Origin of the sequence: Prochlorococcus marinus str. MIT 9313 (assembly GCF_000011485.1) — a bacterium.
Classification (GTDB): Bacteria; Cyanobacteriota; Cyanobacteriia; order PCC-6307; family Cyanobiaceae; genus Prochlorococcus; species Prochlorococcus marinus_D.
In genome coordinates this window covers 345,343-403,013 of sequence record NC_005071.1, presented here as the reverse complement: position 1 = coordinate 403,013, position 57,671 = coordinate 345,343, and the positions used below count along the sequence as shown (strand labels likewise).

Genomic DNA, 57,671 nt, shown 5'->3' with positions numbered 1-57,671 from the left:
CAAGTTGAGCCCTAGCGCGAACATGATCAGCAATAGTGCTCCAGGAATCAGTACGTTCATCAATACAGTTGTGTCTTAAAGGGACAAAAGAGAAGCCATAAGAACGAACAAATTCAGCCGGTCTGAGCGCCTTGAATGAGCAACACCAAGGCAACTGCTCCGATCATGATCAGGGCAGTCGCCGTAGCCGTCGTGATCGAAAATTGATCGGTATAGAAATCGTCATCCCGTTTGATCTGGCGCAAATCAAGGCGATGCTGACGTGTTGAAGCCGCCATCGCTGAGAGCCAATTCACCAATCAGAAGGAGAAGCTCATCTGCAGACTGAGCACCAATGGATCATCCACATCACCCTTGCCCATCGGATTGAAGATGTATTGCCCCCGGCTGAATCGAGACATTGCTGCCGAGCATGAACTGATAACCCAATTCCAGGGCTGATTCCCAAATCGGTCCATCGGGAATGTCTCGGCTCCAGTTGGCATTGGCCAATCCAATCACAACGGCATCGTGAGGGCAATTGCAGAACAGACCTTTGCCGACCCAACCCCGGGCATAGGTGTTGGGAACATCTTGAACGCGCCCAATGCGGAACCCAACAAAGCTGAGGCCACAGCAAAGCCGAGGGTTTCCTTGGAGACGGTGAAGGCGGTACCGATCGCACCGACAGCTCCATTGATCACTGCCGTGTCGTAGCCAAAGAGAACCCGCCTAAGGCTGCTGAAATTGCGATCTGAAGAATGAAACGTAAATGTCGTCTCTTATTTCTCTGATCAGAAAGCTGATTAGAGGAGTCCAAAAGCTGCTTATTTGCTAACTGCAATGCAACCCTGATTTAAGAGCCTTCAACCAGTAGCGCAACAGATCTCAACTGAATCAAGAAACAAAAAAAGCCCCGCATAGGCGGGGCTGAAGCAGTTTTCTTTCTGAGTTCAGTTACGTCGACCGCCACCTTGAATAGCAATGATTAGACGTAAAATGAAGATGAAAAGATTGATGTAGGTGAGATACATCCCTAAAGCACCTGAAAGGTACTGATCATCCGTGTAGGTGCGAGGCATCGTGTAGAAGTCCACGAACGCCATACCTACAAAGAGCACGGTGCCAAACCCGGCGATCATCAATTCAAAGGTGCCGATCGCGAAAACCTGCGGAGCAAAAATGCTGCCAATCAGTTGCACAACCATGGCGATGATCAGGCCGATCAGACCAAGGCCAACCACACCAGAGAGGGCCTGACCGACGCTGTCGCTCATGCGCCTACCAACAACCGAGGCAATCGCAAAGGTGAGCCCAGTCGCCAAAGCGGCGATACCGATAGAGGCCGCACCAGCTACGGCAACAGCCTGAAGAACCAAACCAGTGAGGGTGAAACCCGTCAACAGGCTGAAGGTGGCTAGCAGGGGAAGAGCGGTGGCGTTATTGCCTTTTTTTGCTGCATTCTGAGCAACAAAGAAAAGGATGAACCAAGGGATGATCGCAATCAGCGACAAGGGCTGGAACGCTTGCCAACCCATGGATTGAACAGTGGCGATCCCTCCCAACACGCCACCGGCGGTGAGCACCATGCCACCACCCACATAGGGCAGGGCCTTGTTAACGACATTGGGGCCAACCAAGGCGCTGGATTGCGCCTCGCGAATGGCCTCCTGGAAATTGCTGCTTGCCGGCATGGCTCACCAGATCATGTAACCCCTTTACTTTGCCATCAAAAAAAAAGTTTGCTGAGTTTGTTGAGTGCGGGTCTCCCTATCGTTGATCTCGGCGCGCATAAGCATCCACAACCCGTTGCACAAGCGGATGACGCACCACATCTGCAGAGGTGAGGCGACAGACAGCGACACCGTTGATATCAGCGAGCACCTCAGCAGCATCCACAAGGCCGCTGAGCTGGCCCGGTGGCAGATCCACCTGGGTGGTGTCACCCGTGACAACCATACGCGAACGCTCCCCAAGCCGAGTAAGCACCATGCGCATCTGAGCCGGCGTTGTGTTCTGAGCCTCATCGAGGATCACAAAAGCCTCTTCCAAGGTGCGTCCTCGCATATAAGCGAGGGGGGCCACTTCTATCACCCCCTTCTCCAGCAATGTGGTGGTTTTCTCAGCTCCTAGTAGGGCGTGAAGAGCGTCATAAAGCGGACGCAGATAAGGGTCCACTTTCTGCTGAAGATCACCGGGCAGAAAGCCCAATCTTTCACCAGCCTCAACCGCTGGCCGAGTTAACACCAGGCGCTCAACCTTTCGCTCACTGAGCATGCGCACTGCCAACACTGTGGCCAAAAAAGTTTTACCAGTTCCTGCAGGCCCAAGAGCGAAGGTGAGATCGTGGCGCTCCATCGCCTCGACATAAGCCTTCTGACGCAATGTCCTCGGCCGCAGCAGGTTGCCTCGCTGACTGCGGGCCAACACCTGATCAGCCAATTCCGCATGAGCATCCCTACGGCCGGTATCAAGAGCCGTGAGCGCCGCTTGTAAATCAACAGCTGAAACAGCCTGGCCTTCTTGCCACAGTGGTCTGATCAGCTCAACAACTGCTGCGGCACGTTCCAATTGAGCAGGGCGGCCGCCGATCACAAGCTGAAGCCCCCTTATCACCAAAGAAGCCCCGGTCAAGGCCTGAAGGTGATGCAAGGTCTGTTCCCCGTTGCCTGCAAGAGCTAGCGCAGCGTCAGTATCGGGAAGATCCAGAACGAAGTGACCCTCTGAGGTAACTCCGGCCATGCAACAACTCAGGCTTCTGTGTTGTCAGCAGGAGTTTCCTCAGCCTTTGCTTCTGCAGCTTGTTTGGCCACATTCTTTGCAGCAGCCTTCCGAGCTTCAGCCTGCTTAGCCTTACCAACAACCTCAGCAGGACGAACGGTCTTTTCGATCAGCCCGCCTTTCTCCAACAAAGATCGAACTGCATCAGTGGGCTGAGCTCCCTGACTAAGACGCAAACGCAGTGCCTCAGTGTCGAGCCGCGTTTCCTTCGTGCGAGGGTTGTAAAAGCCAAGCTCCTGCAAAGGGCGACCGTCACGACGAGAGGTGCTGTTACAGGCCACAAGGCGGAAACTCGCTTCCCGCTTCTTGCCAAACCGCTTCAGGCGGAGCTTGATCATCGTGGCCCTAAGTTCGAAAAGGTGGATGGTTCAGCGGTGTTTTACACACACGCCAAACAACAACCATAACCTGCGGCCAATTACAACTCTCCAAATCCCTTCTTCTTTTTCACCGGTCGCTGACGCCTGGGGGAACCACCACCGCGACCACCTGAAGCTGGCTCTGGCATGCCTGCGCCTCCCATGCCAGACATGCCACCACCAGGTCCCCCCATACCGGGCAACCCACCACCCATTCCAGGCATTCCAGGCATTCCAGGCATTCCAGGCATGCCACCGCCCTTACTCATCTGCTGCATAAAGCCACGCATTTTCTGAAAATCAGCCAAAACTTTGTCCACGTCAGCGGGGCTATGGCCACTCCCACCAGCGATACGACGACGACGAGAAGGCTGTGAAGCAAGCAATTCAGGCTGATTGCGCTCATCAGCAGTCATCGAGCCAATCATGGCCTCGATGCGCTTGAGCTGCTGCTCACCCTGCTTGAGCATGCCGTCATCCAGCTTGTTCATGCCCGGCATCATCTTGATCAAACCACCGAGAGAACCCATCCGTTTGATCAGTCGCATCTGTTGCAGGAAATCGGAGAAATCAAACGAAGCTTCCTGCAGCTTCTTCTGCATCTTCTCAACATCAGCAAGCTCCACCTCCTTCTGAGCTTTCTCCACCAGGGTGAGCACATCGCCCATACCGAGGATGCGGCTGGCCATCCGTTCCGGATGAAAAGGTTGCAAAGCCTCAACCTTTTCTCCAGTACCGATGAACTTGATCGGCTGACCACTCACCTTGCGAATCGAAAGCGCAGCCCCACCGCGGGAATCACCATCCAGCTTGGTGAGAACAGATCCAGTGATACCAACCTTGTCGTGGAAGGCCCGAGTGAGTTCAGCCGCCTCCTGACCAATCATCGAATCCACCACCAAGAGCACTTCATCGGGCTCTACGGCAGAACGAATTCGCACCATTTCCTCCATCATCTCTGTATCGATCTGCAGCCGACCTGCCGTATCCACTAACAAGGTGTCAAAACCTTCCTCACGAGCCTTGGCAAGTCCTGCTGCCGCGATCTCCTCAGGTTTGACATCGTCTCCGAGGCTGAACACATCCACTCCGATCTGCTCACCCAGGGTGCGGAGCTGATCAATGGCAGCCGGCCGATAGACATCAGCAGCCACCATCAGGGGCCGCTGACCCTGATCTTTGAGGTGAAGTCCAAGCTTCGCTGTTGCAGTGGTTTTGCCAGCCCCCTGCAATCCAGCCATCAGCACCACTGTTGGTGAATCTTCAGCCTCAGCCATGGGAGCGTTATCACCACCCATCACCTCCACCAGCTGCTGATGCACCACCTGAACAAACTTCTGATCAGGAGTCACACCTCGCACCACTTCCGCACCAACTGCCTTCTGCCGCACCTCCTCGACAAACTCGCGCACGACCTCAAGACTCACATCAGCCCCTAAAAGGGCACGTCGCACCTGCTTAAGAGCATCCTCAACATTGGTATCGCTGATCTTTGCCTGGCCTCTCAGCCCCTTAACTGCATCTTCAAAGCGGGCTGAAAGTTCTTCAAACATGGTGCCTACGTGCCAAGGGCTTTGAGCTCATCGTAAAAAGCAATGGCTAGCCCTTAGGCAGAACAGTGATTATTTGCCGCTGATGTATTCATGCAGGCGCCAACGATCGGGATCACGACCAAGGATGTAAGTCACCGAGAGATCTTTTTGGGGCGTTTGGTCAACAACCTTGCCGGCAGCATCAACGCGTTGATCGCGATAGGTCACAACGGCATTCAGCTCAATACGCTGCGGCGTTCGACTCACCACCTCTACAGAGCTGATGCTGGCCACAACCTTCTGGGTCTGAGCTAAAGCAGCATCCCTGGCACGCTCTTGCGCCACGCGCTGCACCAATGGATCTCTTGCGACCTCAGGCAGTGCATCACTCTTGCCACCGGCAAGCACGACTGCCTTGTTGCTGAGCCAGGCCTGAAGCAGGCCTTTGAGCTGTGCCTCATTCGGCTGCTCCAAAGTAAGCGGCTCAACCACAGCGCTGACAGGGACTTGAGGCATGAGGACCTCCTCTTGCAGTGTGGCTGTAGGAGGTGCTGTGACTTGAGGCTGATCAGCAGCCGTACTAACTGACGTACGAGGACGTTGGCCAAACAAACTGAAGCCTGCAAAGGCTGCAATCAGGGCCGCAAAGACAACCGAACCGATCAGCACCGGCCGCGTCGGGCGTGGCAGATCTGCTAAACGATCAATCCATGCCATACCATCGCTGGCAAACTCATCAGAGCTCTGATCAGCTGCAGGTTGACCAACATCAGGCCCACCAAGAGAGAGGGGCAAAATCCCATCGGGATCAAGAGGCGCCCAAGGGAAGGGTTGCTTCACAGACGATCCTGAGAAGGCCTTACCTAAAGAAGAAGCACGATTTTCGCTGCGTTCCAGGCGCTCCACATAAGCCTGAACATCCCGATCAGCAAACCAAGCCTCTAGATCAACGGCCTCAGCATCCACATCCCTATAACCGGGAAGCACGTCCCCTCGCAGCCAAGAGCGGCAGTACTCACAAAAAGCAGCCAATTCATCGCCAGGGTGGCTGTTAAGACAGTCCTTCACTCGAGGATCTGTACTGCGCAGAAAACGCTCCTGAGCGCGGCCCACATCTCCGAGCAAGAGGTCCAAGCAACCCAGCATCGGCAACGGGTCGCATCCATCCAGTTGAAGCCTCTCTAAGTGCTGCCGAGCTTCCTGCACCCGTTCAGGCTTCCGACGCGAAAATCCAACAGCAGCAAGAGCCAACCCACCCAGGAAACCCGCATCTGCTGATCCGGCTTGCTGCCAGCGCAGGAAAAGATCAACCTGTTCCTGAACAGTTAAAAACTTTCTGATCTGCTTGAAGAAGTTGTCAAATTCGGACTGATCAAGACCACCAGGTGCAGGCGATGGGGCCGTTCCCTCAAGACCTCCTCTCTGGCTCACAAAGTTGTCAAGTAGGCGCAGTCCTTCCTGGTGAGAAACCTGATCACCAAGATCCCGACTCAATAAGTCGAGAATGCGATAGGGCAGAAGGGCATCTAAATCGTTCTCAAGCTTGTGGCACTCTTCGGAGAGCTTGCCCATCCGCTGCAGCAACTGGATCCCGTCATGCAGAAGAGACGCTGCTGCTTCATAACGCCGTTGTTCCTGTTCCTCAGCGGCTGCAGCCCGACAGGCCAGTGCCAACAACAAAGCGAGGTCAGCTTCTCGTTCGCTACCTAGCGTCGGGGACTGGGGCGGTTGCAATCCCTGAGAGGCGAGATGAAAAACCTCATGAGAAGAATTCGCTTCAAACAGCAAGATCAGCCCTGCCACCTCTCTACTAGGTGACACATCAAGACCGGCGGTCTCACCTGGATGATCACGACTGAGCTCCAACAAGGCAGTCTCATAGGCCTGACGCCGTGGCGGATCAGTCAGCAAATCTGCTGAAAGCCGCAACAATTCTGCCCGCTGAATTAAGACCTCATGGGTGAAACCTTGGTCAGGGCAGCGATCCAACCTCAACTCCAAGGCCCGCAAAATCGCCTCACTGTCTGCCGAAGGACTGACACCCAGCAAGCGGAAATGATCTATTGGCAGGTCCACCAGCTGCGCAGCGATTGGCCTAAAACTCTAGACATTGGAAGGGATTTTGCCCATTCCTAATCAACGGACCATTACAGTCGTGACTCGAATGACGGTCGTCTGTCATGAGCCAGAAAACCTCCGTGAGCTCAGGCCAAACCACGGCAAACCCCCTGGCAGCCGGCCGCCATGGCGAGAGAATCTCCACGCTAATCAGCTCCAAACGCGCCAAGGTTGATCGTCAGATCGGCCTAGAACTCTTCCGAGACATGACCCTTGGGCGACGCTTCGAGGACAAATGTGCCGAGATGTACTACCGGGGGAAAATGTTTGGCTTCGTTCACCTCTACAACGGCCAAGAAGCCGTTAGCACAGGTGTAATTGGTGCAATGAAACGCCAGCACGATTGGTTTTGCAGTACCTATCGCGATCACGTTCATGCCCTTAGCGCCGGTGTACCCGCCCGCGAAGTAATGAGTGAGCTCTTCGGCAAGGAAACCGGCTGTAGCAAAGGTCGTGGGGGCTCCATGCACCTCTTTTCGCAAGAGCATCACCTCCTAGGAGGATTTGCCTTCATCGGCGAAGGGATTCCCATCGCCCTGGGGGCAGCCTTCACCAGTCGCTATAAGCGGGATGCCCTGGGTGATGCCAGCAGCAATGCTGTAACAGCAGCTTTTTTTGGTGACGGTACCTGCAATAACGGCCAGTTCTTTGAGTGCCTCAACATGGCGCAGCTTTGGCAGCTGCCAATCCTGTTCGTTGTCGAGAACAACAAATGGGCCATTGGCATGGCCCATGAGCGAGCCACCAGTGAGCCGGAAATATGGCAAAAAGCTGCTGCCTTCGGGATGGCTGGCGAAGAGGTTGACGGCATGGATGTTCTCGCCGTAAGAGCTGCCACTCAGAGAGCAATAAAAAGAGCCAGGGCTGGCGAAGGTCCCACCCTGCTGGAGTGTCTCACCTATCGATTCCGTGGCCATTCTCTTGCTGATCCAGATGAACTACGCGCCGAAGAGGAAAAACAATTCTGGGCTAAACGAGATCCCCTAAAGGCTCTTGAGAAGGATCTCACCTCTGAATCTTTGGTGCGTGCTGAAGAACTACGCGCTATTGAAAAAGAGATCGATGCAGAAATAAATGACTGCGTGGAGTTTGCCCTTGCCGCAGCCGAACCAAATCCCAACGAACTCACTCGCTACATCTGGGCTGAAGATTAATAGCCCTCTTGAGCACTAAGTACTGGAAGCAAGCAAAGCCAACAAGATAAGGGAGACAGTTTCAAATCTCGTTGGGCACCCTACGCGTGAGGTTACGCAGCTTGCGCAAGGCCTTTAATTCCACTTGACGAACACGCTCACGCGAGACTTCCATCAAGCGACCAATCTCAGCCAAGGTATGGCGATCATGGGTTTCAAGACCAAAACGGAGCTTAAGGACATGCTGCTCCTGCTCACTGAGATGGCTGAGCCAACGCCCGAGCTGCTCATGATGAATACGCTGCTCCACCTTGTCGAGAGGTTCCCCAAGAGAGGAATCAGCGATCAGATCACCAAGAAAACTTCGTCTTTCTTCACCATTCACTGGCGCATCCAAGCTGCTGGTTGTTAGCGCCTGACGCAGTAAAGAGTCGAGTTCATCAACAGGGATATCCATCGCTTCAGCGATCTCGGAGCGACTGGGTATTGCTCCAAGCTTGTGAGCCAAATCCAGAGAAACCTTTCGAATTGTGGTCAGCCTTTCACTGAGATGTACAGGAAGGCGAATCGTGCGCGACTGGCACGCAATCGCACGTGTCATGCTCTGACGAATCCACCAAAACGCATAGGTCGAAAACTTATAGCCACGGGTTGGATCAAACTTTTCAACAGCACGCTCTAAACCAAGTGAACCCTCCTGAATGAGATCGAGGAGTTCCAGTCCTTTGCCTTGATATTTCTTGGCAACACTCACAACCAGACGAAGATTGGCCTTCATCATGCGTTCTTTGGCACGACGACCAATGCGAATCATCCGACGCTGATGTGTCGTAAACTCCTTATCATCAGGCGCAACTGAGCCGTCTTGAGTGAGACTCATCATCGTCTGAACTTGATTGCCAAGTTCAATCTCCTCAGCAGGGGTAAGAAGAGGTATACGCCCAATCGTTGTGAGGTACCAGCTGACAGGATCAGAACTTCTACGCCTCTGTGTTTCTGCTGATTTAGGCGCTGCTGAAACCATTTCAACGGCTCCTGATTTATTTGGAAAGAAATTTTCCTACAAATTTCAGCAAAAGCCTGCAGCTTTAAAAAAGCTTTCGGATTCATGCAGGGGAATCGAAATAATTAGGTATTTATCGTTTGCATTCATACCCTTTGACGTGCCCTTGATCACATTCATTTGCTTGCAAGCTAATCGTAAGTTCTGCAAGGGATTGAGCGATAGAACTTGCTGAGCTGCCTTGACGGCATCGACGTGCAGCCTCGGCATGAAGCAACGCCACTACGGCCAAAGACTCACCCTGACAATGGCAAACCTGAGCCTTAGCAGCATCCATAGATCCCAAGCCAGCTGCATAACCAGCCAACAGATCCCCGAGCCCAGTACGAGCAACCCAACTTGCTGTCTCTGCTAGCTGCCAGGCGGCACCAGACGGATCCGCAACCACACTGTGTGCTCCCTTGAGCAGCACAGCTGCTCCACAAAGCCGGGATGCTTCCAGAGCCGCATCGAGAGGTTGCCGAGCTTTGAGCTGCGGAAACAATCTCCTGAACTCACCGGCATGGGGAGTAAGCCAGGTATGCCCTTGGCGCTGCTTTAACCATTGCCATCCATCAGTAACCAGCGCCAATCGATTCAGACCATCAGCATCCAAAACCAACAAGCCTGCAAAGCGCTGCAACGGTTCTGCCATCACTGACCAAGGTTCTCCACCTCGACCTAAGCCTGGCCCAATCAACACGGCATCGAAACGGCTGAGATCATGACTAGCCAACCAAGGAGCAACGGCCATGCCACCTGCCGCAGAACTCTCAAGCGCGGCCGCCAAAACAACTTCAGGCGCCACTTGCCAAAGCTGATCGGCTACTGCAACAGGCACAGCGGCTTGAATGCTGCCTGCACCGCTAGCGATAGCACCCTGAATGGCCAAAAAAGCCGCCCCAGGGTAATCATCACTACCAGCAATCACCAACACCCGCCCTCGTTCGTATTTCATCGCGCCTGCTGCTAGATGCTGACAGGGAAGGGTGGCCACATCCGCAGAACAGAGTCGCCGTGTTTGCGACTGTGGCAACTGCTTCAACAAGATCTCCGGCACGCCCATATCAACCCGCACCAGGCGGCCAACATGATCGATCGCCGCATCCTGAATAAGGCCTTGCTTGAGCAACCCCACAGTGAGCGTCGTCATCGCCACGGCAGCGCCGCCTGGGAAAGGGATGCCGGAATCTGAACACAGCCCTGCAGGCACATCCAAACTCACCAACTTGCCTGGCTGGCAGCGCTGACGTGCCTGCAACAACGTTGCCAACGCTTCAGGGAGTGGGCGGGATTGTCCCAGCCCAAACAGAGCCTCGATCCAAACAGGCTCACCAGCAACATCAGGAGCGTGATCTAGTTGGTGAATGCCAAGCGATTTAACGTACGTCCAATGCTGGGCCGTTAATGGTTGACGGATCGGCAAAGGTGCCCAGAGCTGGACCTTCACCCCTGCAAGATGCAACTCCCTGGCCACCACCAATCCATCACCACCGTTATGGCCAGGGCCCACCAACACCTTCACACCATCTGCCAACAACTCAGGGTGTTGGCGAAACCAAGCCGCCATCGCCTGGCCTACTTTTTCCATCAACGCAGCCACCGGCAAGCCGCTGGCAAACATCTCCTCCTCGAGAGCTGTCATCTGCGCAGCAGTAACCAAAAGATGCTCAGCGTTCGATGGTGGCCAGGACAAGACTGGAGCGCATGGGACCTCACTATGAAGACATCATCGCGGTAACGCCTATGCAGCCGCCAATACCAGCCCCCCTTAAGCATGTGTCTCGAACACCAGCCACACCAGCAGTTGCAAAAGCCCTGACACGTTTGCAGTGTTGGCCAGGCGAGCAGCGGGTGGCGGTAGGGCTCTCTGGCGGTGTTGATAGTTCCCTCAGCGCCGCCCTACTCGTGGAAGCGGGCTGGCAGGTGGAAGGTCTCACTCTCTGGCTGATGAGCGGCAAGGGCGCATGTTGCAGCGATGGACTTATCGATGCCGCCGGCATCTGTGAGCAACTCAAAATCCCTCATCATGTGGTGGATTCACGCGCCACATTCCAAGCAGAAATCGTCGACCAACTCGTGCAGGGCTATCAACAAGGGGTGACACCGTTACCTTGCTCACGCTGCAATCGCTCGGTGAAATTTGCGGAAATGCTCAGCTGGGCTAAAAAAGAACTCCAGTTACACCGCGTTGCCACGGGGCACTATGCCCGTATTCGCCATCGCGAGGATCCAGAACCTCAACAAGCCTTACCTGGGGATTCCATTGGACGGCACCAGCTTTTACGTGGTCTCGATCAGAACAAAGATCAGAGTTACTTCCTCTATGACCTTTCTCAAGATGTGTTGGCAAAGGTGATCTTTCCCCTAGGGGAGCTCACCAAAGCAGAGACCAGACAGGAAGCAGAGCGTTACGGCCTACGCACAGCCAAGAAAGAAGAAAGTCAGGATCTTTGCCTTGCTGATCACTACGGCTCAATGAAAGCCTTCCTTGACAATTACCTACCTGCCAGACAAGGCGAGATTGTGCTGCAAGACGGCAAAGTCGTGGGTGAACACGATGGAATCGAACATTTCACCATTGGCCAACGCAAAGGCCTTGGCGTGGCCTGGCGAGAGCCTCTGCACGTGGTGCAACTAGACGCGGCAGCAAATCGCGTCATCGTTGCCCCTCGTGCAGAGGCGGGGCGCGACAACTGCGTTGTGGGCGCAGTGAACTGGATCTCGATGGCACCTCCAAGCACCACCATCAATGTGGAGGTGCAAGTGCGTTACAGAAGCGGACCCGTTGCCGCCCAACTCACCCCTATCGAAGCCACAGCAGAGGACATTGCCGCCGACCGTCCTCACCGCTGCAGACTGACCTTTAACGAAAAGCAATTCTCAATCACACCTGGCCAGGCTGCAGTCTTTTATGCCGCTGACACAGTCCTCGGCGGTGGCCTGATCCAGCAGGTCAACACAGCATCAAGCTGATCAGCCAGGAGCGAACACGCGACAAGCCAAGCCCAACCACTGCAAAGAGCATCAAGCCAATTAAAGGTGCCTCACGCCAGCGGGTGTAACCGCTGATGCCTTGATGGAAATGCAGATCCGCCAGGCCAACACCCTCCGTAAAAGGAGCCAGCAGTTGCTGCTGCTTGCCTGTCGCCAAAACCAAAGCAGAGGGGCCTGTGTTCGCAACGCTGAGTAGATCACGGGCGGTTTCGATGCTGCGCAGCTGTGCCAAAGCAATGAACTGCCGCTGCAAGGCCAAGGGGTAGGGATCAAGATTGGCTACCGCCAACAACCATTGCGCTCCATCAGCGACGGCCTGGGCTAAAGCAGCCCCATTACTGAGCTCGTAACAAATGGCCACGGCAGCGGTAGGACCTGGCCACTGCAACAAGCGCGAAGCAGCACCAGGTTGAAGACCACCAACAGCTGATAAACCACGAAAAACACCACCAGGCAAAGCCGGTAGCCATTCCCCCAGCGGCACCAAACGGTGTTTGTCAATGAATGCTGAAGCCTGCCTTTCGCCGCGATCTACCACCAACAAAGCACTGCGTTGCTGACCGCGCAGCCAGCGAAAACCACCGCTGAGCAGGGGAAGCGGAGCAGGCCTGAGCAACACCGCATCAGGGGGGAGAAGGCCTTCTGGAGCCACCAACCAGGCAGCATCAAGATCATCAGCACGATCGAGAGCATTTTGAAGAGCCTCGGGAAGGCGACGTTGCTGCTCCTCAGAAAACTTGCTGCGCGTAGGGATAGCGGGCTGCCAAGCAGCAACCGAAATGGGTGCGGTTGCATCTGATGAACGCAACAAACTCCAGCCAAAACCATGGGCCAAGAGCAAACACAGAAGCCCCACCAGCAAAGAACGACGCCAACCAACTCCACGACGCCAAGCCAGCGCCGTACGCCATAACCACCAACCGATCAGCAGCTGAAGCGTGGCTAAACCTCCAGCCCCAAACCAGCGGGCCAAACCAGCCAAGGCTCGATCACCGGGCAAAAGGCTGCCGCCAACGCCAATCCAGAACAAGGGTGAACCGGCCAACAGCACTTCCGCAAGCCCCCAGATCGATGCCATCAGCAGGGCATGAGAAAGCTGAGCGCGGATGCCTGCTTCTCGCGTTGCCAGATGAGCAATCGAAGTGCCTAACCAAGCCCAAAGCCCAACAAGCACAGCTGCTGCTGCACCGCAAAACAACCAAATTGATGCGGCGACAGGAACACTCAGGGGTGCAGGTACGCCAACCCAAGTGAGTGGATGCAACGCCAACAACCAGCGATGGCTTAGCAGCACGGCCACAAAACCCCAAAGAGAGGCTGCAACTGGAAAGCGACACGCCGACCAAAGCAAGGCCAGGGCCGGTGCCATCCAAAGCAAGCCACCATGGGCAATACCGATACCTGCCAAGACACCACCAACCGCCCCCTGCACCAGCGCTAGGGATCGGTCATTGCCCATGGTCAACACCAAACACCAAAGCCATCTTGACGCGGTTGCCGAACAGACAAGCTGATCTCCTCAGCAATGTCGCCAACGAGGCAGAATCAAGTGGCCGTGAAATTCGGCAGGGCTAATGGCATTTGAGATGGTGAGCTCCCGTTCAGATTCTGATGATTAGTTGAGGAGATATGGGTATTGGTTAGAAGCAAGAAGTTGATGGCTGGCTTGGTATTGCCGAGTAATTATTGCCAGAGTTGACTCCCGTCGTTCCGATCAATCACACGCCTTTGCAAGCAGCTTATTGGCAAGAAGGTGCCAGGTATCGATGGTCATTTTGAGCCAATAGTGAAGCGATTGAAAAAATAAAAAGCTCCTATGATTGCAGGTATTTTGATAAGTGACAGGATCAATTTTGTTATTAGCGCAACCATTCTCATGGCACCCAGCCAGGGATCACCTTGCGACAATCAGCACCACTTAGGCCCTCTTCACTCCAAAGCCCGTTATGACAAAGACAGATTATGCAGGAGGTGGAGGATATAGGATTCGTCCCACCTGAAAGGATAGCCAGACCACATGATGGAACGCAGGCCCAGAGTGAGTCATGCAATCTAATATCTCGATTTTTTGGCGTTGATGATAAAGCTTGTATAACAGGTGAATCTTGCTTACTTGGAGATACATAGCTATTGCTACCAAATCGATATTTAATATCTGCAGTAAAGCGCGTATCAAAGGCTTCATCGTAAGAAAGGTTAGCCCCAATAGTTAAGCCATTACTAATGTTGTAGGCCAGTCTTCCTTTAACACCAGAGCCATCATCTTCTGTTAGATCATCACCATGCTGGTAGTAGTAGCCACACGAAGCATTTACATTAGGTGAGACCCTGTAGCCAACATCTAAGCCATAGGTATGTAGAGCACCTCCGTCGTAGTAACTGTTGAGGCGTTGCTCTGTATCACCAATAGGAAATAGTCCATAGGCGTTGAAGTTCCAGGACTCACTAACTGCTTCTAGACCTGCTGCAATTTGCTGGAAGAACACATCTTCCTTGTTCCAAACAGTTACCCCAGTATCCGCATCTCCTGTATTCACAGGCCGGCTGTCATAGCCAGCATTCACTCCATACATCCAGCTGCGATCACCATTGAGCCAGCGGTATCCCAAACGGGTTGAGGTGCTGATCGTGGTACCAGCAACTTCTGTGTTGATGATGCTGGAGTCGTTGTTGTAGTCAGAGAAGTTAGCGTTGGCTAAGGCATCTACAAACAAGACGCTGTTCTCGCCAACGGCTATGGGAAGGAAGGCGCCAATACCTGCTTGGTTAGGTGTTCCTGCTCCTTGCAAGGCACCTTGAAAACCCCAGTTGAAGCGCACAGCGTCTTTGAGGTTGATCTCCATCACGCCTAGATCTGCTGCACTGCCGTCTTCTTGAGCAGCGACTGGCTGGATAGGAGAGCTGGCTAATGCAAGAGCAGCAGCACCAGCAAGCGATAAAGGAAGGCGTAGCGATCGCTGCACTGGAATCAACTAAATCCTCAGCTCATAGTGTTTTGAAAACTAGCTTGCAGAGCAAAGCTTGAGGCAGTTATTGGTGTGGCTGCACTAACAGCCCTAATAATTAATCTCACCAAGCCAATAACGACGTCCTTAGGATTGGGATCTAAGGCTGAATCAAATACCACAACTCTGAACCAGACCTGAACTCACGGAGAATATGGCACAGATCAACCACTATTAAGGCTTCATTCTATCTTCAATTTTTGCCGGGTCCTCAGTCACATCAAGAGATCAATTTTATATCTATGTCTTCAAGAATGGATAAACCTTAGATGCCTAAAGCAACCACAAGCTGCTGCCCTATGGGCAGCCATATTCAAGGCCCTCGGTGGTGAAACTCCTTAGCCAATCCAATCAATGGCTCTCAAGCTTGAACGTAATCGCGACAAGATTGTCCAGGATTTTTTCTTGGCCAGCCAGAAAGACACCAATCAACTGCAGGGCAGGGTCAACTAGCTGGAGCAGCAGCAAAGGCAACTGAAACAGCAGAAATCAACCAAGCACAGTCGAAAGCTGCATCTCCTGCCAGAATCATGTTGATTGATTATTGAGATTCAGTGCGCGACATCTTCATCAGTGCAGCAGTCTTTGTGGTGTGCGTGGTTGTGGCCTTTGTCAGCCAGATCGTGTCACCCTCAGTTGTGGTCGCCGACAGCAATCTGAATGCCGTGCAGGCAGAGGTGCGAACTGTCGAGCCAGCTGCTTTGAGCATGGCAGTGCTTGAACTCGACCCCGACGATCCCAACCCAACACTATTCAAGATGGCGGTCAACGGCTCCAAAGCAGATGCTGCTGAAATCGATGCCGCGCAAGCCAATGCCTCAGCCCTTGGCGGCCCAATCGAAGCAGAACCATCCCAACTAACAGCCAGTGGTCTGAGCATCACTGACCTCAAGATCGGCGATGGCCCGGAGGCCACAGCAGGCCAAACCGTTTCCGTGAACTACCGCGGCACACTGGAAAACGGCCAGGAATTCGACAGCAGCTACAAACGTGGGCCGTTCGAGTTCCCCCTCGGTGCAGGGCGAGTGATCAAAGGCTGGGATGAAGGCGTTGCTGGCATGAAGGTGGGCGGCAAGCGCAAGCTGGTCATCCCCCCAGAGCTTGGCTACGGAAGCCGCGGCGCAGGCCGTGTCATCCCTGGCAACGCCACGTTGATTTTCGAAGTCGAACTCCTGGGCATCAAATGATCTAAAGACTGAAAAGCAAATCAAATCAAAAGCAAACCCAATTAGCAATCAGCCTGGGTAGGCTCAGTTTGGCTTTCTCTATCTGCCAGATGTTGCGCTCGGCACTTTCTACACTTCACAGCAACCTGCCGGCCGCTTCGGTCCAGGCTCACTGTGATGGCCCTTGCGGCGTTTACGATCCCGCCTCGGCAACAGTCTCAGCTGAAGCCGTCGTATCGATGACCAAAAAGCTGCTCGAACTGCAGCCTCCCTCAGGCAACGATCCGGCTGCTTGGGCGGCTTACAACAACACCTTCTCCCGTTTCGTCGCCATCAAGGAAGAACAAGCTCAGCAAACCAAGAACGAGCTACTGATCCTCTGGACGGATTATTTCAAGCCAGAGCATCTGGCAACTTTCCCGAATCTGCATGACATCTTCTGGAAAGCGGCCAAGCTCTGCAGCGCCTGCAAGGTCAACATCGATCAATCCAAGGCAGATGAACTGATCAAAGCTGTGGAAGCCATTCACACGATGTTCTGGAAATCCAAGGGTCGCAATGACGCCTGGGTGAGAGCCAGTTAAGCCAACAAACATGATGCCAACAGCGAACTGGCGTTCGCTGTTCCTGCTGCTTTCAGGTCTTCGTCGCCACGCTCGTGTCGATGGAGACTCAATGAGCCCCAGCCTTGCCCCTGGCGACCTGGTGATCTTTCAACCGATCACCAGATATGACAGGCGGCTCAAGGCAGGCTGTGTAGTGGTTGTCCGTCATCCATTGAAACCAGCCACCCTGCTGATCAAACGCCTGATTGCAATCAACAATTCCGGGCTGGAGCTACGTGGTGACAACGAGCAAGCAAGCACAGACAGCCGGCATTTCGGTTTGGTGAATCGCGACAGCCTGCTTGGCATCGCTGAATGCGTATGGCGTGTTCCCTTCAGCGCATAAGAGCCCAGCAGATTAGGCAATCAAAGAAGCTGAGGGGATGTTTTCTGTAACCAAAAGAAGCCCGTAATGATCGATAGCCCACCTGTTGATCCAACCAGCAAAGGCAAGGCACGACGCCCCACACGCAATGTGGCTAAGGAAATCGCACCAACAACGGCAACCATCGCTGCGATGGAACCCAACAGATAAGCCGCCATATAGATCAAAGCCCCAAGAGGAGGCAAGGCCAGCGCGGGAATCACTGCAATTAGATGGCTGGCCCCAGCCAAGCCATGAAGGAGGCCAAGACTGCTTGCTGCATGAGCATGTCGCCCGTGCTGGTGTCGCCCACGCAGATGCAGGTGCACATGTTGATGGTCATGGGCGTGACCATAGTTTTGCTGATGCGTGTGCTGATGGGTGTGGATATCCAGGCCAAGAGCAGTACGAATCGCCATCGCTCCAACCACAAGCAACGCCACTCCTACGCAGAATTCGGCCCAGGAGGACATGCGCTCGATATGGACAAGGTCTTTCAAAACAATGGCAATGGTTGAAAGAACCAGAACACCTGTTGAATGGCCAATCCCCCAAGCAAGGCCACTGCGTAATGCCGTAGCCGGCTTACGTAATGCGCTCGGTGCGATGGCAACAAGATGATCAGCACCACCCACCACATGAAGGGCTCCCGCAGCGAAGCCCGTGAGGATGCTGATCAGCATGAAATCGAAACAGTCAAGAGGAAGTCTGACGGATTGAGGGTGGAATTGCGCTGATGCCACTGCTGAACAGATCAGGCGCTATAAGCATTGTAGGCAAGCTCTGCTCATGCATGGGCCTTGAGCTGTTCGTCGCGCAGAGAAGCAAGGAACTCAACACAACAGTCGCTTGCCTCTTGATCCGCAAATAAGCGCTGCGAACGCTCGTTCATCAGAGATCTCATCTGATTATCAAAGTCGTCGTCTGCAAACAAGCGCAATGATTTCTCAACATGATCTGCACGTAAAGAGGTAATCAGCTCAGGCAACTCACGAACCTCGAGCATTGCCAATTTGTGTCGCCATCTCATCAAGGCTGTTGAATCGAAACAACAGAGCCACCCCCTGGAAAATGCCTGAAATAGTTAGAAGATTAGAAACAGAAGGATGACACCTATGAGCAACAAACAGAATTAACGCATCAAGGAAGCGGCGAAAGATCTCGAGAAACCGCCAACCAAAACAAGGAACTTAAAGACACTCACCAAGACCTCAACCAAGCGCATCTTGAGCTCAAAGAGCAACGGCTCATCCTTAACTCACAGCAAGCTCAGATCAACCTCTTGCTGTGGTAATGCATCGCAACGATTCCTCAAATAAAAGAAAAAAAGTGATCAGCTGTTGCTCGTTCCTTCGTCTCCAATCATCAGCTGCTGTAAGCCAGCACAAACATCCGACTGACGCATCAGGGCTTCTCCTACCAACACAGCTTCAGCGCCTACTGCCTGAACCCTGTCCAAATCAGCGCGGTTAAACAAGCCCGATTCACTCACCAACAAGACACCCTGCTGCTGCAATCGAGTAGCGAATTGCTGGCTCAGTGTTTCAGTGGTTTCAAGGTCTGTCTCAAAGGTGGTGAGATCACGATTATTGATACCAATCAGTGGGAAACCACCAAGGTTGAGAACCCGTTCAAGTTCCTCAGCATCATGCACTTCCACTAAGACATTGAGTCCAAGACTGTTGGCCACCTTGCTCAAATACGTCAGGTCCTGATCAGAGAGGATCGCCACAATCAACAAGGCAGCATCTGCACCTGCAGCACGCGCCTGATAAAGCTGATATGGCGTCAGGATGAAGTCCTTACATAGCAGTGGTAGCCCAACCGTCTGCCGCACCTCAACAAGCACCTCAAATCCACCCTGGAAGAAGCTCTTATCGGTCAGCACAGACAAGCAACTAGCACCACCTTCCGCATAGGCATTGGCGATCAAAACAGGGTCAAAGTCCGCACGGATCACACCTTGACTTGGGCTGGCCTTCTTCACTTCAGCAATCACTGCCGGAGCTCGCGAAGCCTGACGCAAGGCTGCAATGAAATCTCGAGGGATGGGCAAGTCTGCGATCTGAGATTTAAGCGTCTCTAGGGGTACACGCTGTCTTGCCGTCTCAACTTCACGGTCCTTCTCCCAAACAATCTTCTCAAGAATGTGGCGCGGCTCAGCATCGGCGTGAGGAATGGCGTACTGCAAATGCGCCACCTTGACACTTGGATTGGGCGGACGTCTGCGGATCTCCATCGGGTGATAGTGCAATTAAAAACAGTGAACCGCAGGGCTAAGACCTGCTTGAAGAACAGCGGCCTAGGAAGCACTGGCCGATGCAACAACCGCCTTAGCCAGCTGTTTGGCCGCCTGTTTATAGGCCACTTCCACCACTTCACTCAGGGTGGGATGGGTATGCACTTCAGTGGCCAATTGAGCAACGCTCTGACGTCGTGCCACCGCATTGGCTACCTCCTGGATCAAATCGGCGGCGTGCAATCCATAGATATGAGCACCAAGAACTTCACCATTGTCTTTGCGGAACAACAACTTCATCAATCCATCACTCTCCAGCTCTGCTAGTGCTTTGGAATTGGCCTTGAAATAGCTGCGCACACTCCCCAACTCAAACCCATCCTTGGCGGCAAGATCTTTGGCATCAGCTTCACTCAACCCCACTGAACTGATCTCCGGATGAGTGAAGGTTGCGGCTGGAATACTGCGGTAATCAATCGTGCGGGAGTGTCCCTGAATGTTGTCAACAGCCAGCGTGCCCTGTGCTGCGGCTGTATGGGCCAACATCAGCTTGCCAGTGACATCACCGACGGCCCAAAGATGAGGCAGCGGCTTTCCGTTGACCAATACCCGCATGCTGTCGTCAATCGGCACAAAGCCACGATTGGTCTCCACACCAACCGACTCAAGATTGAGCCCCTTGCTACTTGGCACCCGACCAGTAGCGACGAGCACCGCATCCACCTCCAAGCTATCCACCAGCTCACGGCTTTTCATCTCCGCCAGTTCGATCCTTACCGGGCAGCCAGGGATCACCTTGCTAGCCAGCACACCAGCACGTGCATCGATGTCACGTCCTTCAATCAAATGCCGAGCTGCCATCTTGGTGATGTCGGGGTCAAAGGTTGGCATGACCCGATCCAACGCCTCAATCATCGTGACTTCACAGCCGAGAGCCGTATAAACATCGGCAAATTCAAGGCCGATATAACCACTGCCGATAATTGCAATCCAACGCGGCAGCCATTCCAAATTCACGGCTTCATCACTGGTAAAAACCGTGCGTCCATCGGTTTCAATCCCAGGGGGCACAAATGGATCAGAGCCTGTGGCAAGGATCACATCCCTGGCAGTGAGCAGCCGATCCACTCCACTTTTCTCTCTCAAGCCAATTCGCTGGCTTCCCTCCAATCGTCCATGGCCACGCAGGATCGTGACACCAGCCCGCTGCAGCGTTTTGGTGAGGTTGCTACGAATCGTGGCCACCAACTGGTTGGCATGGTCAGCAATCTTCTGGCGTTCAAAACGCACCGGTGCAGCATGGATCCCGAAACCAGATAGGTGTTCAGCATCAGCCAGCTCACGCACCCTTCCACTAGCAGCAAGCAATGCCTTAGAGGGCACACAGCCTCGATTCACGCAAGTGCCGCCCATCTCACCTGATTCCACAATCGCCACCTTGAGGCCATCATCAGCGGCATGCTTGGCGGCATCAAAACCGCCGTAACCCGCACCGATCACGATCACATCGAAGTCGAAACTGGCTTCGCTCACCCGAACTACTGCGTGGAGAAGGTCATTGTGGCTCGTCGCCGCTCAAGCAGTAGTGGCACCGCCACCGCCGCCACATTGAGCGACTCAACTGCTGCGCTATGCGGCAAGGTCACGCAATCAGTACAACACGCCTGCAGACGCGGATGCAGGCCGGATCCCTCATTGCCCAGCACCAACACAGTCGGTTTTCTCCAGTCCAGCTGCCAATAAGGCAAACAAGAATGGGCTGCAGAAGAGCCCGGCACCATGGTGGCCACGACCTGTAAACCGTGACTAGCAGCCCATTCAAGCTGCTCAGCCAACTGCTCCACGGCCTCCTGCCCTGATGACCCGAAGCGCTGATAGGGCAACTGCAGGATGGCCCCCGCCGAAGCCCTCAACACTTTTGGGCTAAGGGGATCCGCCCCGGACGCAAGCCAAACCGCCTCCACCTCTGCCGCCAAGGCTGTTCGCAGCAAGGTGCCAAGGTTGCCAGGATCCTGCAGCCGATCCAAAGCCAACACAAACTTGGCTTGATTAACAGCCTGCGGAAGAGAGTCAAGGGGCACAAGGCTGGCGACACCATCTGGGCTGACTGTCGTCAACGAAGCCTCCAAAACACTTGGGGTGACCTGATGAATCAAGGTTTCTGCAGGCAAAGCCTGCACAAGATCCCCATGACGCTCCAGCCAAAAGTTGGTCGCCACAATCTCTTTAGGACGGTGTGTGGTTCGCAACACTTCCTGAAGCAGGTGGGTTCCCTCAAGCAGCAACAAAGCCTGCTCTTGACGACCTTCGCTGCTAGCGAGGAATTTCAATCTCCGCACCAGAGGATTGCGGCGACTTGAAATCAATAGCGAGGCATGAACTCCGATCTACAGAACCTCAGAATGTTGCTTGCTGACGCACCTTCAATCCTTCATTCAGGACAAGCTGTTCACCATCAATATCAAGACCATTCACTGCTGCGATTTCACCCTTTAAGCCTTCAGCAGCAAGACTTTCAATCATCTTTTTGATGACTTGATCTTCCACAGTGAAACTGTCTAAATCATCAGGAGTGAGACGCTCAAGGAAGCGACCCACTTTTGCAGCCACCAACTCCGAAGCATTGGTAATCTTGAGTACAATCATGGATGCAGCTTGAGGTCGATTACTCATTCAAGATAATGCGGATGGGGAGACTTGAACTCCCACGACATTGCTGCCACTAGTACCTGAAACTAGCGCGTCTACCAATTCCGCCACATCCGCTGGCGTGCGTCGCGCAAGCGACATAAAGACGATAAGACATCGACTGCCAGCCAGCCTTATCTCAACCTGACAGTTTTGAACCAGTTTGAGGTCTGGACGTCTAGACTGTCTCACCTGTAATTGTCAATATGTCTTCGTTCAAGAATAATTAACGGGACATGCCCGCAGCGGTATCCATATCTCAAGAGATTCTCAAGCCGCATCTGGAGATTCAAGGCGGACATACTCTTTCCAGAGAGCTGAAAGTCAGCGGAGCTAAGAATTCTGCCCTCGTGCTCATGACCTCAGCCCTTCTCAGCGAAGGCCCCCTTGAGCTGCACAATGTCCCCCAGCTCACAGATATCCAGGGAATGGCAGACATCCTCGCCTCCTTGGGGGTACGAGTAAAACGGAGTCAGGAGACCGTTTGGCTGCAGGCTGATGGCCTTCATCACGCCGAACCTCCCTACGATCTAGTCAATGGCCTTAGAGCTAGCTTTTTCTGCATTGGCCCACTGCTAGGACGACTCGGTCACGCCAAAGTCCCCCTGCCGGGTGGTTGCCGCATCGGAGCCCGGCCTGTTGTTGAGCACATCAGAGGGCTTAAAGCTCTTGGTGCCATGGTGAAAGTTGAGCATGGCGTTGTCACAGCTTCAGTGCCAGGAACGTCACGGCGACTTAAAGGTGCTGCAATCGTGCTCGACTGCCCAAGTGTCGGTGCAACCGAGACCATTCTCATGGCAGCTGTGTTGGCGGAAGGCACTAGCACCATCGAAAACGCTGCCCAGGAGCCTGAGGTTCAAGACCTGGCCAAAATGCTCAATGCCATGGGTGCTCGTGTAAGCGGTGCTGGTGGTCCAATCATCACCATCGAAGGCGTTGAACGTTTACACGGCTGCAACTATTCGGTAATCCCTGATCGCATTGAAGCAGGGACCTTCCTGATAGCAGCGGCAATCACCCGCTCGATTGTTCGAGTGTCTCCAGTCATCCCTGAGCATCTCAATGCCGTGCTCCAGAAACTGAGAGATTGCGGCTGCACCCTTGAGATTGACAAGCAAGGAATCACTCTTATCCCGGGGGATCTTCATGGTGTTGACATCATCACCCAACCTTTCCCAGGCTTCCCAACGGACTTGCAGGCCCCCTTTATGGCCCTATTAACCACAGCCAAAGGCACAAGCGTGGTGACAGAAAAGATCTACGAAAACCGCATGCAACATGTCGCTGAGCTGCAAAGAATGGGCGCTTCGATTCGTCTTCAAGGAAACACGGCTGTGGTCGAAGGCATCCCCCAGCTAAGTGCTGCACCAGTTAGTGGTAACGACTTAAGAGCCGCAGCGGCGCTCGTGTTAGCAGGCCTTGCCGCACACGGCATCAGTCAAGTTGATGGCCTCAACCACCTCGATCGCGGTTATGACGAGATTGAAACCAAATTGAATGCATCTGGAGCCCATATCCTTCGGCATCAGCCCTCAGGATGACCCTGGCATAACATCACCTCCAAGGGAGCGTGGCGGAATTGGTAGACGCACTGGATTCAAAATCCAGCGCCTTCGGGCATGTGGGTTCAAGTCCCACCGCTCCCACTGCTGTGATGGGCACCTACAAACGTTTTCCCGTCACTCTGTTACGCGGGAAAGGATGCTGGGTATGGGATGACCATGGTCATCAATACCTTGACGCGGTTGCCGGTATCGCGACCTGCGCCCTCGGTCACAGTGACCGGGCCCTGCGTCGCTCTCTTGGCCAGCAGCTGAAACAACTTCAGCATGTTTCTAATCTGTATCGGATTCCTGAACAAGAGGCTCTTGCCCATTGGTTAGTAGAAAACAGCTGTGCAGACAGCGTGTTCTTCTGCAATTCCGGTGCAGAAGCCAACGAAGCCGCCATCAAGCTGGCTCGCAAACACGGTCATCGCCGTCGCGGCATTGATCGGCCAATCATTCTCACCGCTAATTCCAGTTTCCACGGCCGCACACTTGCTGCGATAAGTGCCACAGGTCAGCCCAACTTCCACAAAGGTTTCGAACCCATGGTTGAGGGATTTGAATTTTTCCCGTTCAATAACCTCCAAGCCTTCGAGCAGCAGCTAAATCGCCTCGAAGCTCAGGGGCCCTCTGTTGCCGCCGTGCTAATCGAACCACTACAAGGTGAGGGTGGCGTCAATCCAGGCGAAGCAGGCTTCTTCAGGCGCCTTAGAGAACTCTGTAGCCAGCATCAGATCCTGCTGATCTTTGATGAAGTTCAGGTCGGGATGGGCCGTTGTGGCAACTGGTGGGGGTATCAGCAGCTTGGGATCGAACCAGATGCCTTCACCTTGGCCAAAGGACTCGGGGGAGGCCATGCCATCGGAGCGTTACTTGTTAAACAGCACGCTGATCTTTTCGAACCAGGTGACCACGCCAGTACTTTTGGCGGCAATCCCTTTGCTTGCAAGGCAGCTCTCACAGTTGCCAAGGAGATCGAACGACGGGGTTTGATCGCAAAGGTCCAGCAACGAGGCGCACAGCTGCGCGAAGGCCTCACTGACCTGGTGCAACGTTTCCCGAGGCAACTCAAAGGGGTACGAGGCTGGGGGCTACTGCAAGGATTGGTGCTCCAAGACGAGAGCACATTCACAGCACCAAATGTCGCCCAGGCCGCCCTTGAAGAAAAGCTACTGGTGATAGCAGCAGGTCCAAAGGTTGTGCGCATGGTGCCGCCGCTGATCATCAAACCAAGCGAAATCCGCCAACTGCTCCAACGTCTGGAGGCCACCCTGGCGCACTTCCGCTAAGTGTCCAAACCCACAAGTCCAAGCAAGGAAGATTTAAGCGATCTGATTCCTCGTTTTGATCAGCGGGGGATGGATCTTGATCTTGAGCGCATGCAACAAGCACTGCAGGCCATGGGAAACCCCTGTGCCTCTATTCCAGCCATTCAGGTCGTAGGGACCAATGGCAAAGGGTCTATCGCCAGCTTCATTGCCAGCAGCCTTAAGGCTGCTGGCATTCGCGTGGGGCTGACCACCTCTCCTCACCTCGTGAGCTGGTGTGAACGGATCAGCAGCGATGGTGAGCCGATCTCAATCGTTGAGCTACGCCAACGACTCACCGCCCTTCAACCCCTTGCCCAAACCCACCGACTCACCCCCTTCGAGCTGTTGATTGCCACGGCTTTTGATCACTTCAGATCCCGCGAGGTAGAGCTGCTTGTGCTTGAGGTAGGCCTCGGAGGACGCCTCGATGCCACCACAGCTCATCCATACAGACCAATCATTGCCATGGCCAACATCGGCCTCGACCACTGCGAACACCTTGGTTACAGCCTTAAAGAGATAACAGCAGAAAAAAGCGCCGTCATCAGTCCTGGGGCTGCTGTGATCAGTGCTCGTCAACAAACTGAAGTGGCAAGCATTCTTGAAGACAAGGCAAAACATCAACAGGCCCGCTTGCAATGGGTTTCACCCCTCCCAGAGAACTGGGACTTGGGACTGCCAGGAGTCTTGCAACGGCAGAACGCGGCGGTAGCCAAGGGTGCTCTTGAATCCCTGGCCCCACTTGGCTGGCGACTCAATCAAGACGTCATTCGCACAGGGCTGGCCCACGCCTACTGGCCTGCACGACTGCAGACCGTTCACTGGCAAAGCCAGCCAGTGCTAATTGATGGTGCCCATAACCCACCAGCAGCCGAACGGTTGGCCCACGAGCGGCAGCACTGGAGCAATCAAGAGTTTGGGGTTTGCTGGGTGCTTGGTCTACAGGCCCACAAGCAAGCACCAGCCATGCTTCGCCATTTACTCAAGCCAAGCGATCTGGCTTGGATCGTGCCGGTGCCGGAACACTGCAGCTGGACGCAGCACCAACTCGCAGCACACTGCCCCGACCTATCAAGCCAACTCCAATCTGCTGACAATGTTGAACAGGTCTTCTCCATCCTGCTCAAACAGAATCGATGGCCAAATCCACCTCCAGTTGTAGCTGGTTCCCTCTATTTATTAGGTGATCTTCTCGCAAAGCAAACCATCCAGGCAGAGTGAAAGGGTCCTGCCGTAAAGCCGATGCCGAGCTCGTTGTCGCAACGTCAAAACCTGATGAAATTTTTGGGCTGGATGCTTTGCCTGCTGATCGCTATCCCTGCGCAGGCTCTCGACACCAGTTCAGGGGTTGGGCTACAGGATCGGGCTCTATTCCAAGAACGACTGGACTACACCCTCACCAACCAAAACGGGAAAGACTTCCACGCACAAGACCTCTCCAACTCATCCTTCGCTGGTGCCGTTGCAAGAGCTGCCGACTTCAGCAACAGCAATCTGCATGGCGCGATCCTCACCCAAGGAACCTTTACCCAATCAAACTTCAGCGGCGCTGACCTCTCTGATGCACTGATGGATCGTGTCGACTTCGTCGATACGGATCTGCGCAATTGTGTCCTCAAAGGGGTGATTGCCTCAGGCAGCAGCTTCGCAGGAGCGCAGATTGATGGTGCCGACTTCAGCGATGCGCTACTCGATCTTGATGACCAGCGCCGCCTTTGCCTTGATGCGGACGGCATCAACCAGATCACCGGCATCGCAACCTTTGAGAGCTTGAATTGCTGAGCAAACGGCTGTTAAAAGCAGCCCCTGGGCTTTTCGACATCGCTAGCAATACATCACTCCCTAGCACCCCGACCAGCCTCTTTGCCTAAAACATTATTGCTCTGAAGACCACCCACCTCCAGTCAGCAGAACAAAGACAAGCAGAGATCGACCACTGCAAAAAGGTTGGCCTCCACAACTCCATCGAGGCGTGGAAAATGATTCTCAAAACAGCCTAGACAAGTTGTACTCTCAAGCGTTGAAAGTTTTTTTTGGGGAGATTCAAATCTCTCTTAATCAACATCACAGGCATCTGTGAAGCAAGTCACAAGCCGAGCAACCTAATTAAGCGATTGTTTGTGCATCGGAGAGAACCCTTCGATGCAAAAACCTTACCCATAGAAACCAATGGCTCGTTCAACATCTTCTAGGAGCACAACCAAAGTTGTTGCCACCCCATTAGCAACTGCTTCCACAAATCGCACAACCACAACTTTGATTTCGGAACAAGCTGTGGAATTAAACACTGCTGCAACTGTTGAATCACCTATCCAGCCCGAAGCATCTTCTTCAAGAGTGGATGCGCTGACTCCCTACTTCGAAAATTTTGGGCCTGACCCAATCCTTGGCAATCACATTGAAAACAACAATTTAGAATATTTGAATGACTTCATTAATGAGAACCAAATTGATCCAACATTGGGAATAGATATCCGCAATGAATTTGTTAATAACGTAATGAATTCAGTAGATGAATTGCAAGATCTCATCATGAGTCAAGCACTAGGACACACAACGGGCGACTATCATATGCATACAGAAGAAGGTGATGGATACACAAGAACGACAACGGTCCGACCTGACGGAAGCGTCCAAGGCACAGAAACCAAAAACGCCAATGGGACAAGCCACTATGAGAATGACGTCGTAGATCAGTACAAAGATAAAGATGGCAATATAATTACCAAGGAGGAATACGACAATCTAAACAAACAAGAGGAAAAAGAAGAAGAACCAGAGAAGGATGAGTCCAATGATGACAATCAATCAGAGACGGAAGGTAATGAATCTGAAGAGCCAGAGGGAGGTGAAGGAGATGACATTACACCCGAATCCGAAGCCAGAGGGCGCTGGTATATTAGCGAACAAATTGATGAGTTAACTGGCAACCTAAAAGAAGAGATGTTTGTTAATTCTCAATTCGAGATTATGGATGCTTCGATTGCATTTGAACTAGAACCCATGGTTCATGAGCAGATTGGAAATTCTCAAGCCAATCACTCGCCAACTCTCAACCAAGTAGAAGAGTTACCAATGCTAACAGGAATACGAACAGCAACGGAGGCTATTTTCTGATTTAGATCATGCACATATATCGCCCTTATTCTACAGGGCGATATATGTCCAGAACATGGCTTCTACGCTTACGCAAATCAACTAATAGATTTTCCATATATCAAATAGCTGGATTAAAACCCACCGCTATTTAACACCCCCCCCGAAGCCCTATGCGGTTTTTTCTGCTAAATACAGAAACTTCAAGAAAGTCCAAAAGCGTTTGCAAGCTGCGGCTTTACTTACTCAAGCCATTCAAAAGCCTGACAAAGAACTGTTCACTGATCTATTTATCCAAGCCTTTACCTAATCCTGTCCAAACAACCCACGAGAACAGCAGCAAAAGCTGAACGGAGGAAAGTACTAGAGGAATTCAACAACTGTCTTTACCTGGCTTCCACTGTTCTTTACTGAGGAAGCCAGGTAATGACTCCCTGCCTCTTTTCGGTCTCGAGCTATCCACAACGAGGCAATTGGAAATGCTCAATAGAGCACAACGCACCACTAAGAACAGGATTAATGCTCTTCTTATCCAAGTCTTTTCTAAACAGTGGATTGGTACCAGTAGCACAATTTGAGCTTGGATTCTCAACGTTTGGAACGAACTTCTACAAGCAGCCCCTCAGCTTGCCTGGATTGAGCACACCCTTGGGGTCATAACGACACTTAGCCGCCACCTGATCGGCATCAACAACCCCAAGCCCCCCATCTTCAACAGTGATCACATGGGGGTTGAACACAACAGCCCCAAGCTGCCTGCAATCGTTCATCAACTGCTCCAACGACTGTCGGCCGCGCCAGCGAACGATGGGTAACGCCGCCAAGCGTTGAACACCCTGTTGTCGCACCGCCTCCAGATGCCAAAGAAGATCATCGCCCCATTGCTGCTTGAGAACCTTCATGGCAGCTAACTCAGGCTGTGGCAAAAGCATCTGCAAGTAAGTCCAGTCGGGATCCACAGCACGCATATGCATCGTGGTGTGGTTCCAGGTGAGCTCACGCAACCCTGTGCCACCCCGATCAGCCTCTTGTCCCCATACCTTGCAATGAGCTCCTGCCTCTTCTGCCAGACGCTCCAGGGTGCTCACACCATCTGGAGCGACGAGTAGCAGCAGGCGATGCTGGCCATTAGAAGCACCACACCAGTGTGGTAGCTGATCGACAATTGGTCGCTCATGCAAGCTACAGAGATGAAGATCAACCGCTGCACGAGTACAGCGGAGCGCAAGAGCCACGGCCTCTGACCAATCCTCACAATCGATCATCACTTCCTGCCAGGCGACAGCCGGAGCAGTTGCCAAGCTCAAGGCCGTGATGATGCCATTGCTGCCATAAGCATGATTGAGGGCCTCTGATCCAGCCGCATCCAACTGCAACTGGCGGGGCGAATCCTCAGCAGTCACGACCTCCAAGGCCAACAGATGGCCCGGATCACGCAAGAAGCCCCAACGCACCGAACCAATCCCACCCGAGCCGCCAGCCACGAATCCACCCACCGAAGCACTTCGCCAACTGGATGGCAGCAGACGCAGCTGCCGACCAAGGCGAGAAAGATGTTGATCTAGATCGCGCAGCAAACAGCCCGACTCGACCGTCACCACTCCCGTGTCGGGATCGAGATGCCGAACCTTAGAAAGTGCACCCATCAGCATGACCACCCCCCCCTGGAGAGGAACGCACTGGCCGTAGTTCCCTGTTCCTGCACCTCTCAGTGTTAAGGGGATGCCATGCCTTGTACAAGCACCAGCCACAACCGCCACCGCCGCCACCGTGTGGGGGCGGACAACAACATCGGCGCAACAGCCCTCCAGCTGCTCACGCAATACAGGAGAGAAGTCATAGGCATCCCTTGAAAAGCGCTTCAACTCAACCGGCGCATCAATGAGCTCCAAATCAGCAACGGCCGTCAGCTCGGCACAACAATCGGCAAGGAGTCTGGTGCTGGTCATTGGCCAAACCGCTAAGACAAATTGATAGCGGCAATCCATCGACAGAGCAAACGTTAAGCAGCCAAGCGAGCCTCCAAAGCGGTTAGATCTCTAGACTTAGCAGCTCATTTAACTTTCAAAGTCGAAGCAAACCACCCCCTACATAGACCTATAAAGCCACTATTAGTAACTACATCTAAATAATATCTCTACCCATAGAACTATAGTTACATGTGCAAGTTCCACAATCAATACCAGTTTCTCCGTTAAAGTCCATCAGCCTTAATAGGCTCACAACTTTTAGAGCAAAATCTGATCTTTAAAAAAGGTTTAACACCTTGAATTCCGTCATTACCACGAAGCCATGATCCCCTCAGCGTTACAGATAAATATCTCTTAATTAATTCTTCCATCGCTCAAAACAAGGATCAAAAAAACAATAATGTTGAATAGCAACCCAAAAGACTTCGACATTCAAACAATAAAACACCTGCTCTTTCTTGATTGAGGAAAGACGCTTATTGGTCTAGGTCTTGCAGACAGTTTCCATCAACAATCACCTCCCGGCGGGGTGGAACAGCTAGGGCCTCAGCCCAGCTGCCAGCCTCCAAAAGCAGCAGGTTGGCTGGGCTGCCTGGCTGCAATGTTCCCTCCCAAGATAGGCTCATCACCCTGGCCGCCGCTGTTGTGAAAGGAGCAAGCCCTAAGCGCTGCCAAGGTGCCAGATGAGCCAAAGGCAACGAAAAAGCCATCAATGCCAAAGGGTCAAAGTTGCCAACCGGGAACCAGGGATCTTGAACGTTGTCGCCTCCCACAGCCACCGTTACGCCTGCCAGCTGGAGTTGATGGATGGGTGCCAGAGGTCGCTCCACAGGAGTGCGACGAGGTTGCTTTGACAACAACCAGCCATTGGTCAGCGGCAGAGAAACCACATTGAGTCGATGATGCGCCATCCGATCAGCCAAACGACTCACTGCTCCCGGCGGCAACAACCCCATGCTGCTGGCATGACTACAAGTGATCGGCACTGTGATTGACATGCGATCAAGCACTAAAAGCAGTTGCTTTAAGCCAGCCGCAGGATGGCTTTGCGACTCATCAATGTGAAGGTCAATGCCACAGCCCAAGCGATCGGCAAGTTGCAGCATCTGCCGCAATGAATCTCGCGTCTTCCCCGGATCAAAAGGGGGCACAACCACACCACCCAGCAGACCTCCTACCTCTGCGACCCGACCCGCTAGCTGATCGCCTTCGCGGGTGCTCCAGTGCTCAATCGGCACCAGAGCGACCCATTGCAACTCCATCCACTCCTGCCACTGACGCTGTAAATCCAGCAAAGCCTCCCAGCTGCTATCGGTAGCTGGACCAAGGCTGTCGACATGACTGCGCATGGCTCTCAAGCCATGCCTCAACGCAAGCTTGAGAGATCTCTCAGCACGCTGCCTCACCCCAATCAAAGTGCGGCTTTGACGCTCCTTAAAGTTCGCAACCATGGCACCGCCATAGGTGCCATGCAGGTTGGGAAAATCAAGCCAGGTGAATGCCTTGTCGAGGTGAGCATGGGGCTCTGCCAACCTCGGCAAAAGCAGCCGCTTCGGCGATAAAACATCAGCATCAATCAGCTCAAAAGAGCAAAGGCGCCCGTCCTGCCAACAAATGCGCAGAGGACATAGACCCTCAGCGGTGACCCGTGCTGATAAGACATCCACTTCCCGTGTCAACAAACCACGCGGCACCCAAGCCTCTAGGCATCCCTTGCGCTCCTGGCTCACTCCAATTTGCCCGGTTCCGTCCGAGTCTGAATAGTCAAGAAATGCCCAGCGCCCGCAATGGTTGTCACGGTATAGGAGGGCAGACGCATCTTAGGGAGCAAATTCCGACCATCCAACTTGGTCGTGTAAAGACTGACAAAACCAAAATTGAGTCTTGTGGTGAACTCTCCTGCAACGGATGCCAGCACCGGCTGTTGCGCTGCGATCAGCTCTGGACAATTTCTAATCCAAAGCCTCAACACCATCGGCAGCCCCTTCTGCTCACATAACTCATCAGTCGCAAGTTCCACCAACTGATCACCTGCATAATCGCTGTAATCCTCCATGGAAGGGTTGGTCCAAACCAACACCGCACCACAACCTGCAAGGACTAAAACACCAGCCAGCCATGGTCCGGATGGCCAGCAACGTTGATCAAATGGGTTCTGCAGGATGGCTTCAAGGCGAATTGGTAAATTCTTACCGACGCGGCGGGCGTCGCCAAGTGGTTAAGGCAGCGGCTTGTGGCGCCGCTATTCGGGGGTTCGAATCCCCTCGCTCGCCCTCAACTTTTCCATGGCTTCACAAGAGTCAAAACCTCCACAACTAGCAAGCCCCAACTGCAACGCCTAGAAGCTCTTCGAAGCCTGCTAAGCGGTGTGAACGCCGCCTTCACTGCTAGAAGAAAGCCAGCTGATCATCAAGGCCTCGGGGCAGCCAAATTAAGCTGTATACGAGTTGCAAAAAGCATCTACCAGCAATGTTGAAGACACTCCAACGGCTGAGCAACTGAAATAAATAAATAGCGTTCACGACCTCATCTCCAAATCAACACAATCCATCAGGGCTCGACACACTGAAGGAGTTGATGAGATTGTTTCGATCGTTCGCTTCGCCTCTTGCCTTGGTCGCCACCTCCGCCATCGCTAGTAATCCGGCAACAACCGCACAGCATCAAGGCAGTTTCTGGATTCAAACCTTCGGTTGCCAGATGAACAAGGCCGATTCAGAGCGCATGGCCGGAATTCTTGAGGCGATGGGATACCACGAGGCGCCAGCAGAACTAGAAGCTGATCTCGTGCTCTACAACACCTGCACAATTCGCGATAACGCCGAGCAGAAGGTTTACAGCTACCTAGGACGCCAGGCCCGCCGCAAACGAACACACCCCCATCTGAAGCTGGTCGTTGCCGGTTGCGTAGCACAACAGGAAGGAGAAGCGCTACTGCGACGAATCCCTGAACTCGACCTTGTGATGGGGCCCCAACACGCCAACCGCCTTGAAGCCCTACTCACACAGGTGGACAATGGTCAGCAGGTTGTCGCCACAGATGACAACCACATTCTCGAGGACCTCACCACAGCTCGACGGGACAGCACAATCTGCGCCTGGGTCAATGTGATTTACGGCTGTAACGAGCGTTGTACCTATTGCGTGGTGCCCTCCGTTCGGGGGAAGGAGCAATCAAGGTCGCCAGAGGCGATCCGACTGGAGATCGAGGGCCTGGCCGCCCGTGGATTTCGGGAGATCACACTGCTTGGCCAGAACATTGATGCTTATGGACGCGATCTGCCCGGGATCACCCCTGAAGGCCGGCGCCAAAACACACTCACCGATCTTCTCCATCACATTCATGACGTGGAAGGAATCGAGCGCATCCGCTTTGCGACAAGCCATCCGCGCTACTTCACGGAACGATTGATCGAAGCTTGCTTTGATCTACCCAAAGTGTGCGAACACTTCCACATCCCTTTCCAAAGCGGTGATAACGATGTGCTTAAGGCCATGGCTAGGGGTTACACAGTGGAGCGTTATCGACGCATCGTGAACCGAATCCGGGAGCTTATGCCCGATGCCGCTATCAGTACTGATGTGATCGTGGCCTTCCCAGGCGAAACCGACGCCCAGTTCCAAAACACCTTGAACCTCCTCGAGGAAGTGGGTTTCGACCAGGTAAACACCGCGGCTTACTCCCCCCGTCCAAATACGCCTGCAGCCACCTGGAGCAACCAACTCCCCGAAGCGGTGAAAGTGGAGCGACTCAAGCAACTCAATGCGCTGGTGGAACGCATAGCCCTGCAGCGCAATAGCCGCTACTCCGGCAAGGTAGAACAGGTGCTAGCCGAAGGGATCAATCCCAAAAAACCACAACAGCTGATGGGACGCACCCGCACCAACCGGCTCACATTCTTTGCGACCGAAGGACCCCAAGGTTGCCGCTATAGCCCAGGCGATCTCGTCGACATTCAGATCAATAGTGTGCGTGCTTTCTCCCTGAGCGGAACCCCTTGTGAGCAAACCAGAAGTCGGCACTGATAACTTTGGTCGCTAACACCCAAGGCCTTGCAGTATCTCCATGCCTTCCTCCCGCACCTGTGTAGGCGTGGTGTTCGGCGGCGCGTCCGAGGAACATGCTGTTTCAATCCGATCAGCCATCACGGTGGTCGGAGCCCTACGCAGCGAAGTGAACAACAATCGCTTCGAGGTCATTGCGATTTACATCGACCAACGAGGCCGCTGGTGGCCAGCTGGCGTTGCCGAAGCAGTGCTGAAGCAAGGTCATCCCGCCAAACCGGAACAACTGTCGACACCGCTTGCCCCGCAGGGCTTTACCAAACTGCCTGAGGGGAGCGAAAGGGTACAGGTCTGGTATCCAGTTCTGCATGGTCCCAATGGCGAAGACGGCACCGTGCAGGGCCTGTTCACCCTGATGGGACAACCTTTTGTGGGTTCAGGCGTACTCGGCTCTGCCCTCAGCATGGACAAGTTGGCCATGAAAGCCGCTTTCGCTGCAGCAGGGTTACCACAGGTGCCTTACGCCGCCGTTGATGCCGCAGATCTCCTTGAAACCGAATCGCGTCAAGGCGTCGCCAAACACTTGGAGGCCAAACTCAAATACCCATGTTTTGTCAAACCCGCCAACCTGGGTTCTTCAGTCGGTATCAGCAAAGCTCAAAACCGCAACGAGCTGCTTATCGGTCTCGATAAGGCTGCCAGCCTTGATCGGCGCATTGTGGTGGAGCAGGGAGTGAGCGCAAGAGAGCTTGAATGCGCTGTCCTAGGCAAGCGTGAACTGCAAACCTCTGTCGTAGGGGAGATTTGCTTTGATGCGGACTGGTACGACTACGACACCAAATACAGCGAAAATTGCAGCCATACGCTCATTCCAGCGCCTCTACCAGAGGGAGTTGAAGCACAAATCCGCACACTGGCGTTACAAGCCTGTCGCTGCGTAGCCGCCCATGGCATGGCCAGGGTCGACTTTTTTTACAACGCTGCACGCAATGAAATTTGGCTCAATGAGATCAACACCCTGCCAGGCTTCACATCTCAGAGCATGTATCCAATGCTCTGGGAGGCTTCTGGTGTAACGCTCGAAGAGCTCGTGAGCCAACTTGTGATCACAGCGAGAGAATAAACAAGTTCCAACTTGATGGCATTCCGGACTTCCATCTTTGACCTGCCAATGATTCACGGTCTGCTCTGGTTCCCCCTGCTCCTGGTTTTTGTGCTTCTCACTGCTCTCGGGTGGCTAGAGAGGCGGCGGCAAAACCTCTTCCGCGTCTGGGCTGAGGACTCTGAGCTATCCAAACTTGACGGCTCAGGAGCTGCTCGACTGAAACAAGGCATGCTCAGCTGGAGCAGCTTTGAAGCAGGCCGTTTCCAAGAGCAGGGCAACTTTGAAGTCACCAAGCTGGAGATGCTGGAACTGATGGCCCTGACCTCAGGGGAAGCTCCTCTCACCCAAGAATCTCAGGGCCGTTGTCGACTTCGGCTGATCGGCAATGGCCAAGAAATGGATGTGCCCTTTGCCGATGCAGAACAGGCTCGCCGTTGGGTGGATCAGCTGATGGCCCGGGCACGCTGTGACCTGTGAGCTCATCCACCCCTGATCGACGGCCTGCAAACGGCCCAGGGGTAGAAAGGCGGCGCCGGTTGCGCCAACAACGCCGCCGAGAGCAACTGATCTACCTCTGGCGAATGTTGACATTCATCTCTATTGCAGCAGGCCTGGGATGGGTACTACTCAGCCAAGGATGGAGCCTCAACAACGCCAAGCAAATCCATGTGCAAGGCAGCCGCAACATCCAAACAAACACCGTGATCAAGGCCGGTGCGCTCCACTTCCCCCAGCCACTTCTTGGTTTCAATCCCAAAGAACTAGAGCAGACCCTGCTGCGCAAACTGCCGCTCAACTCGGTCGTCGTGCAAAGGCGCCTACTCCCTCCAGGAATAGATGTGGCTCTTCAAGAACGAAAACCCGTTGCTTATGCACTACGAAAACGCGCCTATGGCCAAGAGCAGGGCATGGTCGACAGCACTGCGATGTGGATACCACTCAACGTGGCAAAACAAGGCGAGCGTCCCTCTACAAACTTGACTGTAGAAGGCTGGACGGCCAGCAAACGGCAAGCCATTTCCCAGGTACTGGAGCAACGAAATCAGCTTGGTAGCCCCCTAGAGCGAATCCTCGTGGCTCCTGATGGAGAGCTCAGCCTGCAAACCAAGACCCTTGGCCTGATTCAGCTAGGCAGCAATAGCACCCTGCTGAAGGAGCAACTAGAAACTGTGGCCCAATTGAGCAAAACCCTGCCGTCAAGTTTTCGCCATAAAACAGGCACAACAATCGACATGAGCGATCCCTCCAAACCGGAACTGCAAATGCCCCAACCTTCTAAGTGAGGTCAATCGTCCTGCAAGGCATGCCAAGCAAAAGCAATGACAGATGACCTGAAATCGCCAAATGTCCGTTACAGAGATGGCGCAAAAAATCAACTGTGTTGAAACTTTCAGCGAAAAGCTCCCACACAGACATAATGCATCAACACCTCAATGGTTCGACATCGACAATGGAGATGGCGATCAAAAACATGTCCATGTCCACCTCCATGGAGACCGCAGGGATCCTTCCCAGCCAATCAGCTCGCATTGAAGTAATTGGCGTCGGCGGAGGCGGCAGCAATGCCGTCAACCGCATGATTCTCAGTGACCTCGATGGTGTGAACTATCGGGTCATGAATACGGACGCTCAGGCCCTGCTTCAGTCTGCAGCCAGTAACCGCGTGCAGCTGGGTCAGACCCTTACGAGAGGGTTAGGAGCTGGCGGTAATCCCAGCATCGGCCAGAAGGCGGCGGAGGAATCTCGAGCAGAACTGCAACAAGCTCTGCAAGGAGTCGATCTCGTCTTCATCGCCGTTGGCATGGGTGGCGGAACCGGCACTGGTGCCGCTCCAGTGGTTGCCGAAGTTGCCAAGGAAAGCGGTGCGCTCACTGTGGGCATCGTCACCAAACCCTTTAGCTTTGAGGGACGTCGTCGCATGCGACAGGCCGCTGAAGGCATTGGCCGCCTGGCCGATCATGTGGATACCTTGATTGTGATCCCCAACGACCGCATTAAAGACGTCATCTCCGAAGCTCCGCTTCAAGAAGCCTTCCGAAGTGCAGATGACATCCTGCGTATGGGTGTTAAAGGTATCAGTGACATCATCACCTGCCCTGGCCTTGTCAATGTGGACTTCGCCGACGTGCGTTCGGTGATGACCGAAGCCGGCACGGCCCTGCTAGGGATTGGTGAAGGTTCAGGACGTTCCAGGGCGATAGAAGCAGCCCAGGCTGCCATCAGCAGTCCGCTACTGGAAGCGGCCCGCATCGACGGAGCCAAAGGTTGCGTCATCAACATCAGCGGCGGTCGCGACATGACCCTTGAGGACATGACCTCCGCATCGGAAGTGATCTACGACGTGGTCGATCCAGAAGCCAACATCATTGTTGGAGCTGTTGTAGACGAGAAACTCGAAGGTGAAGTTCACGTCACCGTGATCGCCACAGGCTTTGAAGGCAACCAGCCTTACCGGAGCGAACGCTCAATCAACAAGATTGCCTCTCAATCGATCTATAGCCAGCCTGAAGCCAACGAATCGGGCGCACGAATTCCAGAATTTCTGCGCAAGCGTCAACCTCGCAACGATAACGAGATCTAACCTTCATCCATGTGGGTGACCCGGAGTCCACGCCTGTCACGAGCATCCCGTGTGGCTGCTCCCTTCCGGTCCTGACCAGATTTAGGCGTCGCGGCCGCATGGGTCCGAGTCAACACGATGCTAGCAATGGACCCTCGAGGGCCTGGAGAAGCAGATGCGCCCCAGCGAATTAACTCAACTCAAGCAGGACGGGCGAGCGATCAGCATCCTCACAGCCTGGGATGGCATAAGTGCGGCCTTGGTTGAGGCCGCTGGAGCCGATGTGGTTCTAGTAGGAGACTCCCTAGCGATGGTGGCACTGTGCCATGCAACCACCCTGCCTGTGACAGTGGAGCAGATGCTCCACCACACCAAAGCGGTGGGGAGGGGTTTCACTCGCCCTCTGCCACAACAGCCCCTCGTCGTCTGCGACCTCCCATTCCTGAGCTACCAATGCGGAGAAGACAAGGCTGTAGCTGCAGCTGGAAGCCTGCTCAAGCACTCCTGTGCAGCCGCCGTGAAGCTAGAAGGAGCAGAGCCAGAGGTCCTAGCAGTCATTGAGCGTCTGGTGCGCATGGGGATCCCAGTCATGGGGCATTTGGGCCTCACTCCACAAGCAGTACATCAGCTCGGCTACCGCCGTCAGGCGGAGGACCCTCGCAGCCAAGCGCAAATGCTGCAACAAGCAAAACAACTTGAGCAAGCGGGCTGTTTCGCCCTGGTGGTCGAACATGTGCCGAGTTCCATCGCTCGTTGCCTGAGTCAACAACTCACCATCCCCGTGATCGGTATCGGCGCTGGCGAAGATTGCGATGGACAGGTAAGGGTCACCGCTGACCTGTTGGGACTGACTCCCAGCCAACCCCCCTTCAGTCAACCATTGATCCAAGGTCGCCAGCTGTGCGTAGAAGCCCTTCAAGGTTGGGTGAAGCAACTGCATCAGCAGGCAAAGACTGCCACCACAACAACATCTCCACCAGAACCTGATTGCTGATGGCCATCCCCTCGGGGTCACTGAGCTGCCAACGTCGTCCATGCAGCTCTAACCAGCCCCGATCCAACGCCGCCTGCCAGCGCACCTGCAACGACGGCAATAGAGCGTTGCACTGCTCATGAGTCCAGCCCCAAGCCCTACTGAGGGCCTCAAGATCAACTCCCTCACGGCAACGCAAACCCACCAACAACCGTTCATCCAGAGGTAAGGGTCTTGCCTGAGCCGCAACTAGAGAGGAATCCAGTCCTTCTGCCTCCTGAACCTCAATCCAGTTGCAGTAACCATCCCTTGTGCGCGGACGAGCCAGCCTCTCGCCCCAGGGCGCACTGGTCGCACCCTGACCAAACGCCCACCACCCTGCCCCACTCCAATACACGCGGTTGTGCCGTGAGGCGTGCCCTGGCAAGGCGTAATTGGAGATTTCATAGCGGCCAAATCCTTCCTGACGAAGCAAGACACTGGTGGTCTGCATCTGCTCAGCTGCTAAATCATTATCGGGCAAATCCAACTCACCCCGCCGCTGACGCCAAGCAAATACCGTGCCTGGTTCAACAGATAAATCGTAGATAGAAAGATGAGGTGAACCAGTATCAATAGCCTCAACAAGCTGTTGCTTCCAAGCCACCAGCTCCTGTCCTGGCAGGTTCTGGATGAGATCCAAACTCCAACTTTTCAGCTCTCCGCACTGATGAGCCTGATGCAACCATCCGCAAGCCTCCAGTAAATGGTGGCGACGATGACGGCGCCCAAGCGTCTCGAGCACTGCATCATCGAAACTCTGCCCACCCAAGCTCACCCTGTTGACACCAGCCGCTAACACGGCCTGTAGATAAGCCTGATCGAAACTAGCTGGATCCATTTCCAGTGTGATTTCTGCACCAAGCTGAACGCCAAACCGTTGCCGTAGCTGATCCAACAGGGCACCAATCTGAGCTGAGCTGAGCAGAGATGGTGTTCCCCCGCCGATGTAAACCGTGGCCAGCGTTGGCCCAGGCTTGACAAGCGCAATCTCCCGTTGCAATAGCTGCAGATAAGACTGAATCGAGGCGCTGCCAGAGCCCTTAGCCCCATTGGCATGATCGCCAAGGGGCACGACAGCGAAATCGCAATAAAAGCAACGCCGATGGCAGAAAGGAATGTGCAGATAGGCACTGCGAGGTGGCAACACAGCAAGACCTTCTCTCATCAATCAATCCGCAAAGGTGCGGACATCTGCCCGGGCCAAGCTCCAGAGGATGGTGCATGCTGCCTGCATCCGGAGCGAGCAGACACGATCTGACCCCATGGTTGACCTGCTCATCCTGGTGCTGTTTCTGATCTCTGGCGCGGCCACTGGCTGGCTTGGAGTTGAGCTGTTGCCCGAACGGCTTCTAGAGCAAACGATCAATATCGATCGACTGAGGTTGGTCCTGAGTGGGTTGAGCGCCTGCTTTGGACTTTTGGCTGGATTCTTCTTCCAGCGACTGCGGCAAAGGCTGATGCAGCAGGTTCGCACCATGCCCACCGACCTCTTGGTCAGTCGAGCCGTAGGCCTCATTCTTGGCCTACTGGTTGCCAATTTGCTCCTGGCACCAATCCTGCTTTTGCCCCTCCCATTTGAGGTGGTGTTGGTAAAGCCTCTGGCCGCAGTACTGAGCAATGTCTTCTTTGGAGTCCTTGGATACAACCTGGCGGAGGTCCACGGCCGCACACTGCTACGCCTGTTCAATCCCAACAGCACCGAGGCGTTACTGGTCGCCGATGGGGTTCTAACACCTGCCACTGCAAAGATTCTCGACACCAGCGTGATCATCGATGGCCGCATTAATGGACTACTGGCCTGCGGACTGCTGGAAGGTCAGGCAATCGTGGCCCAAACCGTTATTGATGAACTGCAACAGCTGGCCGATTCAAGCAATGCCGAAAAACGAGCCAAAGGTCGACGCGGTTTGAAGTTGCTCACTGAATTACGCGAAACCTATGGCAGACGGCTGGTTTTAAACAGCACCCGATACGAGGGATCGGGCACTGACGAGCGACTGCTCAAACTCACCGCCGATACAGGCGGGATGTTGGTCACTGCCGATTACAACCTCGCCCAAGTCGCCAAGGTCAAAGACCTCAAAGCCATCAACCTCAGCGAAATCGTGATCGCCCTGCGACCTGAAGTACAACCCGGCGACGAGCTCAAACTCAAGATCGTCAAACAGGGCAAGGAAGACAACCAGGGGGTGGGCTATCTAGAAGACGGCACGATGGTGGTGGTTGAGGGCGCCAGAGAGGCCATTGGAAAGCGGCTACCCGTTGTTGTCACTGGAGCGCTGCAAACCCCTACCGGCAGGATGGTCTTTGGTCGCTTCGAGAAAAATCAGCCAACCCGCAAATCAAGTAAGACCACCGAGCACCCACCGGCTAACCCTCGCTAGTCTCCAAATTCCGCCAAAGATCTGCTGCAGATGACGGTGTCCGCTCCCTACTACGGCGAATCAACCGTGATGCGTACACCGCCTCCGGATTTGCCATCGCTACTTCTCAAGGAACGCATTGTCTACCTAGGACTGCCCCTGTTCTCCGACGACGATGCCAAGCGGCAGCTGGGCATGGATGTGACCGAACTGATCATTGCCCAACTTCTCTATCTGGAGTTCGACAACCCAGAAAAACCCATCTACTTCTATATCAACTCCACTGGTACCAGCTGGTATACGGGTGATGCCGTCGGCTTTGAAACCGAAGCTTTTGCGATCTGTGACACCCTGCGTTACGTCAAACCCCCTGTCCACACCATCTGCATCGGCCAAGCAATGGGCACGGCAGCGGTGATTCTCTCGGCAGGAACCAAAGGCCACAGAGCTGCCCTTCCCCACGCCTCAATCGTGCTGCACCAACCTCGCAGTGGTGCCCAAGGTCAAGCCACCGACATTCAGATCCGTGCCAAGGAAGTGCTGCATAACAAGCAAGCCATGCTCAAAATTCTTGCCAGCAATACAGGCCGCAGCATTGAGCAGTTATCAAAGGATTCTGATCGGATGAGTTATCTCACCCCTGGGGACGCTGTCGAATACGGCATCATCGATCGAATTCTCAGCAGCCGTAAAGAGCTCCCCAGTTCAGAGTCACTGAACTGATCGATCCACTGCAACCCTGGACTAACCCTTCCAGGCATATCTCAGATCATTCCTAATCCAGTTCTGATTTCCTCCTTTCTTTTTTCACCATGCCGATCGGTACCCCAAGCGTTCCCTACCGTCTTCCCGGCAGCCAGATGGAGCGCTGGGTCGACATCTATACCCGCCTGGGGGTGGAAAGGATCCTGTTCCTTGGCCAAGAAGTCAGTGATGGTGTTGCCAACAGCTTGGTGGCCCAGATGCTCTACCTCGATTCTGAAGACAGCACAAAACCGATCTATCTGTACATCAACTCCCCAGGTGGATCAGTAACTGCTGGCCTGGCGATTTACGACACGATGAAATACGTCAAAAGTGATGTTGTAACAATCTGCGTTGGCTTGGCAGCATCGATGGGCGCCTTCCTTCTCACTGCAGGAACCAAAGGGAAAAGACTCGCCCTGCCCCACAGCCGAATCATGATCCACCAACCGCTGGGTGGAACCAACCAACGACAAGCCAGCGATATCGAAATCGAAGCGCGTGAAATCCTGCGCATCAAAGACATGCTCAACCACTCCATGGCAGAGCTGACAGGTCAAAGCTTTGAAAAAATCGAAAAAGACACCGACCGCGACTACTTCTTAAGTGCAGCCGAGGCCAAAGACTATGGCCTCATCGATCGTGTGATTGCCCACCCGAACGAAGCCTGATGCGTTGATTGCACTGACAACCGAAAAAAGGACTATTGGGCCTTCAGCCAAAGCCATGGGGCCCTTGCCTAAGCTCTGACCTTGCCCTGAACGCAATCCAGCCAGGATGGCCCAGCTCTTCTACGACTCCGATGCCGATCTCGGCCTACTCAATGGCAAGACCGTCGCCATCATTGGCTATGGCTCCCAGGGCCATGCCCATGCCCTCAACCTCAAGGACAGCGGCGTAGATGTGGTAGTGGGCCTATATGAAGGCAGCCGCTCCGCCGAGAAAGCCCGCGCCGATGGACTGGAAGTGCTCAGCGTCGCTGAAGCCGCCGCCAAAGCGGACTGGATCATGGTGCTACTACCGGATGAATTCCAAAAAGATGTTTATGCAAAAGAGATCGCCTCTCATCTGAGTTCAGGCAAAGTGTTGAGCTTCGCTCACGGCTTCAACATCCGCTTCGGGTTAATTCAGCCGCCAGCTGATGTCGACGTGGTGATGATTGCTCCCAAGGGGCCTGGCCATACCGTGCGCTGGGAATACCAAAACGGGCAAGGAGTACCAGCCCTATTCGCAATTGAACAAGATGCCTCCGGTCAAGCACGTGCACTGGCCATGGCCTACGCCAAGGGCATCGGCGGCACCCGAGCGGGCATCCTCGAAACCAACTTCAAGGAAGAAACCGAAACCGACTTGTTCGGCGAACAAGCCGTGCTCTGTGGCGGGCTCTCAGAGCTCGTCAAAGCAGGCTTTGAAACCCTTGTAGAAGCTGGCTACCAGCCTGAGCTGGCCTACTTCGAGTGCCTTCACGAGGTGAAGTTAATCGTTGATCTGATGGTGAAGGGCGGCCTCACTGCCATGCGTGATTCAATCTCCAACACTGCCGAATACGGCGACTACGTGAGTGGGCCAAGACTGATCAACGCTGATACCAAAGCTGAGATGAAACGCATCCTCGCTGACATCCAAGACGGCACCTTCGCTAAAAACTTTGTCGCCGAATGCGAATCAGGCAAACCTGAGATGAAGAAGATTCGCGATCGCGATGCCAACCATCCAATTGAGCAAGTCGGCAAAGGTCTCCGCGCCATGTTCAGCTGGTTGAAAACAGCCTGACCCTTGCCATTCTGCTAGTCATCACTGCAGCAGGTCTCGACCTGCTGATCGGTGATCCGCGCTGGTGTCCACATCCCGTTGAGTTGATGGGATCTGTGATCAAACATCTACGTCATCTTGCCGAAGCGATCGCCGGGAATCGCCCTGTGATGCTGCGTGTTGGCGGCGTTCTGATCACCGCTGTGCTGATCAGCGGCAGCGGTGCACTGGGTTGGGCAATCGAACGCCTCGCCCTGCAGGAAGGCATCGCCCCAGCCTGGCTCGGGATCCCCATGCTGGTGATCGCCCTGGCAAGTGCCCTCGCCGCCGGCAGCCTCCGCCACAGCATCTTGAAGGTGTTGAAGGCGCTGCCCACAGACGCGGGAGGAGACCTGTCTATCGCCCGTTTGCAGCTGAGCTGGATCGTGGGACGCGATGTAACCCAGTTGAATGAGCAGGAGATTCTGCGGGCTACCGCTGAAAGCGCAGCCGAAAACGCCGTGGATGGCGTGTTTGCACCGCTGTTTTGGATGCTGATCGGTGCTGGCCTATGGCATGTCTCCAATGCATGGCCAGGCCCTCTAGCCCTGGCCTGGAGCTTCAAGGCCTCCAGCACCCTTGATTCGATGCTGGGCTATCGGCAGGGAACGCTGCAATGGCTAGGCACTGCCGGAGCACGACTCGATGATCTCCTCACCTGGCTCCCCTGCCGCCTGGTGATGCTCACCCTTCCTCTAATCAGCAAGCCTTGGCGCCAACTACCGGCTCTGGTGATGGCAGCGGAACAGGACGGAGCCTTAGATCACTCCCCCAACGCCGGACGGTCCGAAGCGATCTATGCCCACTGTGCCGGGGTGCGAATGGGCGGACGCAACCGATACGGCAACCGATGGGTGGACAAACCCTTGCTGGCAATCGATCAACCGCCGGCAGACCCAGATGCTCTGCAGCGCATCCTGGCACTCACCAGTTGGCTTGAACTGGTCTGGATCATGATTGCTCTGGTTCTGCTCTAACCAAACCAATGCGAATGATCACCATCACCGCCACAGCTCTGCTGCTGTCGGTGCAGATCCCTGCTCAGGCAAAAACCACCAGAACCTTCAGCGGTTCCAATCCCGCCGAAGTGAAGAAGAACGCTCGTAAGGCTGGTTACAGCTATCCTGAAAGCGAGATGAAGTGTTCAGCTCGTTGCAACCAACGCTGGGCACGAGACTGACCCCTTCGCCTCAGTAGGCACCGCGATCCATAGGCAGCAACAGCACACCAAAGGTGCGCAGAATAATCGCTAAGTCCAACATGAATGAGCGCCCCCGGGCATAAGCAAGGTCAAGGCGAACCCGCTTGGCATAGCTGAGATTGTTGCGACCACTCACCTGCCACAGACCTGTGAGCCCAGGGCGTACAGATGCAACTTCATGCATAAACTCCCCATAGCGTTCAAGTTCTTTATCAACGATTGGTCTGGGACCAACCAAACTCATTTCACCCCGCAGCACATTCAAAAACTGAGGCAGTTCATCAAGACTGGAACGACGCAAAAATCGACCAATTGGTGTGATCCGAGGATCCTTACGAAGCTTAAAATCACGCTCAAACTCAGCCCTCATCGAAGCAGATTTAACAAGCAAATTTGCAAGGATGTCGTCGGCATCTGCCCTCATCGTGCGGAACTTGATACAGCCAAAGTGTCGATAATCACGACCTACCCGTCGCTGCACATAAAAAACAGGCCCAGGTGAGCTGAGTTTGACCAGCAACGCCAAAAGGAGAAAGACAGGAGAGCCGAGGCTGATCACAGCAAGGGAAAACACCACATCTCCAGATCGTTTAATCGATCTCCCCAAGCGACTCTGCTGATCAATCAAGGCATTCGCAGGCAACTTTGAGGCTGGAGCTGAACGCACCTCAAGATGACGACGAGAAGCCCCTCGGCGCAGGGCTCTACTACACCCATGAAACACAAAGCGCCTGGAGGCCAATCTCATGATCTCTCCTAGCTGCTCGCCTACTCAAGATCAGGATCGAAACTCTAAAAGCTCCACAGGGTCACTCGCAGCAACGGCACAGGCCTGCTGATGTTGTTGCCAGGCCTGACGTAGTGCAGTCTCAAAACGCGACGCAAAAGCTTCCGGACGGAATTGTTCTGCGCAAAGGCGTACGACTTCAGGGGTCAACTGCTGCCAAAGCTGACGTTCCTCAAACCAGGCAACCGCCTGCGCGACTGATGCGACTGTCTGTTCAGGGAACAAGACCCCTGTTGGGTAACGCCTTCCCGCCGCCGCACAACGCACGGTATCGAGTAAGCCACCCCTCCCCAAGCCAATCACTGGGGCCCCTGCTGCCATGGCTTCCACTGGTGCAATTCCAAAGTCCTCCAAAGCGGCATAAACGAAGGCTCGGCAACTTTCCATCAAGGCCTCAACCTGCGCCTGGGTTTGACGGCCTAGCAACTGCACTGTGGGACCTGCCAACTCTTCTAGGAATGCCCACTCCGGTCCATCGCCAACCACCAACAGTGGCAAGCGCAATTGATTGAAGGCCTCAATCACAAGATCCACTCGCTTGTAAGGAACAAGGCGACAAACACAGAGGTACACATCATTGCGAGGCTGATCCCAGCGGAAGCGATCCACCTTCACCGGTGGATGCACCACCTCCGCTTCACGCCCCCAGAAGCAAGCAATCCGCCGCGCTGTAAAGCGGGAATTGGCCAAAAGATGATTCACGCGCGCACCACTGAGCTGATCCCACTGCCTGAGAACATGCAATTGCCAACGGATCAACGGCCCTAAACCGCTTTGTGCCAAGGCCGAGCGACGCAAATAGGCATGCATCTGATCCCATGCATAACGAACGGGAGTGTGCACGTAACTCACATGGAGCTGATCAGGAGAGGTGAGTACCCCCTTAGCCACAAGATGGCTGCTGCTGATGACCAAGGGGTAATCACCCACATCTAACTGCTCAATCGCAAGGGGCAATAAGGGCAGGTATTGCTGCACATGGCTCACTCCCCACGGGAGATGTTGAATCGGACTGGTCTGAATGGCGCGACCTTCCAGCCAGCTTCCTGGCCTAAGGCTTTCTCCATCAACCAGAGCTGCCAAGTCTGATTGACAGCCCAATCTGAGCAACAGAGCATCGATAGATTGCACGACCTGCTCAGCACCCCCCACGGCACGGGGCGTGAACCACTCATGCACTAAAGCAATCCGTTTGGGCAAGTCTTCTGGGGCCTTGCCAGCCATAGCAGATTGATCCTCAGTTCATCACGAAGTCTCTCAGCCGATTGCAGCAAGAGTGCTGCGTTCCGAAGCTGGGTTAAGCCCACTTGAAGCATGCCGATCAATTCCCTCCTTGAAGATGCCCTCAATCAACCTGCGATTGGTGAAACTGGGCGCTTTCGCTGGCATGCCACTCCCGTGGGCATTGCAGCTTTATGTAGACAACAAAATGCCCCTCTCACCCCCCCCTTTGAAGATGCACTACAAGAAGCTCTTCAAGTCGGTTTGGACCTAAGTCGCGAAGAGAGAGAATTCCACCAAGTCAGCCAAGGCCTTGTGCTTCTGTTTCACTCCTGAACGCCAGGCCTAGTCAGCAACTCCCGCAAGGCTCGATAATGGAGGCACGATGCTCTGCCAAGCCACTGGCTCAATTGCATGCCTTGGCAGTTCTGGATCGATCGCGGCGGAACCTTCACAGATCTTGTCGGAATCAATCCCGCTGGAGAATGCATTGTCCGCAAGGTGCTCTCGCAACAGCCAGACCAGCCTGTTGATCCAGCCGTCCGAGCGATCCGGGAGGTGTTGGAGCTCAAAGCAGGACAACCAATTCCCATCGGCTTGATTGAAGAAGTGCGCCTCGGCACCACCGTGGCCACCAATGCTTTGCTTGAAAATGCAGGAGAAGCGGTTCTTCTCTTCTGCAATCGTGGTTTCAGAGATCTGCTCCGCATCGGCGATCAGCATCGGCCTGAATTATTTGCTCTACAGATCCGCCGCACGCCCTTCCTGGCACGAGCCGTGATCGAGGTGCCAGGCCGCCTCGATGCCAAGGGGCAAGAAATCGAACCGATCAGCTTCGATGCAGCCCTAGAAGATGAAGTGCGGCGGCATGCCAAGGCAGGCTTGAAAAGCTGCGCCATTGCTCTCCTACATGCCTACCGCAACCCCGAACACGAACTGCACTTGCAGGACTGGTTAAATCAGCTGGGATTTAACTCCGTGGTTTGCTCCCATCAGGTTTGCCCCCTGCCACGCCTGGTGCCCAGAGGACAAACCACCCTGGTGGAAGCAACTGTTTCACCAGTACTTTTCAAATATCTAAACCAAGTCCGCAAGGAGCTCGGGCCGTCAACACGTCTCCGCGTGATGGGCTCAAGCGGTGCATTGGTGACACCTAAATGGTTACTCGCTAAAGACACAATTCTCTCCGGACCGGCAGGGGGGATGGTTGGCGCTGTCGCCGCAGCACGAGCATCAGGACTCGCCCAACAACCTCTACTGGGCTTCGACATGGGCGGAACCTCCACCGATGTGTTCCATGTTCCTGCCGGGCAACAGGAGGAAGACTGGCAGCGCAGCCCTGAAACAGAGGTGGCGGGCCAGCGCTTAATGGCTCAGAGGTTACCAATCCACACCGTGGCAGCAGGGGGTGGATCAATCATCAGCAGTGAGGGCGAACGGCTACAGGTTGGGCCTCGCTCAGCGGGTGCTGACCCCGGACCAGCCTGTTACCGCCGTGGCGGTCCACTAACGATTACGGACGCCAATCTCTTGCTGGGTCGCCTACAGGTGAACGAATTTCCAGCGCTATTCGGCCCATCGGCAAACCAGCCCCCAGACTTATCAGTTGTGCAAAAGCGCTTTAGAAAACTAGCGGAGACGATCGGCAGCACACCAGAAGACAGCGCAGAAGGTGCCTTAGCAATCGCGATCGAACGCATGGCTGATGCAATCCGACAGGTCTCGTTACTACGCGGTCATGACATTCGTGGAGGCGTGCTTGTTGCCTTCGGAGGGGCCAGTGGGCAACATGCCTGCCGGCTAGCAGCTCAGCTAGGACTGAAGCGAGTGCTGTTTCACCCCTTAGCGGGCGTGCTCTCAGCCCATGGAATGGGCCATGCCCGTCAACGTCAATTACGAGAAAGGTCTGTGCGTGAACCCCTTGACGAAGACTTGTTGGACAAACTTCAGCAGCTCATCAAGCTGGAACAGACGCAAGCAGAACAACTCCTACAGGAATCAGGAGACCTTGCAAGTGCTGTTGATTCAGCTCCACCAAAGCGTTGGGCCCGCATCGAACTGCGCTATGCATCCAGCGAACAAGGCTTAATGCTCTCCCTGAAGCCAACAACTTGCATCACGGATATACAAAAAGCATTCGCGGTCGCCCACCAACAGCGCTTTAGCTATATCCCTCCTCACAATCAGCCTTTAGTGGTGGAAAGGCTCGAAGTCGCAGTAGTAGCCCCTGCATCCCCAAGCGATCAAGTCCCATCAAGACGAGGTGACGTCCAACTGCATACGCCTCCACCACGGTGTGAACATCAACATGCTGAGGTGCATTGGCCAGATCTTGGCTGGCAGAAGGTGCCCCTCCATCATCGCGATCGTCTGATCGCAGGGTCTGTACTAGAAGGGCCAGCACTGATTTTAGAAGCTACAGGTTGCATCGTGCTAGAGCCTGGTTGGCGAGCAATCGTGGATCAACAAGGAGCTCTTGTACTCGATGCCATCGCTGCAGATTCAGTGATTACAAGGCAACCGGTAGCACTGGCCAAGCAAACGCCCGATCCAGTGTTGCTGGAGTTATTCCATCATCGCTTCATGGCCATCGCCGAACAGATGGGGGAACGACTACGTCAAACCAGTCGTTCAGTGAACATCCGCGAACGGCTGGATTTCTCTTGCGCCTTATTCGATCACCAGGGTGCACTCGTCGCCAATGCCCCTCATATTCCGGTTCACCTTGGCTCGATGGGTGAATCAGTCGCCGATCTTCTGGCACAGATTAACGCTGGCGAACGCGGACCACTGCGCCCAGGCGAGACAGTACTCAGCAACGATCCCTTCCACGGCGGCACCCATCTTCCAGACATCACAGCGATCACACCTGTGTTCACCACAAGCGACAGACCAAGCTATTTCGTCGCCTGTCGTGCGCATCATGCCGATGTGGGTGGACTCACGCCCGGTTCGATGCCGCCCTTTAGTCGCAGCATCAAAGACGAAGGACTCCTCCTCCGTAACGTGTCTTTTGTGAGCGATGCTCACCACGACCGCAAGAGCTGGGAGCAAAGGCTTCACAGCGGCAACATGCCGCCACGAAACCCAGCCGAGTTGCTCGCCGATCTACAAGCGCAAGTCGCCGCCAACCAGTTAGGCGTTCAAGAGCTGACGGCTCTTGTCGCCAGCACAGGTGATCGACAAGTCAACAGATACATGGCCTATGTACAGGCCAATGCGGCCGAAGCGGTGCGCAAGGTGATCCAAACATTGAACAATCGCGCCTTCTCAGTAGAGCTCGACAATGGCGCAAAGCTTTGCCTGAAGATCTCAATTGATAAGCATCAGCGCACAGCAAAGGTTGATTTCACTGGCACCTCAGCCCAGGGCTCTGACAATTTCCAAGCTCCTCTGGCCGTAACAAAAGCAGCGGTGCTTTATGTCTTCCGCTGTTTAGTGAAGGAGACGATCCCACTCAACGCCGGTTGCTTTGAACCGCTTGAACTGATCGTTCCCAATGGCTGCTTACTCAACCCGCACCCACCTGCAGCAGTCGTAGCAGGAAATGTGGAGACCTCCCAAGCACTCTGCAATCTATTGTTCGCTGCCCTAGGGGTTATGGCAGCAAGCCAGGGCACGATGAATAATCTCAGCTTCGGCGACAGCGAGCATCAGTATTACGAAACGGTTGGCGGCGGCAGCGGTGCTGGCAAAGGGTTTGATGGTGCTGATGGAATACAGACGCATATGACCAATTCCCGCCTCACGGATCCAGAGATCCTTGAGCAGCGTTATCCAGTACGGCTGGAGCTCTTTGCGTTAAGGCATGGTAGTGGCGGCCTTGGGCGATGGCGTGGCGGTGATGGGCTGTTGCGACAATTTCGCTTCCTAGCGCCAATGACAGCGTCGATTCTCTCTGGATCGAGAAGAATTGCACCATTCGGGCTATTAGGCGGCCTGCCAGGGGCGTTAGGCGCAAACCAACTTGAACACGTCAATGGAAAAAGAGATCCGCTGAAAGGATGCGCAACGATCAATATCGAAGCCGGAGAGGCGTTACTGATCTGCACCCCAGGCGGTGGAGGCTATGGCACACCGCGTGACTAACCCTGATTAGCGATTCATCAACTCATACACCTCTCGCTGGTCTGTATGAACCAACGATTGAACCAATACAGATCAGAAGCAAACAATGAACGAAGAGATCACCAACCGGTCAGAACCAATCAGAATCAGAGGCATTGTCGGGATCATTCTGCTGAGATTTACGGCGACGTAAAAACTGTCCACGACCACTATCCAACCATCCAGAGCCAGAATCATTACTAAACCGCCTGGAGCGATCGGAACGACCATCCCCCTGAAGAGTCTCCGAGCCAATTCCAAAGCTGGGGTTATTTGAAATTGCACGCTGATACATCTGCTCGTGCATTCCGTCATCACCAAAATCAGCAACTTCAGCAACTGACGAAGTCAGAGAAAAAGGTTGGGAGGCGACGTTTTGCTCCTGGCGCAAAGAACTAGATGAGCTATCGGAACTCTGCTCAGAAGGATCGCTTTGCGGAACGTATACCGGTTCTGAGAAAGCTAGCGACAGCCAACCTCCCTTAGGAAGCTGATAGCCGAGCTCAAGAAGATAGTCGCGGCCGCCCATCGGCACAGGAAGGAACCACTCATTAGCCTCGCTATCGACAAGAATTTCTTTGATGGCATGCCTACTGATCAAGGCATCGGTGTGGCTATACAAATCGACCAGCCGCAGACATAGGGCTTTTGCCTTTGATTTTTTTGCCCGTTGCTGATCGGCTTTGCTGATGCTCCAGCTACAGCGGGCCCACTTTGAGTCTTTGGGATGCAGTGAAACATAGCTTGAATCCTGGACCCTATCCTCGTTGCTGCTGGGCTGCTTTTCAAAAGCCTCTGGCGAGGACTTCGAAGACCCCTTTGGCTTAGTGACAAAGGCTTGAAAGCGTTGCTGGATTCCCTGAACCAGGCTAGAGACCCCTTTATTAGTGGACTTTTCTTGGCCTGTCACAGGGAGGTCAGCAGAAATCAAGTCAAATCATTTAGGCCATTTTTGCCTTGATAAAAGCGTTTGCCAGAATCTCCTGACATACGCAGAACAAAGATCGGCCCGAACAAAAGCTCAGAACCGAGCAGCAATCCAAACCTTTTGGCAATGCTGATCTCTAGCAAACACTGCGTGAACGGCCAAAAAACCGAGGAAGCGTCCTCGCATGTAGGGAGACGAGAGAACCAAGGGGCATATATGGTAAGAATTGGCTCAAAGTGGTTCAAAAATCCATGCACACTGAACCATCTCTACCGAGCCTCTTGCACTAAAGACTGATTTCAGAAAAAATAGTGGAAACAAGACTATTTTAAATCCTATTGATTAGTATTAGAGACCTTCTTCTTAGTAAGACCAGCGACACTAGCGAGTACAAACATCCCAAGCAGAGCAGCTCCAAGCATCAATCCAGCCCCCTGACTTACTCCAGCACCGACAGCGACAATGATGGAATCACTAATCAAGAGACTTACAATTAATGCTGGAGTAAAAAGACGCCAACGTGTTCCACCTATTCCAATGGCGTAGCTCAGGAAATCGAAAAGTCCGGTCATTAAGAGTCCGGTCATCAGGAAAAAGTTTCCCTCCAGTTGATTTTGATTGAAGCCCTCGATTCTCTTCATTGCTTTCACTCCAACCAAGCGGCGAACAGGTTCTCTTCCATAGTTTCTAGCGATAAAAAATGCTGCTTGACAAAAGATAAGATCAGCCAAAACAATTGTTACGTATCCTGTTTTAAACCCCAATAGAGAACCTGCTAAAAGTGAATATGCAGAACTAGGCAAGGCAGGTAAAATGATACTAATCCCTCGGAGTAGCATTATCCCCAAAGGAGCCCAGATGCCCATACTTTCGACCGCATTACGAAGCGGCTCAATACCATATGTCTGTATAAGGTAAACCAGAACAACAAATGCTCCTGCCCAAAATGCAATCAGGAAAAACTTACGCAATTTATTCATTTTGAAATACCTCGAGCAATTTTCATATTTTGAACCAGAGACGAAGAATCAAGCAACGGAGAGGGTGTCCGTCGATCTGAATGGAATATACACTGCAGCAAACCAATCGGGACCACTTAGCAAGATCGATAAGCAATATCCACCAACATTTCCACCATACATTTATCTATAACCAAAGTTGCTAAATTTAGCAATATGTGATACAATAAGAAGGAGGAATAGGATATCTATCTAATGACTTATGAAGTAAAATTTCTGCGATTGAATCAAGTAAAAGAGATGACATCGCTCTCTAAGTCGACGATTTACAAGATGATCGCCGAAAAGAAATTCCCAAGGCAAATCCAGATTGGACCTCAACAGGTTGTTTGGACCAAGCATGACGTGCAGGACTGGATGAATCAGAAAATTCAGGAGGCAGCGCTTTGAGTTAACAAGGCGCCCTGCGCCCCTCTGAATCGTTCTTGGGCGATCTAAGCAACCTCAGGCGCCCATCCAACCTCCAGTTCCCTTCTCATGATCCATTGAGGGCATTTGCTGTTGAGGTGCTCTCCTTGAGGAATCAGGCGTTGATGGATAGGACAGGTCAATAGCGTCTGGCATTGCTTCCCAACGGCATAGCGGAAGTGATTACAGGTCATGCAAACCGCTCCTGATCGCGAGGGTTTGAGAGTGCCGTCATCCATGCACTGCCACTCCTCTGGGTCAGAAGATGGGATTGGCGATAGTTGCCTGCCTGAGAACCGTGCCATCGAATCCTTCACGTCAATACACCTGTACTAGTCCGAGAGGGTCGATTGGGTCAAGTGGTTTGCGGTGACTACTCGGATCTCTAGTGCTCAGAAGGGTCCGACAGTGCAATGGTGACTATTGGTTTGAAGCAAAAAGGATCGGTCCGCCGAGCAGGAATATCTTGGATTTAGATCTGGGCATACATGAGTCTTGAGCACCGCTATCGACAGTGGGCAGATGAACTGATCGATCTGTCAGGGCGGAATGACCTGATTAGTTTTCAGCAGACCAAGGGTGGAACACTGATCCCATCAGAAGAAGCAGTTAAACGCCTGCTGGACGGGGAATCACTGCTGATCTCCGACTTTATTGACATAGAAGTCGCAGAGAACAGAAGGGCAGCAACAGGCGTTATCAAGAAGGCAATTGAACTAGAAGAACAGTCAGGGATCGAATGTCTAAGACTGATCACTGGTTTTGCGACATGGAAAGGCGGAAGCACTGCCAACCCCAATGCACCGTTTTTGCTTTATTCACTAAAGATTGAAAATCCAGGAGTATCACTACAAAGAACGCGCCTGAAATTGATCAGTGCAGAACCTGAAGCAAACCCTGTCTTTCTGCTACATCTCAAACGTCGTTTAGATATTGATATCGATGAGGATGCAATAGAAGATGCTCAAACAGAGGGTGCAAAAGAACTAGAGCGTGTTGTGCGGGAACAATGCCCTGAGACTGTCGAACTAGCAATCAACCCTGGATTTGCAATCAAGAATCTTCGCTATCAGAAACTGCCGATGGTGAAAGATTTGTTATCTGCAGTGGAGTCACTCTCTGCAAATACTTTAATTGCTGCGCTGGCAGGTGATGAGGATTCAAAAGGTGAGTTAAAGAAAGATATTGCTAAGGTTGATCGCAGTGAACCAGATCGTGTACCTCCTGAAAATGAATTCTTGGTACTCGATGCAGACTCAAGTCAGGAATGGGCAATTAATTCTGCATTAAAAGGACAGAACCTTGTCATTGAAGGTCCTCCAGGGACAGGCAAGAGTCAAACGATTGCCAATTTGATAGCAAGTTATATGGCAGTTGGTAAGAGCGTGTTATTTGTCGCAGAAAAGAGAGCAGCAATTGATGCAGTTAAAAAGCGGGTGGACAATGTGGGACTTGGGAATTTCTTCCTTGATCTGCATTCTGCGGAAACAATTAGAAAACGACCAGCAGAACCATTTGTGAAAGCACTTGATGAAATCGCCAACATCCCAATAGTTGACTGCTCAGAGAATCAACAGCGCCTTATGAGATCCAGGAAGTTATTGGTGAATAGAACCAAAGAGATTCAAGAGAAGAGATCTCCATGGGGATGTTCCTACATCGACATCCTTCAGTATGGAATGGAATCTAGTGAGATCAAAGACAATCCATATTTAATATCAAATGATGAGGTAATCAATATCAAATCTGCTGATACAGACGACATAAAGCAATCCCTAGAAGAACTGGAGAATTTATCTGCAGGAGAACTACTATCTGACACATTTCCTCTTTCAAAAGGAATAAAGGCAGGTGAAATCAAATCAACTAGTGATGTACAAGATGTATTCAATGCATTGGACAATGCAAGACCAGCACTGGGTTCTGTCGAAGCATGGGTCAATACACATAACGAGCAAGTCAGAATCATCCTGAACTCATGCGAACAAGTCAAGGAAGCAATCAATAATATTGAGGAATTCAGAAGTAACCAGACTTTGGACACCTCAAAGGCAATAAGACTGCAAGAAGAGGCAATAAGGCATTTAAAGAAAGTGCTAAACAGGAATCTATTACTGAGAATACTTTCGTTCCTGACAGACGCAGATTACCGTCAAGCACTTAAAAGTTTAAAGAATGCACTTATCAATCAAGTCAAACCAAGCATTGACAACCTAAGAAATGCAAGTCAGGTATATTCAAATCAACAGTATCTCCAATCGATAGGACTAAATCCCTCTACAGCATCATGCCCTAGTGAATTGAATGGATGTATCGATAGTCTCCTGGAATCAATTTCTACTCTTAATAGATACATCAATGACTTACTTGGCGAACAATCGAACCTTGGCGAACTAAAGGCAACACTAAATGGAATCGAAAGATATCGACGCTCAATTCCAAATGCTCCAAGAGTCAAAGCATCTCTATTGAAACTGAAAGAGTTAGGTCTCTCGGAAATAGGTTTGATAGATAAAGTAATTAAAGACTTTGTATCTGGAGAAGCATCAGAAGTTGTTTACAAAAAAATCATTTCTGCATGGGCACAGAAAGTTGAGGAAGTCATTCGAATCAATGCACCTTCACTTGCTTCTTCTACAAGAGATTATCTAGATAGGACCATAGGTACGTTCCGCGAAACCGATTCTGAGCACATAGCAACCACTGGGCAGCGAATCAGACGCATCACTGCTGAACGTGCACATAAGTTGCGTCAACAGCATCCAGACCAGGAAGACTTGCTTCGTCAGCAGAGCACAAGAAGAAAAAACCGGTTGTCGGCAAGGAAATTATTTGCCTGTGCCCCAGAAATACTCAAATCTGTAAAACCTTGCTGGGCAATGAGTCCACTGGTCGTATCAGAACTCCTACCTGCCAATAAAGAACCCTTCTTTGATGTCGTGATCTTTGATGAGGCAAGTCAGATTGTCCCTTTTGAGGCAATTACATCGATACTGCGAGGCAAGCAAACCATCGTTGCTGGCGACTCAAAACAACTGTCGCCGACAACCACTTCCTTTTTCTCAAAATCCTCAGATGATGACCACAGAGGCGATGACTTAGACGATGAGGATTCATTCGATGCAGTAGATGAGACCGAATCACTGCTCGATGCCGTCAAGTCGGTCTTGCCACCTGTTGTGGGAGTACGAACCCTTCAGTGGCACTACAGGTCGGAGGATGAGCGCCTGATTGCCTTCTCCAACAAGCACCCTGATCTGTACGGTTCTCGCCTAGTCACTGCACCATCGACTTCTCAAGAAGCACCCTTTGACTACCACCACATCGAAGGTGAACTCAAGGAGGTCACAGGATCCTCTCCTAAAGCAGAGGTGAAGAAGACAGTAGAACTTGTCATCAATCACCTAAAAATAAATCCTCATCTGAGTCTTGCCGTCATTGCCTTTGGCAGTGAGCACGCAAGAAAGATCGAAAATGAGTTTCACAAGCAGGTTGGTGCTACCCCCTCTCTGCCGTTATTCCCAGAGGGTAAACCTGAGGAAAAACTAGTCATCAGGCACCTAGAGGCAATTCAGGGGGATGAACGCGATGTGGTCTTTATTGCCACAGGGTATGGACCAAAGGAATTAGGAAAAGTCCAGAACAGTTTTGGTCCTATCAATATTGATAAGAACTTTTTTGGATTACGACGACTGAATGTGGCAGTAACCCGTGCCAGAAAGCGGGTTGAAGTGATCACAACGATCAACCCCTATCAATACGACGACAATCGCATCAACAGTGTTGGCGTGAAGGGTCTTATTAAGTATCTGCGCTTTGTCAAGAGTGGCGGGATGGATCTTGGCGACTTATCTAGCGAGACCGTACCAATGAATCCATTTGAGCAGGATATTCATGACGCTCTTGTTGCCAGGGGAGTTGGTCTTGTCCCTCAATATGGAGTCTCAGGATATCGCCTCGATTTTGCGGTTCAGCACCCAGAGGAGAAAGGCAGATTTGTTATGGCAATAGAAGCAGATGGCGCGTCATATCACTCAAGTGATACTGCCAGAGATAGAGATCGTATTCGTCAGAATCATCTGGAAAGATTGGGGTGGCAATTCCATAGGATTTGGTCTACCGAATGGTTCACCAATAAAGAAAGCGAGGTCGAAATCGCTATAGATGCTGTTAATAAGGCAATTAGATCTCGCCCACTCACCCAGTCTGAGCAATCACCTCAGACAACTCAAGAGACAGTCCCCATCAGGACGCGAAACGGTCCTAAACCCAACTTGCCTGGGTATCCATCCATTGATGACTATGGCAAGGAGATTGCTGAATATATCTGCTGGATCTGCTCTGATGGATCCTTGCTTTCTGATCAACAGATTTTTGAGGAGGTATTTGCTGAACTTCCTTACAATCGCAGGGGATCCAAAATCGTAGAGAGAGTCTTTCAGGAGATATCAGATCTGCGTGCTTCAGGGAAGATACCTTGAGAGCA

53 protein-coding genes, 3 tRNA genes, 1 other RNA gene and 1 pseudogene (1 of these 58 running past the window's edge) are annotated in these 57,671 nt (G+C 53.2%); 29 read left to right on the top strand and 29 right to left on the bottom strand.

Annotation, left to right across the window (positions count from 1 at the left end; translation table 11 throughout):
• The 3 genes in view from AKG35_RS01890 to AKG35_RS12690 are tightly spaced (at most 53 nt apart) and all read right to left on the bottom strand, a layout consistent with a single transcriptional unit that may run on beyond the window.
• Positions 1-60: the 5' portion of a bile acid:sodium symporter family protein gene (locus AKG35_RS01890; protein ID WP_011129732.1), read on the bottom strand. The gene continues 795 nt to the left of window position 1, outside the view; the window shows 60 of its 855 coding nt (coding positions 1-60); its start codon is at positions 58-60; the stop codon falls past the left edge of the window.
• A gap of 53 nt (positions 61-113) precedes the next feature.
• A complete protein-coding gene (locus AKG35_RS01885; RefSeq protein ID WP_162009608.1) occupies positions 114-278 on the bottom strand; it encodes a hypothetical protein in 165 nt (54 codons plus the stop codon).
• Positions 279-299: 21 nt separating this feature from the next.
• Positions 300-458: a hypothetical protein gene (locus AKG35_RS12690; RefSeq protein WP_157859781.1), complete on the bottom strand. Its 159-nt coding sequence runs from the start codon at positions 456-458 to the stop codon at positions 300-302.
• Positions 459-510: 52 nt separating this feature from the next.
• Between AKG35_RS12690 and AKG35_RS13155 the strand changes: the two genes are divergently transcribed.
• Positions 511-696, top strand: a complete 186-nt coding sequence (locus AKG35_RS13155; RefSeq protein WP_162009607.1) for a hypothetical protein — start codon at positions 511-513, stop codon at positions 694-696.
• A 236-nt stretch (positions 697-932) separates the two neighbouring features.
• Here the strand turns inward: AKG35_RS13155 and AKG35_RS01875 are convergent, their stop codons facing one another.
• The 5 genes from AKG35_RS01875 to AKG35_RS01855 all read right to left on the bottom strand — a co-directional run bounded on the left by AKG35_RS01875 (position 933) and on the right by AKG35_RS01855 (position 6,727).
• Complete coding sequence (locus AKG35_RS01875; protein ID WP_011129731.1) at positions 933-1,673, bottom strand: Bax inhibitor-1/YccA family protein; 741 nt, start codon at positions 1,671-1,673, stop codon at positions 933-935.
• Between the two features lie 76 nt (positions 1,674-1,749).
• Positions 1,750-2,721 carry a PhoH family protein gene (locus AKG35_RS01870; RefSeq protein ID WP_011129730.1) on the bottom strand — a complete coding sequence of 324 codons (972 nt, stop codon included), beginning with the start codon at positions 2,719-2,721 and terminating at the stop codon, positions 1,750-1,752.
• A gap of 8 nt (positions 2,722-2,729) precedes the next feature.
• The gene (rpsP, locus tag AKG35_RS01865) at positions 2,730-3,098 is read right to left on the bottom strand and encodes a 30S ribosomal protein S16 (RefSeq protein WP_011129729.1); all 369 of its coding nucleotides are present in this window, start codon (positions 3,096-3,098) and stop codon (positions 2,730-2,732) included.
• A gap of 80 nt (positions 3,099-3,178) precedes the next feature.
• The gene (gene ffh, locus AKG35_RS01860; RefSeq protein WP_011129728.1) at positions 3,179-4,672 is read right to left on the bottom strand and encodes a signal recognition particle protein; all 1,494 of its coding nucleotides are present in this window, start codon (positions 4,670-4,672) and stop codon (positions 3,179-3,181) included.
• 69 nt (positions 4,673-4,741) lie between these two features.
• Positions 4,742-6,727 carry an ARC6/PARC6 family protein gene (locus AKG35_RS01855; RefSeq protein ID WP_011129727.1) on the bottom strand — a complete coding sequence of 662 codons (1,986 nt, stop codon included), beginning with the start codon at positions 6,725-6,727 and terminating at the stop codon, positions 4,742-4,744.
• Positions 6,728-6,831: 104 nt separating this feature from the next.
• Here AKG35_RS01855 and pdhA point away from each other — a divergent pair, with 104 nt between their 5' ends.
• The gene (gene pdhA / locus AKG35_RS01850) at positions 6,832-7,923 is read left to right on the top strand and encodes a pyruvate dehydrogenase (acetyl-transferring) E1 component subunit alpha (RefSeq protein ID WP_011129726.1); all 1,092 of its coding nucleotides are present in this window, start codon (positions 6,832-6,834) and stop codon (positions 7,921-7,923) included.
• Between the two features lie 61 nt (positions 7,924-7,984).
• Here the strand turns inward: pdhA and AKG35_RS01845 are convergent, their stop codons facing one another.
• A complete protein-coding gene (locus tag AKG35_RS01845) occupies positions 7,985-8,926 on the bottom strand; it encodes an RpoD/SigA family RNA polymerase sigma factor (RefSeq protein WP_011129725.1) in 942 nt (313 codons plus the stop codon).
• A 112-nt stretch (positions 8,927-9,038) separates the two neighbouring features.
• On the bottom strand, positions 9,039-10,640 hold the full coding sequence (locus AKG35_RS01840) for a bifunctional ADP-dependent NAD(P)H-hydrate dehydratase/NAD(P)H-hydrate epimerase (RefSeq protein ID WP_011129724.1): 1,602 nt from the start codon (positions 10,638-10,640) through the stop codon (positions 9,039-9,041).
• A 50-nt stretch (positions 10,641-10,690) separates the two neighbouring features.
• Here AKG35_RS01840 and mnmA point away from each other — a divergent pair, with 50 nt between their 5' ends.
• Positions 10,691-11,920 (top strand): tRNA 2-thiouridine(34) synthase MnmA, encoded by a 1,230-nt coding sequence (mnmA, locus tag AKG35_RS01835; RefSeq protein WP_011129723.1) that lies wholly within the window; start codon positions 10,691-10,693, stop codon positions 11,918-11,920.
• On the opposite strand, the gene AKG35_RS01830 is transcribed toward mnmA, so the two are convergent.
• A complete protein-coding gene (locus AKG35_RS01830; protein ID WP_011129722.1) occupies positions 11,901-13,400 on the bottom strand; it encodes an apolipoprotein N-acyltransferase in 1,500 nt (499 codons plus the stop codon). The genes mnmA and AKG35_RS01830 overlap by 20 nt on opposite strands.
• 415 nt (positions 13,401-13,815) lie before the next feature.
• Positions 13,816-14,904 carry an inverse autotransporter beta domain-containing protein gene (locus AKG35_RS01825; protein WP_236069691.1) on the bottom strand — a complete coding sequence of 363 codons (1,089 nt, stop codon included), beginning with the start codon at positions 14,902-14,904 and terminating at the stop codon, positions 13,816-13,818.
• A gap of 596 nt (positions 14,905-15,500) precedes the next feature.
• Here AKG35_RS01825 and AKG35_RS01820 point away from each other — a divergent pair.
• The 3 genes from AKG35_RS01820 to sodX all read left to right on the top strand — a co-directional run bounded on the left by AKG35_RS01820 (position 15,501) and on the right by sodX (position 17,063).
• Positions 15,501-16,133: an FKBP-type peptidyl-prolyl cis-trans isomerase gene (locus AKG35_RS01820; RefSeq protein WP_011129720.1), complete on the top strand. Its 633-nt coding sequence runs from the start codon at positions 15,501-15,503 to the stop codon at positions 16,131-16,133.
• An 89-nt stretch (positions 16,134-16,222) separates the two neighbouring features.
• Positions 16,223-16,696 carry a superoxide dismutase, Ni gene (gene sodN, locus AKG35_RS01815; RefSeq protein ID WP_011129719.1) on the top strand — a complete coding sequence of 158 codons (474 nt, stop codon included), beginning with the start codon at positions 16,223-16,225 and terminating at the stop codon, positions 16,694-16,696.
• Positions 16,697-16,706: 10 nt separating this feature from the next.
• The gene (gene sodX, locus AKG35_RS01810; protein WP_011129718.1) at positions 16,707-17,063 is read left to right on the top strand and encodes a nickel-type superoxide dismutase maturation protease; all 357 of its coding nucleotides are present in this window, start codon (positions 16,707-16,709) and stop codon (positions 17,061-17,063) included.
• Positions 17,064-17,083: 20 nt separating this feature from the next.
• On the opposite strand, the gene AKG35_RS01805 is transcribed toward sodX, so the two are convergent.
• The 7 genes from AKG35_RS01805 to AKG35_RS01775 all read right to left on the bottom strand — a co-directional run bounded on the left by AKG35_RS01805 (position 17,084) and on the right by AKG35_RS01775 (position 22,086).
• On the bottom strand, positions 17,084-17,764 hold the full coding sequence (locus AKG35_RS01805; protein WP_011129717.1) for a hydantoin utilization protein A: 681 nt from the start codon (positions 17,762-17,764) through the stop codon (positions 17,084-17,086).
• Positions 17,765-17,868: 104 nt separating this feature from the next.
• On the bottom strand, positions 17,869-18,087 hold the full coding sequence (locus AKG35_RS01800) for a hypothetical protein (RefSeq protein ID WP_236069633.1): 219 nt from the start codon (positions 18,085-18,087) through the stop codon (positions 17,869-17,871).
• 327 nt (positions 18,088-18,414) lie between these two features.
• Entirely contained in the window at positions 18,415-19,320 is a 906-nt protein-coding gene (gene trpC, locus AKG35_RS01795; protein ID WP_011129715.1) for an indole-3-glycerol phosphate synthase TrpC, read from the bottom strand.
• A 63-nt stretch (positions 19,321-19,383) separates the two neighbouring features.
• Positions 19,384-20,853 (bottom strand): dihydrolipoyl dehydrogenase, encoded by a 1,470-nt coding sequence (gene lpdA, locus AKG35_RS01790; RefSeq protein ID WP_011129714.1) that lies wholly within the window; start codon positions 20,851-20,853, stop codon positions 19,384-19,386.
• Between the two features lie 5 nt (positions 20,854-20,858).
• The gene (locus AKG35_RS01785; RefSeq protein WP_011129713.1) at positions 20,859-21,686 is read right to left on the bottom strand and encodes a TrmH family RNA methyltransferase; all 828 of its coding nucleotides are present in this window, start codon (positions 21,684-21,686) and stop codon (positions 20,859-20,861) included.
• 31 nt (positions 21,687-21,717) lie between these two features.
• The gene (locus tag AKG35_RS01780) at positions 21,718-21,966 is read right to left on the bottom strand and encodes a hypothetical protein (protein ID WP_041384280.1); all 249 of its coding nucleotides are present in this window, start codon (positions 21,964-21,966) and stop codon (positions 21,718-21,720) included.
• Positions 21,967-22,002: 36 nt separating this feature from the next.
• Positions 22,003-22,086, bottom strand: a tRNA-Leu gene (locus tag AKG35_RS01775).
• Between the two features lie 158 nt (positions 22,087-22,244).
• On the opposite strand from AKG35_RS01775, the gene murA reads away from it, so the two are divergent.
• The 6 genes from murA (at position 22,245) to AKG35_RS01750 (ending at position 27,982) form a co-directional block, all read left to right on the top strand.
• Positions 22,245-23,549 (top strand): UDP-N-acetylglucosamine 1-carboxyvinyltransferase, encoded by a 1,305-nt coding sequence (murA, locus tag AKG35_RS01770; protein ID WP_011129711.1) that lies wholly within the window; start codon positions 22,245-22,247, stop codon positions 23,547-23,549.
• Between the two features lie 23 nt (positions 23,550-23,572).
• Positions 23,573-23,654 (top strand) — tRNA-Leu (locus AKG35_RS01765).
• An 8-nt stretch (positions 23,655-23,662) separates the two neighbouring features.
• A complete protein-coding gene (locus AKG35_RS12205) occupies positions 23,663-24,844 on the top strand; it encodes an aspartate aminotransferase family protein (protein WP_071818099.1) in 1,182 nt (393 codons plus the stop codon).
• Complete coding sequence (locus AKG35_RS01760; protein WP_011129709.1) at positions 24,845-26,086, top strand: bifunctional folylpolyglutamate synthase/dihydrofolate synthase; 1,242 nt, start codon at positions 24,845-24,847, stop codon at positions 26,084-26,086.
• 21 nt (positions 26,087-26,107) lie between these two features.
• On the top strand, positions 26,108-26,647 hold the full coding sequence (locus AKG35_RS01755) for a pentapeptide repeat-containing protein (RefSeq protein WP_011129708.1): 540 nt from the start codon (positions 26,108-26,110) through the stop codon (positions 26,645-26,647).
• A gap of 387 nt (positions 26,648-27,034) precedes the next feature.
• Positions 27,035-27,982 (top strand): hypothetical protein, encoded by a 948-nt coding sequence (locus AKG35_RS01750; protein ID WP_011129707.1) that lies wholly within the window; start codon positions 27,035-27,037, stop codon positions 27,980-27,982.
• Between the two features lie 587 nt (positions 27,983-28,569).
• On the opposite strand, the gene AKG35_RS01745 is transcribed toward AKG35_RS01750, so the two are convergent.
• The 3 genes from AKG35_RS01745 to AKG35_RS01735 all read right to left on the bottom strand — a co-directional run bounded on the left by AKG35_RS01745 (position 28,570) and on the right by AKG35_RS01735 (position 32,011).
• Positions 28,570-29,910, bottom strand: coding sequence for an FAD-binding oxidoreductase (locus AKG35_RS01745; RefSeq protein WP_052646212.1), 1,341 nt, complete (start codon positions 29,908-29,910; stop codon positions 28,570-28,572).
• 497 nt (positions 29,911-30,407) lie between these two features.
• Entirely contained in the window at positions 30,408-31,661 is a 1,254-nt protein-coding gene (locus AKG35_RS01740) for an amidohydrolase family protein (RefSeq protein WP_011129705.1), read from the bottom strand.
• Positions 31,658-32,011 carry a DUF4359 domain-containing protein gene (locus tag AKG35_RS01735; RefSeq protein WP_236069632.1) on the bottom strand — a complete coding sequence of 118 codons (354 nt, stop codon included), beginning with the start codon at positions 32,009-32,011 and terminating at the stop codon, positions 31,658-31,660. The genes AKG35_RS01740 and AKG35_RS01735 overlap by 4 nt, the downstream gene beginning before the upstream one ends.
• A 120-nt stretch (positions 32,012-32,131) precedes the next feature.
• On the opposite strand from AKG35_RS01735, the gene AKG35_RS01730 reads away from it, so the two are divergent.
• From AKG35_RS01730 to ftsZ, 6 genes are all read left to right on the top strand, one after another.
• Positions 32,132-32,204: transfer RNA gene (locus AKG35_RS01730), tRNA-His, on the top strand.
• A gap of 310 nt (positions 32,205-32,514) precedes the next feature.
• A complete protein-coding gene (gene miaB / locus AKG35_RS01725) occupies positions 32,515-33,957 on the top strand; it encodes a tRNA (N6-isopentenyl adenosine(37)-C2)-methylthiotransferase MiaB (protein ID WP_011129702.1) in 1,443 nt (480 codons plus the stop codon).
• Between the two features lie 40 nt (positions 33,958-33,997).
• Complete coding sequence (locus tag AKG35_RS01720) at positions 33,998-35,059, top strand: D-alanine--D-alanine ligase family protein (protein ID WP_011129701.1); 1,062 nt, start codon at positions 33,998-34,000, stop codon at positions 35,057-35,059.
• Positions 35,060-35,107: 48 nt separating this feature from the next.
• Positions 35,108-35,518 (top strand): hypothetical protein, encoded by a 411-nt coding sequence (locus AKG35_RS01715; protein WP_036911846.1) that lies wholly within the window; start codon positions 35,108-35,110, stop codon positions 35,516-35,518.
• Positions 35,515-36,324 carry a cell division protein FtsQ/DivIB gene (locus AKG35_RS01710; protein WP_011129699.1) on the top strand — a complete coding sequence of 270 codons (810 nt, stop codon included), beginning with the start codon at positions 35,515-35,517 and terminating at the stop codon, positions 36,322-36,324. The genes AKG35_RS01715 and AKG35_RS01710 overlap by 4 nt, the downstream gene beginning before the upstream one ends.
• 188 nt (positions 36,325-36,512) lie before the next feature.
• Complete coding sequence (gene ftsZ, locus AKG35_RS01705; RefSeq protein ID WP_197524592.1) at positions 36,513-37,622, top strand: cell division protein FtsZ; 1,110 nt, start codon at positions 36,513-36,515, stop codon at positions 37,620-37,622.
• Positions 37,623-37,636: 14 nt separating this feature from the next.
• Here the strand turns inward: ftsZ and ffs are convergent.
• Positions 37,637-37,733, bottom strand: an RNA gene (gene ffs / locus AKG35_RS12115) — signal recognition particle sRNA small type.
• Between the two features lie 43 nt (positions 37,734-37,776).
• Here ffs and panB point away from each other — a divergent pair.
• A complete protein-coding gene (panB, locus tag AKG35_RS12200) occupies positions 37,777-38,595 on the top strand; it encodes a 3-methyl-2-oxobutanoate hydroxymethyltransferase (RefSeq protein ID WP_011129697.1) in 819 nt (272 codons plus the stop codon).
• A gap of 73 nt (positions 38,596-38,668) precedes the next feature.
• Here the strand turns inward: panB and hemW are convergent.
• Positions 38,669-39,781 (bottom strand): annotated as a pseudogene (hemW, locus tag AKG35_RS01690) (radical SAM family heme chaperone HemW); the annotation flags it as partial.
• A gap of 49 nt (positions 39,782-39,830) precedes the next feature.
• On the opposite strand from hemW, the gene AKG35_RS01685 reads away from it, so the two are divergent.
• The 6 genes from AKG35_RS01685 (at position 39,831) to AKG35_RS01660 (ending at position 44,694) form a co-directional block, all read left to right on the top strand.
• Positions 39,831-41,000, top strand: a complete 1,170-nt coding sequence (locus tag AKG35_RS01685) for a PIN/TRAM domain-containing protein (RefSeq protein WP_011129695.1) — start codon at positions 39,831-39,833, stop codon at positions 40,998-41,000.
• Between the two features lie 30 nt (positions 41,001-41,030).
• Positions 41,031-41,702, top strand: coding sequence for an ATP-dependent Clp protease proteolytic subunit (locus tag AKG35_RS01680; RefSeq protein ID WP_011129694.1), 672 nt, complete (start codon positions 41,031-41,033; stop codon positions 41,700-41,702).
• Between the two features lie 89 nt (positions 41,703-41,791).
• Positions 41,792-42,394 (top strand): ATP-dependent Clp protease proteolytic subunit, encoded by a 603-nt coding sequence (locus tag AKG35_RS01675; RefSeq protein ID WP_011129693.1) that lies wholly within the window; start codon positions 41,792-41,794, stop codon positions 42,392-42,394.
• A 106-nt stretch (positions 42,395-42,500) separates the two neighbouring features.
• A complete protein-coding gene (gene ilvC, locus AKG35_RS01670; RefSeq protein ID WP_011129692.1) occupies positions 42,501-43,496 on the top strand; it encodes a ketol-acid reductoisomerase in 996 nt (331 codons plus the stop codon).
• Complete coding sequence (gene cbiB / locus AKG35_RS01665; RefSeq protein ID WP_419177154.1) at positions 43,493-44,491, top strand: adenosylcobinamide-phosphate synthase CbiB; 999 nt, start codon at positions 43,493-43,495, stop codon at positions 44,489-44,491. Before ilvC ends, cbiB begins: the two co-directional genes overlap by 4 nt.
• Before the next feature lie 8 nt (positions 44,492-44,499).
• The gene (locus AKG35_RS01660) at positions 44,500-44,694 is read left to right on the top strand and encodes a hypothetical protein (protein ID WP_041384274.1); all 195 of its coding nucleotides are present in this window, start codon (positions 44,500-44,502) and stop codon (positions 44,692-44,694) included.
• Positions 44,695-44,704: 10 nt separating this feature from the next.
• On the opposite strand, the gene AKG35_RS01655 is transcribed toward AKG35_RS01660, so the two are convergent.
• A complete protein-coding gene (locus tag AKG35_RS01655; protein ID WP_011129690.1) occupies positions 44,705-45,463 on the bottom strand; it encodes a sugar transferase in 759 nt (252 codons plus the stop codon).
• A gap of 30 nt (positions 45,464-45,493) precedes the next feature.
• The gene (locus tag AKG35_RS01650) at positions 45,494-46,726 is read right to left on the bottom strand and encodes a glycosyltransferase (RefSeq protein WP_011129689.1); all 1,233 of its coding nucleotides are present in this window, start codon (positions 46,724-46,726) and stop codon (positions 45,494-45,496) included.
• Positions 46,727-46,816: 90 nt separating this feature from the next.
• Between AKG35_RS01650 and AKG35_RS01645 the strand changes: the two genes are divergently transcribed.
• Positions 46,817-47,059, top strand: coding sequence for a hypothetical protein (locus tag AKG35_RS01645; RefSeq protein ID WP_011129688.1), 243 nt, complete (start codon positions 46,817-46,819; stop codon positions 47,057-47,059).
• Between the two features lie 78 nt (positions 47,060-47,137).
• On the top strand, positions 47,138-50,812 hold the full coding sequence (locus tag AKG35_RS01640) for a hydantoinase B/oxoprolinase family protein (protein WP_011129687.1): 3,675 nt from the start codon (positions 47,138-47,140) through the stop codon (positions 50,810-50,812).
• A 109-nt stretch (positions 50,813-50,921) separates the two neighbouring features.
• Here AKG35_RS01640 and AKG35_RS01635 read toward each other — a convergent pair whose 3' ends face one another.
• On the bottom strand, positions 50,922-51,761 hold the full coding sequence (locus AKG35_RS01635) for a DUF4912 domain-containing protein (protein WP_011129686.1): 840 nt from the start codon (positions 51,759-51,761) through the stop codon (positions 50,922-50,924).
• A 332-nt stretch (positions 51,762-52,093) separates the two neighbouring features.
• Complete coding sequence (locus tag AKG35_RS01625; protein ID WP_011129684.1) at positions 52,094-52,738, bottom strand: TVP38/TMEM64 family protein; 645 nt, start codon at positions 52,736-52,738, stop codon at positions 52,094-52,096.
• A 234-nt stretch (positions 52,739-52,972) separates the two neighbouring features.
• Here AKG35_RS01625 and AKG35_RS01620 point away from each other — a divergent pair, with 234 nt between their 5' ends.
• Positions 52,973-53,167: a helix-turn-helix transcriptional regulator gene (locus AKG35_RS01620; RefSeq protein WP_041384273.1), complete on the top strand. Its 195-nt coding sequence runs from the start codon at positions 52,973-52,975 to the stop codon at positions 53,165-53,167.
• Between the two features lie 44 nt (positions 53,168-53,211).
• Here AKG35_RS01620 and AKG35_RS01615 read toward each other — a convergent pair whose 3' ends face one another.
• Positions 53,212-53,490, bottom strand: coding sequence for a hypothetical protein (locus tag AKG35_RS01615; RefSeq protein WP_041384272.1), 279 nt, complete (start codon positions 53,488-53,490; stop codon positions 53,212-53,214).
• Positions 53,491-53,673: 183 nt separating this feature from the next.
• Here AKG35_RS01615 and AKG35_RS01610 point away from each other — a divergent pair, with 183 nt between their 5' ends.
• Positions 53,674-57,666 (top strand): AAA domain-containing protein, encoded by a 3,993-nt coding sequence (locus AKG35_RS01610; RefSeq protein ID WP_011129681.1) that lies wholly within the window; start codon positions 53,674-53,676, stop codon positions 57,664-57,666.
• Positions 57,667-57,671: the final 5 nt, after the last annotated feature.

What these genes read in the sequence shown, in the direction of transcription:
- AKG35_RS01885 (WP_162009608.1), bottom strand. Translation starts at nt 278, where the DNA reads ATGGCGGCTTCAACACGTCAGCATCGCCTTGATTTGCGCCAGATCAAA.
- AKG35_RS12690 (WP_157859781.1), bottom strand. Translation starts at nt 458, where the DNA reads ATGGACCGATTTGGGAATCAGCCCTGGAATTGGGTTATCAGTTCATGC.
- AKG35_RS01875 (WP_011129731.1), bottom strand. Translation starts at nt 1,673, where the DNA reads ATGCCGGCAAGCAGCAATTTCCAGGAGGCCATTCGCGAGGCGCAATCC.
- AKG35_RS01870 (WP_011129730.1), bottom strand. Translation starts at nt 2,721, where the DNA reads ATGGCCGGAGTTACCTCAGAGGGTCACTTCGTTCTGGATCTTCCCGAT.
- rpsP (WP_011129729.1), bottom strand. Translation starts at nt 3,098, where the DNA reads ATGATCAAGCTCCGCCTGAAGCGGTTTGGCAAGAAGCGGGAAGCGAGT.
- ffh (WP_011129728.1), bottom strand. Translation starts at nt 4,672, where the DNA reads ATGTTTGAAGAACTTTCAGCCCGCTTTGAAGATGCAGTTAAGGGGCTG.
- pdhA (WP_011129726.1), top strand. Translation starts at nt 6,832, where the DNA reads ATGAGCCAGAAAACCTCCGTGAGCTCAGGCCAAACCACGGCAAACCCC.
- AKG35_RS01845 (WP_011129725.1), bottom strand. Translation starts at nt 8,926, where the DNA reads ATGGTTTCAGCAGCGCCTAAATCAGCAGAAACACAGAGGCGTAGAAGT.
- mnmA (WP_011129723.1), top strand. Translation starts at nt 10,691, where the DNA reads ATGCAGCCGCCAATACCAGCCCCCCTTAAGCATGTGTCTCGAACACCA.
- AKG35_RS01830 (WP_011129722.1), bottom strand. Translation starts at nt 13,400, where the DNA reads ATGGGCAATGACCGATCCCTAGCGCTGGTGCAGGGGGCGGTTGGTGGT.
- sodN (WP_011129719.1), top strand. Translation starts at nt 16,223, where the DNA reads ATGTTGCGCTCGGCACTTTCTACACTTCACAGCAACCTGCCGGCCGCT.
- sodX (WP_011129718.1), top strand. Translation starts at nt 16,707, where the DNA reads ATGATGCCAACAGCGAACTGGCGTTCGCTGTTCCTGCTGCTTTCAGGT.
- AKG35_RS01805 (WP_011129717.1), bottom strand. Translation starts at nt 17,764, where the DNA reads ATGCTGATCAGCATCCTCACGGGCTTCGCTGCGGGAGCCCTTCATGTG.
- AKG35_RS01800 (WP_236069633.1), bottom strand. Translation starts at nt 18,087, where the DNA reads ATGCTCGAGGTTCGTGAGTTGCCTGAGCTGATTACCTCTTTACGTGCA.
- trpC (WP_011129715.1), bottom strand. Translation starts at nt 19,320, where the DNA reads ATGGAGATCCGCAGACGTCCGCCCAATCCAAGTGTCAAGGTGGCGCAT.
- AKG35_RS01780 (WP_041384280.1), bottom strand. Translation starts at nt 21,966, where the DNA reads ATGATTGTACTCAAGATTACCAATGCTTCGGAGTTGGTGGCTGCAAAA.
- murA (WP_011129711.1), top strand. Translation starts at nt 22,245, where the DNA reads ATGCCCGCAGCGGTATCCATATCTCAAGAGATTCTCAAGCCGCATCTG.
- AKG35_RS12205 (WP_071818099.1), top strand. Translation starts at nt 23,663, where the DNA reads ATGGGCACCTACAAACGTTTTCCCGTCACTCTGTTACGCGGGAAAGGA.
- AKG35_RS01755 (WP_011129708.1), top strand. Translation starts at nt 26,108, where the DNA reads ATGCCGAGCTCGTTGTCGCAACGTCAAAACCTGATGAAATTTTTGGGC.
- AKG35_RS01750 (WP_011129707.1), top strand. Translation starts at nt 27,035, where the DNA reads ATGGCTCGTTCAACATCTTCTAGGAGCACAACCAAAGTTGTTGCCACC.
- AKG35_RS01745 (WP_052646212.1), bottom strand. Translation starts at nt 29,910, where the DNA reads ATGACCAGCACCAGACTCCTTGCCGATTGTTGTGCCGAGCTGACGGCC.
- AKG35_RS01720 (WP_011129701.1), top strand. Translation starts at nt 33,998, where the DNA reads ATGCCTTCCTCCCGCACCTGTGTAGGCGTGGTGTTCGGCGGCGCGTCC.
- AKG35_RS01715 (WP_036911846.1), top strand. Translation starts at nt 35,108, where the DNA reads ATGATTCACGGTCTGCTCTGGTTCCCCCTGCTCCTGGTTTTTGTGCTT.
- ftsZ (WP_197524592.1), top strand. Translation starts at nt 36,513, where the DNA reads ATGTCCATGTCCACCTCCATGGAGACCGCAGGGATCCTTCCCAGCCAA.
- panB (WP_011129697.1), top strand. Translation starts at nt 37,777, where the DNA reads ATGCGCCCCAGCGAATTAACTCAACTCAAGCAGGACGGGCGAGCGATC.
- AKG35_RS01685 (WP_011129695.1), top strand. Translation starts at nt 39,831, where the DNA reads ATGGTGCATGCTGCCTGCATCCGGAGCGAGCAGACACGATCTGACCCC.
- AKG35_RS01680 (WP_011129694.1), top strand. Translation starts at nt 41,031, where the DNA reads ATGACGGTGTCCGCTCCCTACTACGGCGAATCAACCGTGATGCGTACA.
- AKG35_RS01675 (WP_011129693.1), top strand. Translation starts at nt 41,792, where the DNA reads ATGCCGATCGGTACCCCAAGCGTTCCCTACCGTCTTCCCGGCAGCCAG.
- ilvC (WP_011129692.1), top strand. Translation starts at nt 42,501, where the DNA reads ATGGCCCAGCTCTTCTACGACTCCGATGCCGATCTCGGCCTACTCAAT.
- AKG35_RS01660 (WP_041384274.1), top strand. Translation starts at nt 44,500, where the DNA reads ATGCGAATGATCACCATCACCGCCACAGCTCTGCTGCTGTCGGTGCAG.
- AKG35_RS01655 (WP_011129690.1), bottom strand. Translation starts at nt 45,463, where the DNA reads ATGAGATTGGCCTCCAGGCGCTTTGTGTTTCATGGGTGTAGTAGAGCC.
- AKG35_RS01650 (WP_011129689.1), bottom strand. Translation starts at nt 46,726, where the DNA reads ATGGCTGGCAAGGCCCCAGAAGACTTGCCCAAACGGATTGCTTTAGTG.
- AKG35_RS01645 (WP_011129688.1), top strand. Translation starts at nt 46,817, where the DNA reads ATGCCGATCAATTCCCTCCTTGAAGATGCCCTCAATCAACCTGCGATT.
- AKG35_RS01640 (WP_011129687.1), top strand. Translation starts at nt 47,138, where the DNA reads ATGCCTTGGCAGTTCTGGATCGATCGCGGCGGAACCTTCACAGATCTT.
- AKG35_RS01625 (WP_011129684.1), bottom strand. Translation starts at nt 52,738, where the DNA reads ATGAATAAATTGCGTAAGTTTTTCCTGATTGCATTTTGGGCAGGAGCA.
- AKG35_RS01620 (WP_041384273.1), top strand. Translation starts at nt 52,973, where the DNA reads ATGACTTATGAAGTAAAATTTCTGCGATTGAATCAAGTAAAAGAGATG.
- AKG35_RS01615 (WP_041384272.1), bottom strand. Translation starts at nt 53,490, where the DNA reads ATGGCACGGTTCTCAGGCAGGCAACTATCGCCAATCCCATCTTCTGAC.
- AKG35_RS01610 (WP_011129681.1), top strand. Translation starts at nt 53,674, where the DNA reads ATGAGTCTTGAGCACCGCTATCGACAGTGGGCAGATGAACTGATCGAT.